Source organism: Paenibacillus sp. J22FR83, from assembly GCF_059691955.1.
Genome location: NZ_JCAUAM010000027.1, coordinates 1 through 57,671, shown reverse-complemented (window position 1 = coordinate 57,671; position 57,671 = coordinate 1). Strand labels below are relative to the sequence as shown.

Sequence of the window (57,671 nt, the reverse complement as noted above, 5' to 3'; positions counted from 1 at the left end):
ACTGGCGATCGTATCTACACGGGCGGACTAGTAGGCTTTGCAAGCAACCGAGTAATGTTCTTAAGCACGGTTAATAGCGCTTATTTGAATAGCGGAACCATCCGTGTAGCCGGCGTTTCTGATGTGTATACAGGTGGCATTGTATCCAACAAAGTGTACGTCAAAGCTGCCAATAATGTGCAAAGCTTAGGGGATATTTCTGTCAGCGGATCGCACAAGCTTTATACAGGTGGCTATGTAGGCGTTGTATCCGGCAGCGATAGCGATACAGCAATGAGTAACGAATCGTTTGCTAACAACATAACGGTAACCGCAGCTTCATCTAGTGAAGACAGCGCTGTGTATACGGGTGGTATTGTCGGCTACTATGGTGTGAACAGCACCATCACAAGCCCGACTTTCGGTGGTCAGTTGCGTGTAACTGGCGGCGGTAAAGGGGCGAGTACCGGTGGGATTGCAGGATACGTGGATGGCGGCACGATCACAGGTGCAACCGTTGGAGGCACGGCCGAAAGCTTCGCTAAGGTAGCTTCTGAGGGGCGTGTCGGCGGTGTCGCAGGATATGTGAATGGAGCGGTTTTGTCGACGACGATGCAATGGTTGGACATCCAATCCAATGGCGCAGACGGACATGCAGGAGGTTTAGTTGGCCGAGCGAAAGGTTCGATTACGGGGGCTGTAGTTGGGGAAATGGAGGGGGTGGATCATCTCACCGTTATGATTAGTACAACTGCTAGCAACACCGCAGTAGGCGGTATCATTGGCGCAGATGATGGGCCTCTCTTGATTGGCAGCGCGACGATAAACAAGATCGCGGTGAGTGCAGGTGCAGATCACGCACGCATCGGAGGTGTCGCGGGTGCGGCATCTGCCAGTGTCACTTTGGGCGGCTTATCATCTGCAATTACGGTGCAGGATGTGACGCTAACAAGCGATGGCGCTGCGAGTAAGGTCGGCGGCGTCGTTGGGGATAACAGCGCCAATCTGAATGGCAGCTATGTACAGGAAGTGACAGGTGTAACCATCGATGCCAAAGGTGACGACGCCAGTTTGGGCGGAATTACCGGGAGTACGCAAAGTGCTTTGACGGGATTAAAGGTGAGCAACGTTGCCATCACGGTAAAAGGCGCTAACAACACAATCGGTGGACTTGCCGGTGCTGCGAAAGACAGTGTCATTCAAGGCATTGGAACAAACGCCAATGTGAGTGGACTTACCGTTGTGACTACCGACGCAGCAAGCGGAGCCAAAGTTGGCGGGATTGTCGGCAGCAGCGATAAAACATCGCTACTAAGCGTAGTTGCTGAAAATCCTGCTTTAACCGTTCGCGGAACGGGTTCGATGGTTGGCGGATTAGCGGGTCAGATCAAGGATGCTTCGATTTCACAATCTTATGCGCGAGGCGTTATGCCTGATTATGTTGTACTGAACATCTATGGAAGCAACTCGCATGGCGGCGGTTTGGCCGGTCAAGCGGAGCGTGCCAGCGTGACGGGCAGTACATCTGAGCACTATAACGTGGAAAACTTGACGCTCGTTGTAGATAACAGTGCAAACGGTGTTTATGTAGGTGGATTAGTAGGTACGAATATCGAGACTACAATAGAAAAGATTTTCGGTCGATTTGTCAACTTGACGTCCAAAGGATCATCTGCCGTCGTTGGCGGCTTGACCGGTTATAACAAAGGCACAGAGACAGCGGTGCTGGATCAGAACTTCTTGGATTCACTTGCTATCAACGCGCCAGCATCGGCGTCTAACGCTACGATTGGCGGTATGATCGGGCTTAACGATGCTAGAAGCGGGCAAGCTGATGCGACTGCAATTGAAAGAGCTGTCAGTACGGTGCAGAACAGCCGTATCTTAGGCAAATTGATCGTACACGTACCGTCTGCGACCACAGGTGGTCTGATCGGAGAAAATCGCAGTGTTCTGGCGAACAACAGCATTGCGGAGAAACTCCCGATCTCTTCAACGGGTAATCTCAGCGTCGTTGGTGGTCTCATCGGTAAAAATACAGGGACTGTTTATTACACGTATTCCAATGCGCTTCTTAGTGTCAGCGGCACATCAACGGTCATAGGCGGACTTGTCGGTGAAAATAGCGGTAACGTGATCGCTTCCTACATCGAGTCCGACTTGAAGGGAGATGCGGTTGGCACGAGCGGTAATTACGCACTCTTAGGTGGCTTAGTTGGTAGGAACAGCGGCAACGTAGACAAGAGCTTTACTTCATCGAAAGTGACTGCGAACGGCAGTTACACTTACGTCGGTGGCCTAGTCGGTGGAAACACAGGAACGATCAAGAATTCCTATGCAGCCAAGGAAGTAACGGCGAATGCCGTGGATGTCTATGCAGGTGGTTTGGTGGGCCTTCTAAAAGCTGGCGAAGTGAAAGGCAGCTATTCAGCTGGTCAAGTGAGTGCGAACCAGGGCGCATTCGCAGGAGGTTTTGCCGGTTATTATGACAATGCGAGCAAGGAACTCATTGACAATACGTATTACGTGAAGGATGAGAACCAATCGCTGAACAGCGGGTTGTTAGATTTTGGTGGTGGCACGTATTATGAACTTAATAGGTATGCTCGTCTCAGCCCGATCCTTGCGGAATCGCTTGCGAATCGAGCGACATTCCCGGCGTTGTCAGGCTGGACGTTCAGTGATACCGCATGGCGATACGGTTCGCTCAACGCGGACTATCAATATCCAGAACTTAATCTGACTGCGAACACCGGTGGCTCGACGGGTGGAACTGGCGGAGGCAACGGCGGAAGCGGTAACCAAGTTAATATGAATATCAATTGGTACACGAAGAAACCGTCGGCATTGCGGTTTGTCATTCAAACCGAAGCGGATCTCGCAGGACTTGCTGGCATCGTGAATGGTACGGTCACGGGTGTAGAGCCATTTGATTTTAAAGGCAGAGAAATCGAGTTAACAGCTCCCATTCATCTGCAATCGAATCAATGGACACCTATTGGGCATACCGAGCAGCATGCTTTTGAAGGCACGTTTATAGGCAATCGTAAGTTGATTAGCGGTCTTCAAGTCACAGCCGATTCGGTTGCCGGCCTGTTCGGTGTTATCGGTGAATATGCGACTGTGCAGGATGTAGATCTTGAGCCGGTAGGCGTGACGGGCAGTCAGTATGTAGGTTCTTTGGCGGGTATTAACAAAGGCGGTGTCTCCCACATTCAGGTTACTCTGGATAAGGCGGCGAAAGTAACGAACGGCATCAGTGTGGGTGGTATTTTGGGCAAGAATACAGGCACGATTAGCCATCTTACGCTTGTTGTGCAAGGTGGTAGCAGCGTGTCGAGTGCAGTGAATACGGCGACGCTTGGCGGTCTAGTAGGGGACAATGTCTCGGATGTTACCGAAGGGCGTGTAACGATGACGAATGGCAAAATCGAGGCCACGGGTGAGAATGCCATTGTCGGAGGCGCATTCGGCCGATTGGCAGGGAATTCGTCGCAGCTAGCCATCACGATTACGGCAGATTCCTTGGTTCAAACTACAGGAACCGGCGGGATAACCGGCGGCTTAGTGGGTGACTACTTGTCAGGCACAAGCGATGAATTAACCGTTGCCTTGGCCGACGGGAAGATTAAAGGACAGTCCATTTTAGGCGGAGCAATCGGTCGTTCAGGCCGTGATCAGGTCATTAAGATGGCCTCTGTTCGTGCAGTGAATACGATAGCGGGAGTTAATATCCAAGGTAATGGACTTGTCGGCGGTCTTGTAGGTGATAAAATCGGTAAAGGCATTGCTGCGTGGGATATGGATGGGGTTTCTGTCAAGGGGGTTCGCTTCTCCATAGGCGACTCCAGTACCCTAGGGGGTATCGTTGGCGTGTTGACCAATACGGCGGTGAAAGATTTGGCCTTCGAAGGCGCGCTTCGCGCAGCGGGCAAGGATCTCATCGTTGGCGGTATTGCAGGTCATAGCGTCGATTCGATTATTTATCAGGCTCAAGTATCTCCGACCATTGGCGCAGCAGTAACTATGGGAGAGAATAGCATTGGCGGCGTTGTTGGGATTGCTGAATCTTCGCATGGGGATACCGCGCTGGATTTCGGTTACTTCATTCCGTTTTATCCAGGTGTGTATGGAGCAAACGTGCCAGATACCATGATCGAAGTCACAGGTTCCAATCAGCAAGCGCAAGTAATGGCAGGCACGATTGCAGGGCAGCTCCAAACGGCATCGATCTACAATTCGACTTCCCAAGCGGATCTTCGCGTAACGGGCGTGAAAACGGCAACGCTCGGAGGTGCCGTTGGTTTGAGCTCCGGTTACATTGTGAATACGAGCGTAACAAGCGGAATTGAAGCGAATCTGAGCAGTGAGTGCAGTATCGGCGGAATTGTTGGTAGAGCCCATGGTGGTAAAATCGCGTATGCACGAGCTGAATCTCCTAATCGTGAGCAATTGGCGATTGGTGATAGTATCACGCAGGAACGTGTACCTACTGCAACCCATGTTGGGGGTGTTGTGGGTATGGCGGATGGGATCGACATGCAAAACGTTTCTTCGAACTTGCCAATTCAGGTACAGAGCACGAATCCGTACAACACCATCTACGCAGGGGGCTTTGCGGGACTGTTGGGCGATAGCACTCCGGGGTCCATGAAGCGGGTTTATGCGGAAGGCGCTGTTAACGTGAGTGGAAAAGCCGGCGCATTCACTGGCGGTTTCGCTGGCTCGGTCAATGCGTATACGCTGCGGGAAGCTTACGCTTCGGGCAGCGTGGCGAATACGGCATTTGATGCAAGAGCCGGAGGTTTTGCTGGGGTTATTAACCGAGGCGGAGTGATCGCGGATGCGTACGCATCGCAAGTGTCGGTAACCGCGCTAGGCTCAAGCGGAGCTACACGATCCTATGCGGGAGGCTTCACGGGGTATAATGACGGAAGTTTAACACGAGTCTATGCAGACGTAACTACGATTACCGCGCAAGCAGGTGGAGCTAATTCTTACATGGGTGCGTTGATTGGTTACAATTTCAGAGATGGCGTAGTAGCGAACGCCTACTATACAGGTAACATAACTACAATCAAGTATGATACTAGCAGCGGCCAAGCAGCGAACGTAAAGCTTGCTGACTTTTCGAACCACAACAAGCTTCCCAACTGGAATTTCTCCACAAATGATGCAACCTGGGGTTATGCAGATGGCATCAATCGCAATGCGCCAGTGTTGATCGATGTAACGAATTGGAGCTTTGCACCTGATGTAACCTTCTTACAGGCGCAGATGAAAGGTGATCTACAGTTTACAGCAGCAAGTGCTGCGCAGTTGGCAGGGCTTAGGATGCTTAATAATGAGTTGGAATTCTATAAGTGGTTTGACCGGGCAGCGACAAACCCACTAGATATTCAACGAATAGCATTGCGTGCTGACATCGATCTAACGAAACGACTGTGGACACCGTTCTCCTCCTTTTCCGGGGAGTTTGACGGGGAGAATCACGTCATATCTGGCCTCACTTACTTGGCAGACGAGTATGACAATTATGGTTTCATTTCTAATCTTCATGGCAGACTTGCCAATGTGACATTTGACCATGCTGCAGTAATCGGTGGTTCCCGTACGGGGATTGCAGTCGGAACGAATCATGTTGGCGCGACGATATCGGATGTTTCCGTGAGCAACTCCAAAATACAAGTTTTTGCCGATCAAATTGGCAGCATAGCCGGTGTAAATAACGGGGCAATGAATCAAGTAAGCGCCTCAGGTGTAGATATAACAGGAACAAGCAGTGCAGGTGGGATAGCTGGCGTGAATGCAGGTGTGATCCAAGGTGCAGCTGTGAATGGCTCTATTACAGTGAATGGATCCTATGGAGGCGGCATCGTTGGTCATAATAGGGCAGGTGCTTTGCTAACACAAAGCTTCTCATATGCGAATGTAACGGTCATCGGGGATGCTCCAGGCGCTGGCGGACTGGCAGGCGAGAACGATGGCGTCATTGCAGATAGTTACAATTCGGGTGCGGTGACCGCAAGCGGAAAGACAATAGCTAGAGCGGGCGGAATTGCTGGCTACGCACCAGAAGGTATGATGACCAATACGGTGAATAGCGGTCAAATTGCTGCCAACATCGAGGGATTCCTGGTCAAAGGGAAATCCTTCATTGGCGGCATAGCTGGGCAAATAGGCGGGCGAACGACACTTCTCAATAATTATTTCGATGAGCAAATGCTTCAATCGAGAATCGCTTATGCGGATGATGCAGGACATGCGATCTCGACAGATGTACGCAAGGCTGCAGCCATGCAAACGAAAGAGTTGGTGAACGGTGTATTGCCTGCTGGGTTAGATCGATCGATTTGGGGAGCCAAAACGGGCTATTATCCTCAGCTCACACGAAATATCAATTCGATTGATAGTGATTTATCAACGGTGGCTGTAATTTTGAAATCAGGTGATACGGTGTATCGCGTAACGGGCAGCTATTCACATACTATCGATTCAGCTTTGCAATGGACGGTCGAAGAACGTGATGAACAAACGGTACTTACCGCCTCTAAGTTTGGCGAGAGACGAGATGTGACAATTAACAAGAAGCCAGTCTTATACGTAGAAACGGCTACTACGCCTACTGGGAGTAGCTCTTCCGTTGAGTTTAAAGAGAAAATGGATGTGGTGCTTGCCACGACTGAACGCAGCGGAACAATCTACTACACGATGGATGGCAGTACTCCTTCCGAGAATTCACTGGTGTATACCCAAGCTATTACGCTTAACGCGACAACGACGATCAAAGCTGTAGTAGGCGTTGACGGAAAAAACAACAGCGAAGTCTTCTCGGCAACTTATAAAAAAATGGCACCTGTTGTTGGAGGTGGAGGCGGTGGTGGCTTCGCACCACCACAGACAGGTTCGACTGTCGAGGTGCTCGTCAATGGTAAAGCAGAGTCAACAGGACTCGAAGTCACTTCGAAGAATGGCTCTGTCGTTACATCAACAATAACAGTCAATGAGCAAGCTATGTTCAAATTGCTAGAACAAGCAAGTGAACATACAGAAATTACACTTCTGTTTAATAACGCTGATACTGCGATTGGAGAACTGAGTGCCGAAATGCTCCAGAAGATGGCGAATAAGCAAGCTGATCTTAAATTAGATGCAGGAACAGCTAGCTTCACTATTCCCACACAGGAATTCAGTGTAAAACATATTTCTGAGAAACTTGGCAGCTCGATTCCTTTAAAAGATATTAAAGTACGTATTGAAATGCGATCAAGTGAAAAAGAGCACATTGAGTTACTAAATCGCGCGGCGGCAACAGGTGGGTTCTCGCTATTGGCTTCACCAGTCAGCTTTAAGGTGACGTACATGTATGACAATAAGAGTTATGAGCTAGACAAGTTCAACAGCTTTGTGGAAAGAACGGTACGTTTAACTAGCGAAGCTGAGGCAAGCAAACTCTCTACCGCCGTAGTGGTAGATCGGGATGGCACCATCCGTCATATCCCAACTCTGATCCGACGTGTTGATGGAAACTTCTATGCGGTTATTCGAACGCTATTCAGCGGTGGTGAATATGCATTGATCTCAAATCCAGTGTCATTTACGGATGTGACGGCGCACTGGGCACAAGATACAATGAATGATATGGGAGCGCGTATGATTCTAGGTGGTGTTGGCGAAGATCGATTTGAACCTGATCGCGAGATTACTCGTGCGGAGTTCGCAGCAATTGTTGTCAAAGCTCTAGGTCTTACAGCTGCTGCGAGTAGCCAATCCTACTTGGATGTTCATGTTTCGGATTGGTATGCACCTTACCTTCATGCAGCTACACAATATGGACTCATTGCTGGATATGAGAATGGCGAATTTGGCCCAATGGACGTTATTTCACGTGAGCAAGTGATGGCAATCATAGGTAGGGTTATTCCCTTAGTTGGTCTAGATACCTCGCTGACTATAAGCGATGTAGATCAGTTATTAGCGGTATTTGCCGATAGCTCGCACATTGATGATTATGCCAGATCGGGCGTAGCGGCAAGTTTGAAACTAGGGCTCGTTTCCGGTCGATCAGAAGGTATGATGGCACCCGATGACAACATGACGCGTGCGGAAGTAGCAACGATTATTCAGAAATTATTGAAAAAATCCGGTTTGAACTAAGCAATTGTTGAGACAACAAATCGACTATATGAAAGAATGGACGGTCGGAGTTTGAATCTTATGATTTCAAGCTTCGGCTGTCTTTTTTAATTTGCTTAACCACCTTTTCGTCAGGATTTGGAAATGTGTGAGAATTTTGAGAGATGCGATTGCTACTATAGAGGTATGCTGAGAAAAATATTGAAAGGGGAGTCCGTCCCATGAAAAAAATCATGATTGTCGATGATGCTGCGTTTATGAGAGCACTGTTAAAAGATTACATGATCTCACTAGGTCATGAGATAGTTGCAGAAGGCAGCAATGGGCATGAAGCCATACTGTTGTATAAACGTTACAAGCCTGATGTAGTGACTATGGACATTACAATGCCTGAGATGGATGGGATTTCCGCGTTGAAGGAAATAATAAAATTTGACCCAAGGGCTAGAGTCATCATGTGTTCGGCCATGGGGCAGCAGCAAATGGTACTCGATTCCATTCGTGCTGGTGCCAAAGATTTTCTGGTGAAGCCTTTTAACAATGAAAGAATTGTGGAGGCTGTGGAACGTGTGCTTCAATCAGGATAAATCTAGAGATCGGATTAACCCCGAAACGTTCACTTTCCGTGAGCGTTTTTTGTTGCGTACGTTAACAATTATACGAGTTAGTTTTAATCTCAAATTTACAGGTAGCTTGTATACTAAATAGAGGGACCCAAATATACAAAAGGGAGAGAACAACTATGGGCATTCATGCGTATTTTAGGTCTTTAAATGAGCTGGAACGAATTATTCGATGTCCAGGAAAGTTCAAATTCGAAGAACATAGTGTAGCGGCTCATTCGTGGAAAGTTGTTCAATATGCCAAAACACTAGCGGACATCGAAGAGAAAAATGGTGCAACGATTAACTGGAAAAAGCTCTACGAAATTACCAGCAGTCATGATTATGGTGAAATCTTTATTGGTGATATTAAAACGCCTGTGAAACATGCGTCACTTGAACTGCGACAACTGATTCAACAAGTAGAAGAAGGAATGGTCTACAACTTTATTGAGGAACATATTCCGTCCGAGTTTAAAGAGACTTTCCATAAACAACTCCAAGAGGGCAAAGACGGTTCGATGGAAGGACAGATTTTGGAAGTGGCGGATAAGATGGATCAAGTATATGAAGCATTTGCTGAAATTCAAAAAGGCAATACAGAGAAAGAATTCGTTACAATGTATCGAAATGCTTTAATTAAAATCAAAAATATTCCATTATCTTGTGTAGATTACTTTCTAACGAACATTCTCCCCGATATGGTCAATGATGAGACGGTTTCACGAGTTGATATTAAACGGATAACGGAAGAGGCGTTGGCTGACTGTCAAGGAAAAAGCATGTTCGATCAATGGACTAGCCATTGATTGAACATGCTTTTGTTGTTAACCGCGCATACTATGTCTTGAAAAAGCACATTTTAGCCATTGGAAAGTTAACGTTGACGTTAACGTTCATAAAGATTATGATTATGACATCGAGAATAATTAAGTGGATGGGAGTGTTCAGATGGATACATTCAAAATTGATGATGTGGCCAAAGAGAGTGGATTGACGAAGCGGACGATTCGTTACTACGAGGAAATCGGAGTCCTGTTTCCCCCGGAGCGTAGTGAGGGAGGCATGCGCTTATACACACGCAAACATATTGAAAGACTGAGTCAAATCGTAAATGCGCGGGATGTTCTTGGTTTTTCCCTGATGGAAATTCAAGATTTCGTAGCCATTCGCGAGAAGATGGACGAACAAAAGCAAGTTTATTGGAAGACGGAAGCTGCTGAAGAGAAGCTTTCGCAATTGCATGAGATGAAAGTCATGGTCGATAAACAGATGGAAATGGTAGACCAAAAGCTGTCCAAGATGGCTGAATTTCGCAAGGAAATCGAACATATTCAGAAACGAATCAATGATGGTATTACTAAAATGTCAACATAAAAGGAGTCTTCTAGCACATGCAACCTACAGCTACGAGTAAGGCGAGTTCGGCCTCACAGTCACAACCTCTTCAGAACGTCAGTATGTTTAGTCAACCGAAAGCGGTATGGGCAGTCGTTTTCGCCAGCATTATCGCTTTCATGGGATTGGGTCTTGTCGACCCAATCTTGCCCGCCATTGCGAAGAAGCTTCATGCATCTCATAGCGATGTCACATTGTTGTTTACAAGCTACAATGCTGTTATGGCAGTAGCGATGCTGATTACAGGTGTCGTCTCTTCCCGTTTGGGCATCAAAAAAACACTGCTTGCTGGCATTATCATTATTGCTCTATTCTCTGCACTTGGTGGTATGTCCAATAGTATTTGGAGCCTCGTATGGTTACGTGGCGGATGGGGGTTAGGCAACGCGTTATTCGTTGCTACGGCTTTATCAGCTATCGTCTCGTTATCCAAAACTGGCGTCGCACGATCCATTATTTTGTTCGAAGTAGCCGTTGGTCTTGGGATTTCTGTAGGCCCGCTATTAGGAGGAGAGCTAGGTGCTGTTTCTTGGAGAGGCCCATTCTTCGGTGTTGCGGGTCTCATGGTCATTGCCTTCTTTATGATCCTCTTTATTATGCCCAAGCAGCAACTGCAAATTCGCAAAACCAAAGCATCTCTAGCCGATCCGTTCCGTGCACTGAAATTCAAAGCACTGCGTACATTTGGAATCGCAGCTTTTCTGTACAACTTCGGATTCTTTACCTTGCTTGTATACGCAGCACTCGTTTTGGGGAAATTAGGATTGGATGAGCATCAGCTCGGATATGTTTTCTTAGGCTGGGGACTTATGCTTGCTTTTACATCTGTCTTCACGGCGCCGAAACTCCAAAAACGGTTCGGAACAGTGTCTTCCATGTGTGTTCAATTGCTTTTATTCGCTGCTACATTGTTTGTTATGTCCATTTGGACAACAGATAAAACCGTCATTATCATTGCCGTTATCATTGCTGGAGCATTCCTAGGCAATAACAATACGCTAATCACGACTGCGGTCATGAACGCAGCACCGGTGGAACGTCCAACGGCGTCAGCTGCCTACAGTTTCTTGCGTTTCATTGGTGGAGCCATTGCGCCATTCCTGGCAGGCAAGTTAGCGGAATGGTATAACCCGCATATGCCATTTATCGTCGGTGGTGCGTGTGTTGTTGTTGCTGTGGTCTATCTTTGGATGAACCGTCAGCATTTGAAGCACGTGGACGAAGTTGAAAGTGGTCATTAGTAGGATCGGAGAGAGCCCGCCTAATCAGCGAGGCTCTTTTGTTTGTTCTAGGTACTTTCAATTTATGGATATGCAAAATGTTCAGGAATGTGGTAAAAGTAGGGAATCCCATAGTATGAATTGTTCATACAACTTGTAATTATTCACTATGAACCAGTTCAGGAATCCCCTAACATTAGCCTCAGATGGAAATGGAATGGGGGTGAACTAAGGCTGCAAGGTAGCTGTTCCAGTAATCAAGCAAGTCTGAAGTACCGCTTGTCTCACACACTGTAGAACGAAAGGATGAGAACCGTGTACGTTCATTCGCATGAAAGATACTTAGGGAAGTTACTGCTAGTAGGATTAATTGTTGCACTATTCATGACATTGTTTATGACCACGCAAAAGGCTGAAGCGGCGAGTGTTACCATTCCAAGTAATGGCGTTCAAATAAAGGATAGTGCAGGAAACCTGTTGCAAGCGCATGGCGGTGGGATCATTAAAGTAGGTGCGTATTACTATTGGTTTGGTGAAAATCGAAGCGGAGACAATTTAGTGGCGTGCTACCGCTCGACAGATCTGAAAACATGGGAATTCCGAAACAATGTACTCAAACACTCGTCAGCTACGGAACTTGCAACTGCGAATATTGAGCGTCCTAAAGTCATTTACAATGCTTCTACGGGTCAATTCGTCATGTGGATGCACAAAGAGAATGGCGTTGATTACAGTGAGGCTCGAGCAGCAGTTGCTTACTCCTCCACTGTTGATGGCGACTACACGTGGCAAGGCAGCTTCCAACCGCAAGGCCAGTACATGTCTCGTGACGATACTTTGTTCGTGGATGACGACGGATCCGCCTATTTCATTTCATCTGCTAGAGAAAATTTAGATACGCATATCTATAAGCTTTCTTCCGATTACCGATCCATCGCCTCCCTCGTTCAGAAGGTTTGGGTAGGTTCTCAACGAGAAGCGGCTGCTATGTTCAAAAGGAACGGTGTCTACTTCCTGGTGACCTCAGGAGCGACCGGCTGGGCGCCGAATCAAATGAAATATGGGACTGCAACAAGCATTGCAGGTACATGGAGTGCGCTTAGCAACGTCGGCGATTCCACGTCCTACGATTCACAGCCAGCGTATATCGTTCCTGTTCAAGGAACATCTACAACCTCCTATCTCTACATAGGAGACCGATGGGCAGGGGCGTGGGGCGGCATTGTAAATGATTCGAGGTACGTATTCTTGCCGATCGCGTTCCCTTCGAATACATCCATGAGTCTAACCTATTATGATAAATTAACGATTGATACAGCGACAGGCACCATTTCGGGGTCTAATTACAGCTTTAACACGACGACGAATTATAAAATATTGAATCGGAATAGCAACAAGTCGCTGGCCGTTAGCGGCTCGGATAAAACGCTTAGTGCAGCGCCAATCCAGCAATTTACGGATACGACAGCGCTTTATCAGAGATGGCAGCTTGTGAAAAAAGCGAATGGTTACTACAGTATCATTAACAAACAAAGCGGCAAATATATGGATATTAATGGTCAATCCACAGCGGACGGAGCGACGAACATTCAATATGCAAGCAATGGCGGTAAGAATCAGGAATGGTTGCTAGTTGATCTAGGGAATGGTTATTATGCGATCGAGAATCGCAATAGCCGTAAATTTATGGACATTAGTGGCAGTTCTACGGCCGATGGCGGACAGAACATTCAATACACGTGGAATGGCGGCAACAATCAGCAGTGGACGATTAATTAATCGCGATGTGAAGCGAGGTAGGGAGCGATCCTTAGCCTCGCTTTTTTTACAATGAAATCATCCATGAATTGATCACGAGCTTCCCCGAAATTATCATAGACAGTACGAAAACCGATGGCTAACATGATATCATAGAGGAAAATTGGCAGCAGGTTGACCGACAAGGGGGAGCCGTCGATGTATAAAATTCTGGTTGTGGATGATGAACCGACAGTTAGCTCGGGCATTAAGGGTTATTTAATGAGATCTGAACTAGGAATTGGACATGTGGAAACTGCGCTGAACGGATTTGAAGCGTTGGATTGTTTACGCATGGACACGTATGATCTCGTTTTGACGGATATTCAAATGGGAATGATGAACGGCATCGAATTAATGGAAGCGATTCTTTTGGAGCAGCCACACCTTCCTGTTATTGTGATTTCTGCCCATGAGAAGTTTGACTTTGCCAAGCGAGCGCTTCGGTTAGGGGCTAAGGATTATTTAATTAAGCCTGTAGAACTAGATGAACTGATGCGTGTTGTCGGCAAAGCTCTCCAAGAGAAGAAGGAAATGGGTAGACTGACGTTGCAACGTCCAGATACGGATAGTAGTAAAGATAGTCTTTTGCTCAAAAAAAGGCATGAAGCACTTATTGAATTAGTGACAGAAACTGATCTGCAGGAGAAAGATTATGAAGATCTGCTTCGTGAAATCGGCAACTCACTTAAAGAGCAAGGTCATTGGTATGGCATCGCTGCCGTTCATTTGAACCTTAGCAAAGGCGGATTTAGTAATCAAGACATTACATTGATGGACCGCAAGCTATTGAAATATGCGTCGGTGAATATATTGGAAGAAAGTCTATCGGATTGGTGCGGTGTAGCCTTTTACGGATTCGGCAATCAGCTTGTGTGTGTAGTTCAATTGGAAGCTTCGGATAATGTGGACACGCGGCTGCCGATGAATGCGCAACTGAATCTGATTGGTCAAACAATAATCATTAATCTCAAGCAATATTTGAATGTGGATGTCACCGTCGGAATGAGTACATTAAGCCCAGACCTATCGATGTTGCCGAAGCTGATGGAAGAGGCGAATGCGGCGATCGAATGGCGTAAGCTGCATCCCGATAATAACGTTCTCTATTATGAAGATATGTCGGCGTTAGGCAATATGAGAATGATGGAATGGGCAGCCAAAGTCGAAGAGATGGTTCTTCACTTGAAAACGTTGGATGAGGCTAAACTATCTCAGGAGCTTCAATCAGCTGTGAAAATACTTACGAACTTGACGCATTCTGAGGGATTATTCCACAGTTGCTTCGGATTAGTCGTATATCGTTTGTACGGATTGCTCTTTGATAACGGACAAGAATCAAGCAGTTCCTTCCGCCAGTATGATCCGGATGTTTTTTTCAGAGGGATGGACATTACCCGAAAAGTTGCCAGTTTGGAGGCGTATGTTCAAGGTCTAACGGATGTGATTCGCGCCTGTATTACCGAAAGGGATCAGACTGTCGTATCTCGTATAACCGCATACATCTATAACCATTATGGCAATCATGAACTTAAGATTCAGGATATTGCCGCAGAGGTTCATTTCAGTGCAGCTTATGTTAGTTACTTGTTCAAAAGGGAAACGAACAAAAACGTCTGGGATTTCGTCTCCGAGGTTCGGATTGAGGAAGCGAAACGGTTGCTTGATGTAACTGATTTGAAGCGATATGAAATTTCATATCAAGTGGGGTATCAGTCGCCGGAGCATTTCAGCCGAATGTTCAAACGTTTCATCGGAATCTCTCCAGCCGATTATCGCAAAGAGATCAGGGGGAATTAAACTGAAGCTTCAATATAAAGTAATTGTGGCATTCTGTTTGTTCATCATCGGGCCGTTTCTCATTGTCGGGTGGATTTCCTTCTCACGAACCTCGGCAACGATTAAGGATGAAGTGGGAAAGACGATGCTTCAGCTCGTGATGCAGAATCACGCAACGATGGAGAATACGTTGACTTCGGTCAGAGATAAGACGGTAACTTTCCTAGATAACCACTTTTTCAGTAATCCTAAGCAATTTGCCTTCTGGACCCATATTGAGACGATTAATGCTTTAGCGGAAGCAGATACTATACTGGATCGCTGGTCATCGGATGGTACCGAATATTCGATCTATATGGGGAGTAGAGGTAATCAACCTTTCCCGGTAAATGCACTTTACAAAAAGCAGGGTCTCATTTATCTGGATAGCAGCAGTGCTTACCCGGAGTGGGCTTTACAGACGCAAGAAGAGAAAGGTGCTGGAAGTCTTCGACTCGCCAAGGCGAGTTCTGGGCAGCCGACAGTAACGTACACAAGAAGTATTCTAAATCCGGAAAAATATGACGAATTGATTGGCTTCCTTGCTGTGTCCAAAGTGGAAGTTTTATTGACCAAAAATCTCGTTTCGGTACAGTTGCCCGATCATGCAGGAGTCTTCTTGTTCGATGACAGAGATGAATTGCTTTTGAAGGCGGGTTCGGCCGACATGGAACTGTCGGAAATGCCAGAATCCCTTCGCAATAAATCGAGTGGCTTTTATTTTTCGGAATCAAATAATCATAAATATCTGTATGCCGTCTCCTATGAGTTTAACTTCAATACACGATTAATTTATAAAATTCCGCTCCTTTCCATTATGGGGAAACAGACGAGCTTTCAACAATTAATCATGGTGATGTTGGCCATTTATTTGGTTCTCGTGTTGCTGTTCGTCTTGTATTTGCTGCGAAATATTATTAAACCGTTAGCCCGATTAGTTACCTTTACGCGAGTATATGAGCTAGGCAGACCTTTCGACTTTGGAGATCCGTCATCACGTTCACGATCCGATGAGTTCGGCGTATTGTACACGGCGTTTATTCGAATGACGAGCAGGTTGAATGAATCGATTGAAGAGAATTATGGGATGAAAATTAAACAGAAGGAACAGGAGTTGAACACGCTCCATTCCCAAATTACACCGCATCTTTTGTACAATACGTTGGATTCCATCTATTGGTATGCACTGGAAAGCGGCAATCATGATGTTGGCGGTATGGTTAAAGATTTGTCGAAGCTGCTGCGCATCGGGTTAAGTAAAGGAAAGAGCATGATTCCGATCAGCGAAGAACTGGAGCATGTCCAAGCCTATATTCGCCTTCAAATGAAGCGCTATCCAGGCAACTTTGAAGTGTTCTGGGACATTGATGAAGACCTCGACGTGTATAAAATGCCCAAGGTCATCATCCAGCCGCTTGTGGAGAACGCGATATTCCACGGGATTCAAAGTATGGATGGGGAAGGCCATCTGTGGGTTCGATTGAAACACGTAGGAGATGAGATCCATATTCTTGTTGAGGACAATGGCTTTATTCCGGTGAATCTCGATAAATTGCGAATGATTGTCAGCGGGGAAATCGACGACAAAGGCTATGGCATTCGGAATGTTCACCAACGCATTCAGCTGCATTATGGTGATTCGTATGGGTTAAGCTACCGTCTGCGAGACGGCGGCGGACTTATTGCCACCATAATAATTCCGATTCATCCAAGTGGATAAGTTTGAACATGATCCGGCCCTGGGCCGGATTTTTTTGTTTTTGGCGCGCCGCTCAAGCCGTATTTTACATGCTGCAGTAGTGATTTTTCCGTGGAAGTACTTGCTGATTATTCATCACATTCTTATGCGGATACATCATCGAAAAGGGGAATGCCGTGTACTATACTTGATTTAACAGAGAAAGGAGTGGACGCAGTGAGAGAGACAGCCGCACCTCCACGTCAGGCAGTGGAATCACGTTATCGCGCGAAGAGATCAAAGTTATGGCAGAACTTCTGGCAATTCAGAACGCTTACATTGATGTTATTACCAGCAGCCCTCGTGCTATTGCTTAATAATTATTTACCAATGTTTGGGCTGTTCATTGCCTTCAAGAAAATCAACTATGTTGATGGTATTTGGGGGAGTCCTTGGATTGGTTTCGATAATTTCACATTTCTATTCACGAATGGATCCCTGTGGCGAATTGTACGAAATACAGTAGGTTACAGTATAACATTTATGATTGTGAATTTGATTTTATCCGTGGCTATCGCATTGGCACTTAATGAACTCCGCAGCCGCATAGCGGTTAAGAGTTATCAGACCTTCCTGATCATGCCGCACTTTTTATCTATGATCGTCATTAGTTATCTTGTCTACGCGTTCCTGCACCCAACACAGGGTTTCATGAATACCACGGTTCTGAAAATGTTTGGTAAAGAACCGGTATCTTGGTACATGGTGAAGGAATACTGGCCATTCATCCTCACCGTGGTCAGTGCTTGGAAAGGTGTCGGTATCGGTGCCGTCATCTATATCGCGGCCATCGCCGGTATTGATACGGAGTATTACGAGGCAGCGGTCATTGATGGCGCTTCAAAGTGGAAACAGGTCATTCATATTACTTTACCTTCTATTATGCCAATTATCATTATCATTACAATTCTGAATATGGGACATGTGTTCAATTCGGACTTTGGACTATTTTACCAAGTGCCGTTGGATTCTGGCGTCTTATATCCAGCCACCGATACCGTAGATACGTATGTGTACCGTGTGTTGACGCAACTCAATGATATCGGCATGTCTTCAGCAGCAGCAATGGCACAGTCGGTTCTAGGCTTTATTATGGTATTTCTGACGAATGGAGCGGTCCGTAAAATAAATAAGGATCAAGCTTTATTCTAATTGATTGGATGGGAAGTGAACGTAATGATTTCCAAAACGTATCGAAGGGAAAATCGGATTTCCCCACTGGCTGAAACGATGATTAATTTCATATTCATCTTATTATCCTTAGCCTGCATACTACCTGTCATTCTCGTCATCATTGTATCTGTCACACATAATGATTCTTTGATCAATGGGGGATACAGCTTTTTTCCAACGAAATGGTCGTTAATCGCTTATCAGACCGTATTCAATGATTTTACGACAATGGCAAATGCTTACAAAGTTTCAATTGGGATTACCGTCGTAGGAACCCTCTTGAGTGTCTTGCTGATGGCATTATATGCGTATCCCTTATCTCGCAAGGATTATCCTTATCGCAACATGTTTACGTTCTTTCTTTTCTTCACAATGTTATTTAACGGCGGAATCGTGAGTCGTTACATGATATACACGCAGACGCTTCATCTGAAAGACTCTTATATGGCTTTGATCCTACCGCTCTTAATCGTTCCGTTCAATGTGATTATTATGCGTACGTTCTTCCAGTCTACCATTCATCCAGCTTTGATCGACTCTGCCAGAATAGATGGAGCGGGTGAACTACGTATCTTCTTAAGCATTGTACTTCCTTTATCGCTGCCAGTGCTGGCGACGATGGCCTTATTCTCAACGATAAATTATTGGAATGATTGGTTTAATGCCTTGCTCTTCATTAATAAGGAGCATATGTATCCGATTCAGTTCCTCATGTTGCGCGTGCTGAAAGATGTTCAATATATCCGCGAGAATTTGACGATAGCTGCTCAGAATCCAGAGTTGCTTAAGAATTTGCCCAATGAGTCACTGCAAATGGCCTTAGCTTTTATTGCTATGGGGCCTATACTGATTGTCTACCCGTTCTTTCAAAAGTATTTCGTCAAAGGCTTAACCGTTGGAGCCGTTAAAGGCTGATCAGAGTAACACCGGCTGCGAACTGCTGCTCGCTTTCGTCAGCTGATTCATATAACATACTTTACAGGAGGGTCCACAAATGAAACGTAAAAAGTCAGTTATGCTAGCCCCAATGGCGCTAGCGCTTGGGTTAACCGCAGTACTGCCGGCGTGTTCCAGTGACACCAAAGTAAGTACATCCGCAAGTCCAGTATCGACGGCCGCCAGCGCGTCAGCTCCAGCTAGTCCGAAAGCCACATCGGAGCCATATGAGGTGTCGCTCATCTATCAAGCCAAACCGATGAAGGATGATGCGCTCGTACAGGAGGAATTGAATAAATATTTGAAAGAAAAAATTAACACAACAGTTTCCCTGCAACCGATTGCCTCAGCTGATTATAAGAAGAAAACCGAGCTGATGATGAATACTGGGGAAAAAATGGACCTCGTATTCACAGCGTCATGGTTGGATTTCTCAGCAAATGTGACGAAAGGTGCTTTCTTGGAGCTCGATACGCTGCTCGATAAATTTGCACCAGAAACGAAGAAAATGCTTCACCCGCTTTATCTAGAAGCTCCGCGCTATAAAGGAAAGTTGTATGCGGTTCCAACGGATAAAGAAATCACGCAGGGGAAAGCCTGGACATTCCGTAAGGATATCATTGACAAGTATCAAATTCCGATCGATAAGATCAACAAGGTAGAAGACTTGGAGCCATATTTTGAAAAGATTAAAAAAGATAATCCCGATATCATAAATAACTATGTCTCTGGCGGCACTGCTAACGGTTCAAGCTTCATGATGTATGAATCCAAATCGAATTATCGTCCGATCGGGCCAACGCCTGCCAAAATGCCGACGTTCTTCTTGGATTACAAGTCAACGGATATGAAAGTTAAAACTGTGCTGGATCAAGATATTGTTGATTTGAATAAAGCCGATGCAGAAACGTACCGTAAATATTTTGAAAAAGGGTACACCAATGCGGATGCAGCTACGGTAACGACCAATGTTGGTGAGATCCGTAAGCAAGGTAAAATTTGGGTGCAATCTACCGTGTGGAAGCCAGGTTCTGATATAGAGCTGAAGCTTGCCGACAATGACAAATATGAATGGGTTTCCCACGTCATTGAAGAACCGATCGTAACGACGGATTTGGCTACTGGATCGATGTTGTCGATTTCTAGAACATCGAAGAATCCAGAAAGAGCGATGATGGTCCTTAACTACCTTCATACAGATCCTTATGTAATTAACCTTCTTGTTAATGGTATTGAAGGCAAACACTATAAAAAAGTAGGCCCTAATCGCATTGAGCCGATCAAAGATTCTGGTTATGACAGCCAAGTATTCTGGGTACTCGGTAACCAATTCTTGAACTACATGAAGCCAGGTCAACCGGATGACTTGTATCCAAGCTGGAAAAAATTCAACAATGATGCGAAACGATTCCCATTAATCGGATTTGTGTTTGATGACACGAATGTGAAAAACGAGATTGCGCAATTAACGACGATTGTTAATGAGTACAAAGTGATCGCTACAGGAGCAGTTCCAAATCCTTCCAAACTAATCGACGAGCGTAACGCCAAGCTGAAAGCAGCAGGACTTGAAAAAGTGAGTAGCGAGCTTCAGAAGCAAATCGATGCATGGTGGAAAGAAAATAAAAAATAGAAAGAGTTAGAGGTGATTACCGTTGAAACCCCAGAACCTCATATACACTTTCGTGAGCTATGCTTCCCACTATGACACGCCTTGGGGACATGGAACTGCTGTTGAAGGTGTGGAGCGAACAGCAAGATTAGCCCATGCGCATGGCATACCCGTGACATGGATCGTCAACCGAGGCTCAATCCCTGTATTAGGTGAGCAGATTCGGCAGTGGCATGAGGTCTATGGCGACGATATCATTCTGCAATGCCCTTTCTTTATGGAAGATATGGGAATGTCCAAGGATGCATTGAAAGCGCGTCTGGAAGCTGATTGGAACCTCGTGAAGGAAGCTTTTCCTTGGGCAACTACGAAAATTGCAGCAAGGGGCAAGATTTACAATGAAGTGATTGAAGTGCTGGAAGAATTGGACTTCCAAGGTATGTGGGGCTATTGCTGGGAACAAGTGTGGTGGGACGGTATTACACATAAAGGGATCCCTTGGGGATCCTGGTATGTGGATAGCCATCGCTACAAGATTCCACATGGGGGCAAAGGCAAAGTCGTCGCCTGCGAATGGACAGCACGGGATTTGCATTTGTCCTACCATACGGGAAGTCCCGTCATTTACTCGACGGATCCTAATGATGTGCTGCGTGCAGGATTGTGTACCGGGGAAGAGATCACATATTGGCAAATGCTCTTTGATGAATATTTGGCCAATACGGATCACAATGATCAAGTGTTCTTCCTGCAACAGCAAGAGGCGCATGAAATGGAGTATACGGATCGGTTTCAAGTTTTTCCAGCCTCGCATGTGGATGCATGCGAAGGGATGCTGGACCGATTCTTTGCCTACGTTGCACACTGTGGCGTCACACTAACAACGTTGCCGAAAGCGCTAGCGACGTATCATGAGCGCTATCAGATTACTGCTCCGTCGTACATGTTGACGAGGGATAAACCGATTCGCCCTGAAGTGAACGATTACACGATGACGCTTGGTGGCGTAGCTGCTGGGCCTTGGCCGGATACGTTCTTCTTCTACGACAATCAGTGTCAGATGGTATTCGTCAAAGGCGAATGTAAACCGCGGCTTGTCCGCAACTATGTCGGTCAGTGGAATATGCAGGAGGAATTCGAGGAGAAGATTCCACCGTTATTCATCACGACGTACGAGAAGACGAGCGAACGTATCGAGCTTGTTTATGAAATCGGGAACTGGAAGCCGATGCCGTTCGGTCTCACGTATTGGGACGATGAGCTGAGTGACTATGAAGTTGAAAGTTGCCCAAGCGATGTTGAATTGAAAGTGATTCAAGATGAATTGGTGTTCTTGCGCTTTAATCTGACTGGGGAGAAAAGGACGATTCGACTCGTGCTTCGCAAAAAGGTGTAATTGGTATATGAGAGAAGGAGCCTCGCGGTTGCGAGGTTCTTTTTTGTGTCCTTGGCACAAATAGATGGATTTTCTGTAGTTAAATCTGAGCTTTCTCGTCCAATTTCAGAAATGCCCGATAATAGCTGTACTTTTTCCATTTAATCGGTTTGGCCGCAGAGAGGGGGGCGTCGGACGAAAGGGGAGTAGCCAACACCCAAAATTGATCACAAGATGTGGAGATTACATCATCGTTCCTTCCTCATTGATTTCGTATAATAGAAATGTAAGCGATTACCAAAGAATTCAAGCATAGGAGGAATGGTTAATGTCAAGCACCACCCGTATGAAAGGAAGGTCAAGGAGATTTTGGTGCGTGTGTTTGGGTTTGATCCTCGCGTTAAATACCTTGCTGCTTGCACCTGCTACATCCTCGGCAGCCGTCACGCCACTGCCTGGGCCTGGAAATCCGCTGATCTACGATGACTTCAATGGCGGAGGTGTTTTTAAGCAGAATTGGATGAATTGGTTCAACCAAGCAGGTGGAACGGGCACTTATTCCAAGACAACTGTTGACTCGCGCCAAGTCGGGCTATTTACCCAGACACCTACGTCGAGCAACTCCTGGGCCAAATTCCAGCCAATGAATGAAACAGTCGATTTGACAGGCTATCGCTATTTGAATGTTACGATGAAAAATCCGGGGTATGCCAATTCGCTGATACGAGTTGTGGTTGGTGATGGAACAACCAACTATAACTTGACGAATGGCTGGGTCTCCATTCCGACAACATGGACGACGAGTCAATTTGATCTGAATGCTTTGACACCAGCGCTGAATAAGAAAACAGCTAGGTTTGAAATTTGGCTTCGTCAATCTGGCGGAACGTATGGTGAGACGCTGATTGACGATATTTTCGCATCTACAGACAACACGGGAACGGCACCTACATTAACAGGCAGCATGACAGCTAACTCGGCGAGTGGCTATAATCAGAACACATCGTTTACTTTCAAAACGACATATACGGATGTAGACAATGAGAAACCGTTCGCAATGCAGCTTGTCGTCGACGATACCCTCTATGATATGAGGGAAGAAGATAACGCAGATACCACTTACTCCAATGGGAAAAATTATTATTACATCACGAAACTGCCTGTCGGTTCTCATACGTATTATTTCCGCACGACGGATTTAACGTCGAATCAAGTATCAACTACGCTGCAGAGTGGACCCGTCGTAACGAGTACAGCTCAAGTAATCGACGTCACTGTCAGCCAAGCGGGCTATAACGCAGGTGCTTTCAAGAATGCGAAGGTGACTGCCGATCTTGCACTAACAGACACATCCTATGTCGTAAAGAATGGCGCAACCGTTGTTACTACTGGCAATATGACGTACGATGGTCTCTTTTGGAATAAGCACGTATACTCCATCGACTTCTCGTCCATCACAACGAGTGGCACGAATTATACAGTTGTCAGTAATAACATCTCATCCTTCCCTTTTGCGATTCAACCGAACATTTGGACGAATTACAAGGATGAAATGACCGCATTCTATCGAATCCTACGCGCGAGTGTGGCGACTTCCGATGCCTACCCTGCTGGTTATAGCACAGTAGCGCCATCAGCTAATATTTTCCATGGGGCTGGACACTTGGACGATGCACAGTCAGCTGACGGATTGACACACTATGATTTGACAGGCAGTTGGTATGATGCGGGAGATTACGGCAAATATGGCGGCAATCAGTGGGTAGGCAGTGAAATAGCTCTAGCCTATATCCGCCATGCGGACGCAGCTAGCTCGAAGTTCGATAATGACACTAACGGTGTTCCTGACCTGGTGGATGAAGCGATCTGGGGCAGCGAGTATCTAGTCAAATTTGCCAATCAACTCGGCGGTGAAATGTATGATCTCAAGAATAACGCAAGCTTCGTTCATCCGAGCAAAACGACAGATAACATCAATGGCACAGCGGACGATCGCAAGCTCTCCGGTTTAGGTGTTGGAGGTTCCGCGAAGGCGGCGGGAACACTTGCAGCTACTGCAAGGGCTATCCGCACAGCGATTACCAAAGGGGATATCGCGCCAGCGAAGGTCACAGCGCTCACAACATTTGCAAACAATTGCGAAGCGGCTGCCGTTACATTTTACAATTATGTGGTAGCGAATCCGAACGGGCCCGTTGGTTCCTATGGAACGCGTGGCGGCATTCCGAATTCCAAGCTGTTAGCGGATGTAGAGCTATATCTGTTGACGAACAACGTAGCCTACAAAAATGCAGCAACTGCAAATATCAACACACTTGTGTTTACCGATTTGGCATCAACGAATTATTGGGATATGAGACCGATGTCTTTGGCTGAATTCTATCCAGTTGCGGATGCTGCAACGAAAACTCATATTCAGTCGTTATTGAAACAACAGGTTGATTATTTCTTGTCTTCAACGGATGATACGCCGTATAGCGTATTGAACCAATTCAAGAACTTCGGTGTGAATGAACCGCACGTTTCTTATCTTGGCGATATGATGCGTTACTACGAGTTATTCCAAGATCCTGCTGCGCTGCGCGCGGTCGAGAAGGGGATGTATTGGGTTTTCGGGGAAAATCCGTGGAATATGAGTTGGGTATCTGGAATCGGTTCTGATTATGTGACGTACCCACATACCCGATTCGATGAAGGCTCCAATTCCAAACAAGGTTCAGGTGTTGTGTTCCCAGGCGCAATGGTTAGTGGACCCAATATGAAGGATACGAAGGATAAATTAAGCGTTAGTCCATGGTATGAAGATCGTTCCTTATTTCAAGATGATACGAACCAATGGCGATACAACGAGTTCAGTATTAGTATTCAAGCCGGTCTCTTGTACACAGTCATGGGATTAAGCGCGAATGCTTCTGCAAGCTCAGCAGGCGGTACAACTCCAGCGACGCTTCCGATTACATCACCGACAATTGGCGATTATGTGCGTGGGAATGTGACGGTATTTAGCGGTCCTACAACAGGTTTGAGTAATCTCGAATACTCATCAACGGGTACTTCTGGCACATTCGTACCCATGTCTGTTTCCGGTAGCGTGTATGCAGCTACGATTGACGAAAGCGCGTCGGTTGCCTACGCGAATAAGCGAATTGACATCCGTGGGACAGATGCTACGGGGAAACAAAGCTACAGTTCAACGCATTACACGGTGGCTGCACCGCTGCCTGATCCATCCACACCATTAATTTATGACGATTTCGGCGGTGGCGGCATTTGGGGTTCTGTAGGCGGTAATGGCGAGTGGGTAAACTGGTATACACAAAATGGCGGCACAGCGGCCTTCGTCAAGACAACGTTGGATGGTTTAACAGTTGGTAAGTTCTCGCAAACACCAACGGCCGTTAACTCCAATGCGAAATTCCAACCTTGGCATGATATCGTTGATTTGTCGGGTTATCGTTATTTGAATTTCAAGGTGAAGAACCCAAGTTACGCTAACTTGAAGATGAAAATCGAACTAAATGATGGTACGCGTACCTATAACCTGACGGGCGGTTATATCACAGTTCCGACTACATGGACGGACTTAGCTTACAACCTAGATACATTAACGCCTGCTGTGAATAAAAAGAAAGTGACATTATCCATCTGGTTAAACCAAACAACAGTAGGTTATGGTGAGATGTTTATGGATGAGATTAAAGCTACGAACGTAGCAAGTGGAACGGCTCCGACTCTGAGTGCGATCAGCGTTGACCATGCGACTGGTGATGCAGCAACAGATTTTACGTTCAATACAACGTATACGGATGCGCAGAATGAGAAACCATTTTCCATGGAGCTTATCTTGGATGGGATTGTTCGTCAGATGGTAGCTGTAGATCCGGCTGATGTAACCTACAGTGATGGCAAAGCTTACAAATATACGACGAAACTGCCAGTCGGTAATCATTCTTACTATTTCCATACGACAGACACGACCTCCAATGCCGTTAACAGCGCTGTGCAGTCGGGTCCAAGTGTAACGCAACAGTTGCTTCTAAGTGATTTCAATAACGGTCTTGCGACAGGATGGACACCTACGAGCGGTACTTGGTCGGTACAATCCTCGCAATACAGCGGGCAAGCCGGAGGTTCAAACAGCTTCTCTATCGCCGGTGAGTCGACTTGGACCGATTACACTCTAGATGCGAAAGTCAACGTAACGAGCAACACGAATGGGAACAAAGATGCAGGATTAATCGTTCGCTATACAGATGCGAATAACTACTACATGCTCTACTTAAAAAATAATGATCATGCAAGCAGCAGGAAAATGGAACTAATTAAATCGGTCGCTGGTGTCAAAACGACATTAGGCTACTCGAACCCAAGTATTGTTGCTGATACCCTCTACGCGTATAAAATTGTCTTAAATGGGGGCAATATTTCGGTGTACAAAGATGGTGCACTTCAATTTAGCGCTGTGGACACTGCCTTTACAAGTGGGAAGATTGGGTTACGCACGTATGCGAACACAAAGGCCATCTTTGATGATATTGTGGTAACGAGATAACACAACAGCAAAAACTTCCAGTGCAGTTGACTGGAAGTTTTTGTGTTGTAATGACTCGTACTCTTAGAACGTACTATTGAACTTATTCAACAGTTCACCGAACCTTAGTTGATCTTCCCCCGTCCAATCTTGCAGATGCTTCGTTAAATACGCCAAGCGAGCTTCCTTACTTAGCGCTAACTCCGCTGTACCCGCATCGGTGAGTTGCATGGAATAAGCGCGGCCATCTTGTGGATCTGGAATGCGATACAGGTAGCCTTTCTGTTCCAGCGCAGCCGTCTGTCTGCTGATTGTCGACATGTCGAGTTGAAATTCCTCAGCTAAAGCTTTCACGCCGGCCGATCCATGTGTCGAAATCTGATGAAGCAATAAATAGGCAGCTCGATCCAAATTACCTACTTTTTTATTCGTGGTTGCGGCGATAAATCGGCGAATGAAGGTGCCTAACTCAGCTTCTATTGTGTGAATGGCGTTTTTTGTCATTCAATAAGACCCTCTTTGTTAAGTGTTTGAAATCAATCATGGTTGTAATCGTAACATATACCGGATTATTTGAATATCTTCCAAAGTAGGGCGATTAACAGGCACTTAAGGATTGACTTCATCCGACATAGTTGTATAATGCAAGTATATAGTGTCATCATACATCTTGTTAGATTAGAAGGCAATAGTAGACGGGAGCGGGCACAATTTGAAGGCTAAAGAAATTATGGTCAGTCAAGTGTATAAAGTAAAAGAAAATGATACAGTTCGCGCAGTTATTGAGAAGTTCCTCATGCACCGGATCAGTGGACTTCCAGTCGTGAATGATCGCAATGAAGTGGTGGCTTACATTAGTGATGGGGATATTATGCGAAATATCGGCAAGCACGATGATTATATATTTGGTTCGTATCTCTACACGGCTGTAATCAAAGGCGATAATGAGGAATTTCAAGATCGCGTGAGAAATCTGCTTCCTTTGAATGTGATGAAAATAGCACAGAAGAAGGTTATTGCGGTAGATGCAGAAGAGGATATTGAACAAATCGCGGCTATTTTGGGGAAAAAACGAATTAAAAAGCTACCTGTTCTCAGAAGAGGCGTGCTAGTAGGCATTATTAGCAGGGGAGATGTGATTCGGCATTCCTTCCAGTCGCTTCTATAACAAATGTGTGTAAATGAAAGGAGCTATCCTTATGTTGGAACGGCTCAGGCATAGATTATTTTTATTTCCATTGTTTATTGTGATCAAAATTTATGTAGCATGGATGATTTTATTTGAAACAGGCCCATCGGCCAGAATTCTTTTGACAGAGATACCCGCGATTCTTATAACGTATTGTGTGGTTGAATATGTGGTCAAAAAGCACAAACTCGCTTGGTATCTCGCGATTGATCTGATTATGACGGTTTTGTTTTTTGCCCTTGTTATTTATTACAAACATTTCGGAGTTATTGCTACGTATCACGTGTTAACCCAAGCCAAGCAAGTCGGTGCTGTTAAGAAGAGCATTTTCTCTGTGATTGAACCCCAGTATCTGCTGTTCTTCTTGGATATCGTGATTGTTGCTTTCTTTGCGTTTATGAAGCCAAAAACAAGAGAGTGGAAGCCTCTTAGCATGAAGATTGTAGCTAGTGTTGCTTGCTTCTCCCTCTTACTTTGTGCACTTAGTGTGATTCCTAACCGTAGTTCCTTTAATGAAAATGTGAAGGCGTCCAAAATGGGCATACTCAATTATGAAATGTATAACCTGCTTTCTCCTAAAAAAGAAGAGATCATTAGCACGGATCAAATTACACAGTCTGCTATAGACGATTTGAAGAAGAAAGTTACTGTTGTGGAACCAACGTTACAAGGTGCAGCGCGGGGCAAGAATTTGATTATTATTCAAATGGAATCCTTTCAGAACTTCCTCATCGGTTTGAACATTGATGGGACTGAAATTACCCCCAACCTGAATCGGTTAGCGGAATCGAACTACTATTTCCCGAAATTTTATCAGCAAATTGGTCAAGGGAACACGTCGGATGCCGAGTTTATCGTCAATACATCCTATTACGTACCGCCAGATGGCGCGGCTACGCAAGTGTATGGGAAGAAAGAATTGCCGAGCCTTCCAAAGCTCTTGCAGAAGCAAGGCTATACCACGATGAATTTCCATACGAATGAAGTTGGCTTCTGGAATCGGGACGATTTGTATCAAGCGATTGGCTATGATCGATATTATGATAAGCAGTATTTCAAAGATGAGGATGCCTTCTTCTATGGCTCGTCCGATGAAGTGCTGTACAAGAAAACAGCGGCAGAATTGGCAACGTATCAAGCGCAAGGAACACCTTTTTACGCGCATGTCATTTCCATGAGCTCTCATAACCCGTTCACCATTCCGGAAGAAAAATATAAAATGACCCTGCCTGAGCGGTACGAAGGCACTTTCGTAGGTGACTACATTCGCGCAGAGAATTATGCGGACTATGCACTTGGTTTGTTTATCGAGGATTTGAAGAAACGAGGGATTTGGGAGAATAGTGTTGTTGTGCTCTATGGGGATCACCGTGGACTGCCCTTATTCTCTTTAAAAGCGGATGATAAACATTTAATGTCAGAAATATTAGGTCATGAATATAGCGAAAAAGAACTCATAAATATTCCTCTTATTATTGCAGCGGAAGGCGTGACCACACCGAAAGTGCAAAGTCAGCTCGGCGGTCAAATAGATATTCTACCTACGGTAGCTAATCTGCTTGGCGTACCTTTGACAGACTATCTACACTTCGGTCAAGATTTACTTAACCAAACGGCATATAATTTATTGCCACAACGTTATTACTTGCCGACGGGCTCATTTGTAAATAATGAAGAACTTTTCATGTCGGGCAAAGGTTTCGAGGATGGCAACTTCTATACGCTTGCCGGTAATGCCAACGAACATCAATCTGCTACAGAAGATGAATTTAATCATGCGTTGAAGCTTCTGCAATTATCCGATAGTTATGTATCCCAACTTCCAGATCGTGTGGAACCTGAGTGAAGGAAAAATGATGGCGGCCCAAGATAAGGTGATGGTATCACCTTATCTTGGGCTTTTTGCTATTTTAGCGGGGAATAGAGTGATGGTGTAACGCTAAACTGGTGAATGAAGCTGGAATCCGGGACTTAGGGTGTAAATAGCGTTATCCCGTAACGTTATTGTGCAGCAGGGTGCCGATAGGAGCTGAATAGCGCTATCCCATAGCGTTATTGTATAACTGGAAGCCGATTGGAGCTGATTTTAGCCCCAGCTTATATGTTCGGATGCGATCGGAACCTGATGCAGGAAGCAGCAACTCGGCCTGAACTAATTCGTGAAGCAATTTCCGAGCATGCTGCCCTTTGATTGCAAGCAGCTCGCATACCTCGTCCGGTGCGAATGGACGCTGTATACGAGTGGCGAAACGAAGAATCTCCCGCTGCTTCAACGATAGATTCCGATCCGTAGTCACGTCGCCCGCGTATAACTTGCCTAGCACTTGCTGGATGAGTTGTTGACAACGCCTGGGTTTCTCTTTAATAGCATCCAGAGGGATACGGTAAATGTGCCAGCCGTCTAGCATCAATTGGTTTTGTCTTTCACGCTCGTACTCAAAGCTTCGACGTGTCACATGTTTGCCATGCGAGCTGAAATCGTCCACTTCCCAATTGATCAAATAGGGAGGTCTAATATAGGCGAAGTCCAAATAGAAGACACCATCTCGATAATTGGTGACTTCGTATTCGGCATGTAGAAAGTCTAGGCTTCCGACGGCAGGCAGCCAAAGTTCATGAACAAATAACTTCTCATTGTGAGCATGTCCCTCATTTAAACGACGGAGAGCTTCACCTGTGAGGTTCCTTCTCTGTTTGTCCAACCATGATTCGTATATATCCAAGCATATTCCTCCTCAGCTAATGAACAAAAAACACCGCGCCATCCCGGGAGGGGAGGGAGCGGTGTGCTTCACACGCAATAATATGTAATAAATACTATAGGATAAGAAGCTTTTTGTCACGATATTTGAATCGGATAGAGTTTCCTCATTCGCTTGTTTTACACGCAACGAAGTTCACATACCATCTTATAACTTCCAGGCTCCGCTCGAAAGCCGATCAAATCACGGTTAATGTGCAACATTGGAGCGTTCATGGAATCATTGTGTGTTTTCAAATAGGGGACTCCATGGGCACGAGCAGTTTGCACACCGAGCATCTTTAAGGCTAGAGCAATTCGCCGCCCCCGATATGCTGGGAGTACTCCAGTGTATTCATGATACATGGCACGTGTTTGCTCGTTCTGCTGCAGCGTTACGACACCAATAAAGCGTTGGCCATCCTTGGCGATATGGATCCATTCGGGGCGCACGCCATTCTGCGCGATACTCCACTTTTTCCATTCTTCAAACCATGGAAAGTCTCCGGAGTAGCCTGGAATATCCGGATGTGTGACCTTATATAGCTCATGCAGCTTCCTCTCACTGACTTCTCCAGGTTCATCCGCCAAAGTGACGAACTGAATGCCAGCACGTTCAGCCTCTTTGATGGATTCCTCGAGTGTACCGCCATCAAAGGTTGCCAAGTCTAGAACAGATTCGAAGGAATGGCGCTCCTTTACATGATTGCGTCGTTCAGCAAAATCTAAGGACTGTTCGTCGCTCTCCTTCATATAGCCGATGAGCCGTGTGGCTTTAACTTCAAGTGCCCATTGTTTAAGCACCTCATACAGTTCATTTCCTACACCATGACATCGTATTTCCGGATCTACTACCAGGTTATAGATCAGTGCACCAGGCTCCGTCCATGGAGCTCGCCATGCAATTGCGTAGGCGACAATATGTCCATGCTCGTCTTCTACAACCCATTTGGGACGATCCCATCCCATCAACTGTCCTTCTTCATTGTAATGCAGTTTTCCAGGAGGGATTTTGTCCTCGTCTTCATTCAGTTGTTCTGCTGTTGTTGGTTCTGACCAGATTAGATTTAGGAGCGGTGCTACCGCTTTAAAGTCGTCTGGTTGATGTAATTTTCGAATAATCCAATTGGGCATGTTACAACCTCCGTCAAGGCTTAGATTTTCATACTGTCATTATCTCATGCCAAGAGTCGGGTATCATGGTAAAGTCTGGATATAAGTAAAGTATCTTATCTGTATGGATTCCGTGAGTGTCACTCTATAAAAGTCGTATAAGCACTCATGCCTTTGAACTTATAAGGTGTGTAACCTACATGCTTCTTGAATAGTTGGCAGAAGTAGGAAAAGTTCCCCAATCCAACTCCTTCACCAATATCTTGCACGGACATATCTGTGGTTCGCAGGAGCCAGCAAGCTTGTCGAATTCGGCGCGCGGTCAAATATTCGGTAATGGTACTGCCAATGGATTGATGAAAAGTAGCAGAAACATGGTTTGGCGTCAGGTGAACAGCCGCAGCGAGCTCATCGAGCCGGAAGGGCTCCATATAATGCGCTTCAATCCAAGCCAGCATTCGCTCAGCTGTTGAAGAGCTTCGACCTGCAAGATGAGGCAGAGCATCCGAATTCTTCTCGGAATCGGTACGAAGCTGGTGCAAGAAAGCGGTGAGGAAGAGGGTCTGCTCTTCCAACAGTCGTTCAGGCCCTCGTTCCTTGGCCGCATCCAGCCGCGGCATATGGCTCCGCAATAACACTTCAAGCTCAGCAAGACTTTCACTCCGAAATGCCTGCGGCATAAGCGGATCCTTCCATAGCTTCAAGAGGAACTCGCGCAACGATGGAAAAGTAGAAATCGCGGCCTCTAGGACAGCCGGCTCCAAAACGAATAACGAGCGGATATAGTTATCTTGAGGTAGATTGTGAATCCGAATGCGATGTAATTGAAAGGGCCTAAAACAGAAAATAGATCCTGGCACAAGCTCGACAATTTGTTGTTCTATTACGACGAATCCAGTTCCTTCATGAACGATAAGTATCTCCATACCTTGATGAGCATGAAAAACTTCTTCGAATGCGTGTGTTCGATCTTTGAAAAACGATAATTGCACCGGGTGCACGTTTAAGTTCATGTAATTCATCAATTTCATAGGGGATCACCTCATCGTATTCTAACAACATTTTATCATAAGAGGCATACACTTTTATGTTCTTTTTTTTGATACGATGGAATCACATGAAAGCGCAACTAGGAGGAGACATGTAACATGTTGAAACAACGTTTAATGGAGCAATGGGAGCACTATCGCGGGTCTTTGGGTGGTGTTTGGGAAGTGTGGCGGTCAGATAAGCTGCAAAATCATTATAACGTTCCATGGGAGTCGGTGACGCTTCCACATACATACAATGGGACGGATGTGATGGACCCCGATCATAAGTATTATCAAGGACAAGGCTGGTATCGAAACAAATTAGAGGTACATAACCCTTACCCGAAGGGGAGAACGTTGCTGCATTTTGAAGGGGCGGGACAACGCACGGATGTATATGTGTATACCGAAAAAGTGGATTCCCACCTAGGTGGATATGACGAGTTCACGGTCGATATTACGGAAGCGATTGCACGTTCGAAGGAAATTGAGCGATATGCCGGACGTGTACCGGTGGCCATTGCTTGTGATAACAGCCGCGAATTGGAGACAATTCCTTCGGATGCGAGTGATTTCAATCTCTATGGTGGTGTATATCGCTATTTAAATCTTGTCTATGTGCCACAGATTTCTTTGGCTCAGGTACATGTGGAAGCGCAAGTGGCAGTGATTTCAGACGTTTCAGCTCAACAACAAGAAGCCGGAAGCGGCAAAGTCATCGTGCGAGCTAAGTTGTACAACCCGGAACAGCTCCAAGAAGAAATTAAACTGACGATTGTGTTGAAAGGGCAGGACGGAACGATTGTCGGTCAAAAGGAGATTTCCTTACCAGCTTGGCAGGGTGAGAAGGAAATTGCCGCGTTCGAGGTGGAGAATCCACATCTATGGTCTGTTGCAGACCCTTATTTATTCGACTGCTCTGTTGAACTTGTCTGTGAGGATGGCAAAACCCTCAGTACAGAACGGTTCGGCTTCCGAACGTTTGAATTTGTGAAACAAGGTCCATTTAAGCTAAATGGTGAGCGGCTTTTGCTGCGCGGTACGCATCGGCATGAGGACCATGCAGCAGTAGGGGCAGCGATGACAGAGGACATGCTGCGCGAAGAAATGGGGCTCATTAAGAAAATGGGCGCTAATTTCATACGACTAGGGCACTATCAGCAATCTCGAATCGTGCTGGATCTATGTGATGAGTTAGGTATTCTCGTTTGGGAGGAAATCCCTTGGTGCCGCGGCGGGTTAGGTGGTCCAGCTTATCGTGGGCAATGCATCGATATGCTTACGGCCATGATTAAACAACATTATAATCATCCATCGGTGATTTTATGGGGATTAGGCAATGAGAACGATTGGGAATGCGATTTCGATCACTTTGATCAGCAGGAAATTCGTACTTTTATGAAAGAGTTGCATGATCTGTCACATGAGCTGGACCCGAGTCGATTAACGGCCATTCGCCGATGTGAATTTTGCAAGGATATTATCGATGTGTATTCGCCTTCCATTTGGGCTGGATGGTACCGTGGCGTATATACCGACTATGAATCTAGTTGTCAGACGGCATTTGAAAATGTGGACTCGTTCTTCCATATGGAGTGGGGAGCTGACAATTTGCCAACTCGGCATGTGGAGAAACCGTATACGGGCATTGCATTTATGAACAAGAGTGATGACGGCGTCACGGATGAGCGTGATGGGGACTATTTATTGACGGGTGGCGATCCTCGCGTATCACGTGATGGCGATTGGTCGGAGACGTATTTCTGCGAAATGATTGATTGGTACTTGAAATCACAGGAGAAGATGGACTGGCTGACGGGTGCAGCGCAGTGGTCTTTCAAGGATTTTGCAACACCGGTTCGGCCGGATTCTCCGATTCCCTATTTGAATATGAAGGGTATTGTGGAGCGGGATCTGACACCGAAAGAAGCCTTCTATGTGTTTCAATCCTACTGGTCAGAGGAGCCGATGGTTCGTATTTATGGTCATACGATGCCTATTCGCTGGGGTACGGAAGGCGAACGAAAGTTGATCAAAGTGTACTCGAATGCTGAACAAGTTGAGCTATTTCTTAATGGAGAGAGCTTGGGAGTGAAGCAGCGCGATTCGCAAGATTTCCCATGTGCGGGCCTTCGCTGGGAAACGGAGTTGACCGCGGGTGCGTACCATCTGCGTGCAGAAGCTATCTGCAATGGTGAGGTTGTAAGTGACGAGTTGCAGTTTACGTATCAATCGGACGCGTGGGGGGATCCAGCGGAAATTCAAGTAACCACGGAATCGTTAGAGGATGGGCGTGTTTACTTGGAAGTTCGAGCGTTTGATGCGGAAGGCATCTTTTGCCCGGATGCTGCTAATTTCGTACGATTTGGATTAGCTGGAGATGGAAAGCTGCTCGATAATCTTGGCACTATCCGTGGATCGAGGCAAGTTCAGCTTGCTGGCGGTCGTGCGGGGATTTATATAGATCCTACAGGTGGATTGCCTGCTGGGATAACGGTTACGGATTTTGTGAGTGCAGGTGGCCCGGCTTCATCTTTGGCTTTTTTATCACAGGGGGATAGAGATGTACAGCGGACATATACATCTGTTGTTAGTGCAGCATGCGATGGGATGTCTACGGTAACAGCCATCATTGAAGTTATAAAATAAACCTACTTCGAGGAGGATTATAAGATGAGTGAACGTAAGGATACAGGAAACTGGCAGAACGCACAGAAACTTGGGGATATTTTGCCCGATGTATGGAAAGAGCTGCAAGTGAAGGTTGACCGTATGATCGAGCAAATCGGGGAGAAATCTCCGCATGTTGCTAATGAAGACGGCGTCTATGATGATATGCGAATCGATTGGTGGACGTCAGGTTTCTGGCCGGGTATTCTATGGATTATGCATGAGATGACGGGCAAAGAGCATTACAAAGATGCAGCTTGGGAATGGGACGGCAAATTTGAGCAAAAAAGTATTCAAGATAATAATTTCCACCATGATGTTGGCTTTCAATATTTGCCGACAGCGGTCATTAAGCATAAGCTGACAGGTGATAAAGATGGATTGCGTCGGGGGCTCCAAGCGGCCAATTTCCTTGCAGGCCGGTTCAACATTGCCGGTAACTTCATTCGTGCGTGGAACCAAGATAAGTTAGGCTGGTCAATTGTCGATTCCACGATGAACCTGTCCATTCTATTCTGGGCAGCTGAGGTGACTGGTGATCCGCGTTTCGAACATATCGGAAGAGCTCAAGCGGATACGGTTGTTCAGAAGTTCATCCGGGAAGACGGCTCCGTGAACCATATCTTGAGCTTCGACCCGAAGACAGGCGAGTTGATTGAATCGCTTGGCGGTCAAGGAGCCGGCCCGCAATCGGCTTGGAGCCGTGGTGCAGCGTGGGCTTTGCATGGATTGGCCAATGTGTATCGATTTACAGGAGACTCTCAGTATTTAAAAGCGGCACAGCGCGTGGCGAATTACTTCTTAGCGTGCCTGCCGGAAGATCACGTGGCACACTGGGATTTCCGTGCTGATGCTACGCTGGATAACGAGCCAAGAGATACATCGGCTGCTTCCTGCGCGGCATCCGGGCTAATTGAGTTGGCGACTTTCCTGCCGCCAAACGAAGGTGCGATGTATCTCCGCGCTGCAGAAGAGATGCTGCTTTCACTAACGGTGAACTACGGTACGTGGAATCAACCGGAGCACCAAGCAATTCTGTTGGAGGGAACTGGAAATAAGCCGGCGGGACAAAACGTGAATGTATCGCTCATCTATGGCGATTACTATTACGTCGAAGCGCTGGCTAAGCTGCTAGGATGGAAGCAGCGGATATTCTAGGATAGGAAAATGAGCTAAGCGGTGTTTTGCGCTTAGCTCATTTTTTTGGCGGAATTTCTAGGCCCGCCCATGCGCAGGCGTATGCGATCGGGCGTCTGTAAGGCCCAATTGGGCCTTACAGGAAAACGTGAGCGCAAATTGTGTGCTGTAACGCCTAATTTGGGCGTTACAGTTGACGGATATGCGAAGTTGAGCGCATTCATGCGTCTGTAAGGCCCAATCGGGGCCTTACAGGAAAGCGAGTGCGCAAATGGTGTGCTGTAACGCCTAATTTGGGAGTTACAGTTGACGGATATGCGAAGTTGAGCGCATTGGGGCCTTACAGAGTAGCGAGTGCGCGGATTGTGAGCTGTAACGCCTAATTTGGGAGTTACAGTTGACGGATATGCGAAGTTGAGCGCATTCGGGCGTCTGTAAGGCCCATTCGGGGCCTTACAGAAAAGCGTGAGCCCAAATGTTGTGCTGTAACGCCTAATTTGGGCGTTACAGTTGACGGATATGCAAAGTTGAGCGCATTCATGCGTCTGTAACGCCCAATAGGGGCCTTACAGAGTATCGTGAGCGCAAATGGTGAGCTGTAACGCCTAATTTGGGCGTTACGCCTGTCAGATATGCGAAGTTGAGTCCAATCAGGCGTCTGTAACGCCCAATAGGGGCCTTACAGAGTATCGTGAGCGCAAATGGTGTGATGTAACGCCTAATATGGGCGTTACACCTGACAGATATGCGAAGTTGAGCGCGATCGAGCGACTATACACCCCCGCCCCCGCCTTCGCCTTCCAACTGATTCTCACTCCACATGACTCAACTTGCGATACTCAGCAGGCGTAAGGTTAGTCGCTTTCTTGAATGTGCGATGAAAGTGGGACATATGATTAAATCCTGTCAGGTAGGAGATGTCTTCGATGCGTTCATCGGTTTGTTTGAGGAGTTTCATGGCTTCTTCCAGCCGAATGTCATTCACATATTCGACGAAGGAGCGGCCCTTTAAGATCTTGAACATCGTGCTGAAATACGTAGGCGACATTGCCGCTTTGGAGGCGACTTCTTGCAAATGCAGATCAGAGTTGTAGTTCATTTTAATAAAATCTAAGGCTTTTTCGAAATATTTACGATTAGCTTGCACGTGCTTGTTCTCAGTCGTTTTCTCGACATAAGCCGCATATTCTCGGCCTGCTACAACGAGGAGCTTCTGCAAATTTAATTTAATGATGAGCGTAAATCCATCCTTGCGTTGTTGCAGTTCCTGGATCATTTCGGCTATCAGCCGTTCCGTATCTAGTTGCACTTCGTGGCTCAGGTTCAGCTTGGGCAGCAGGCGATCGTTCAAGGCCACAAATGGCTGGATGAAAGCGAAATCGACAAAACTACTCATATCCGTGAGTCCTTGCAAACTTTGATCAAGTAAGAAAGGCATGAAATCAATATGAGCAATCTCCGTATGTTTATTGGGAATGAGCTCGATGTGATGATCGAAATGGGGCGGAATAGAAAACAAATCGCCTTTAATGAGTGTAGCTGTTTTGCCATTGACTTTATGCAGACAGGTCCCTTTCATCACATAGCAGATTTGAAAATACTCATGGGAATGAGGGACGCTGCCACTAAGAACCTCGTTGTTTTTAATATCTATTTTAAAAGGAAATGCATCGTCCATAAAAGCCTTGTACGGATATAAGGGCATGACAAGAGCCACCTTTCGAGAGCGATAACAGAACAGAACTTGAAACGAGTGGGATCCTCGCATGTTCACATTATCTTTAATCTTCCGAATATTTGTCAATATCCTTACTCGGCTGCTTCTTCCTTTTTAGGCCAAAACTCCCTTTACAAACGCCATATAGGCAGGCAATGAAACTTCGGGTTCCTCCAGCAGATCGGGATACCATTTTTTCTCATATTCAAGCGACAACCAGCCGTCGTAACCATTTCTTTTCAAAATATGAATCATTTCCGCTACTGGCACATCACCTTCTCCGATCAGGCAAAGCTCATGGCCGAGTGGTAATAATTTGGCATCTTTTACATGCGTGTGTTTGATATATGGAGCTAATTCACGATAAGTAACTTCAGGAGCCTCTTTATTAAAATAGGGATGTCCGAAATCCCATAGGAGACCAAGAGCGCTGCTTGATGCCCCCGTCAAAATTTCCTGAACAATTGGGTAGTTGTTAATATCTCCATGTGTCTCGAGTAAGACGGTAACTTGTTTGCCTTCGGCATATTGCCCTAACTCTGTGAGTGCGGAGATTATACGCGCAATGACCTCTGCTCTGGCGTCCGTTTGAGGTACGAAGTCTCCGAATACACGAATATACGGAACCTTCAACTGCACCGCGAGGTCGATATAATCCTTGCCTTCCTGGATGGCTTGTGTCAATTTATCAGGATCATGGAAGGAGGAAGAAGCATCCAAACAACAAATTTCTAACCCTGAGCGTTCAATGTCAATAAGCGTTTGGTCAATATTTTCCGGAAGAAAAGGATGCGCCCTTGGTAAATACATCTCGCCATCAATGCCTCGAAGTTCAATCCCGTCGTAGCCCATGCGTTTGGCTTCACTCAAGGTATGCGCCCAACTCCAATTGGGAGTGGCTAAGGTTTGGAATGCAATTTTCATATCAATACCTCCGTAGTTTCATTACCTGCCATCTCAGAGTAACAAGAAGCGTACGGACTGAACATGCAGTATTTTAAGAATGATTTGCACTATTTTTGAATCATGTGATGAATCGAAAAAAAGGGCATAAAAAGACGAAGATAATGCATAGGTGAGGGCAAGGCTAAGCGATACAATGAGGCTGAGATCACAAAACTATACTCGTAGAGGGAGATTCATGCCATGAGCGCAGCAGCGAAATTAAAAGTAGGCATTGTTGGACTTGGAGCCATTGGTGGAGGCGTACATGTTCCAATTCTCAAAGAATCGGATAGGGTTGAAGTCGTTGGTGTTTGCGATACCGTCAAGGAGAAAGCGGACAAATATGGAGCTGAGTTACGAACACAAGCCTATTACCATGTCGTGGATTTATTCGATGAATCTGGGCTAGAGGCGATCATCATCGCCGTGCCACATTACGATCATACCGCGATTGCCATAGAAGCCTTCGAGAGAGGAATCCATGTGCTTTGTGAAAAGCCTATCGCTGTTCATGTCAATGATGCGAAGGCGATCATCGCTGCTTATGAGAAAGCCAAAGCGAAGAAGCCTGAACTTATTTTTGGCATCATGTTCCAAGAAAGAACGCTGCCGTTTCATCGTAAGTTGAAGGAGATCGTTGCCAGCGAAGAATTAGGCAGATTGATGCGTGTTACGTGGGTGAACACCAAATGGTTTCGCTCGCAGCTCTATTTCGATAGTGGCGATTGGCGCGCAACGTGGGCTGGTGAGGGCGGAGGCATCCTGACGAACCAGTGTCCGCATAATTTGGACTTGTACCAATGGCTGTTCGGTATGCCATCTCATGTTCATGGCTTCGCGCATATTGGGAAGTATCATAACATCGAGGTTGAGGATGAAGTGACGGCGTATTTCGAGCATGAGAATGGGATGATTGGTCATTTCATTGTAACAACGGCGGAATCACCTGGAACGAACCGGATGGAAATCGTAGGAGAGTTCGGCAACTTAATTTTTGAGAATGATAAGATCATTATTAACAAAGGCAGAGCTTCGATGATCCATCATATTCACGACACGCCGACTAAATTTGAAAATATTGAGACCTGGTATACCGAGGTTCCGGTTAAACTGAATGTGCCGCACAATCATCCTTATGTGATGGAACGTTTCATTAGCGCTATTGAGAGCGGGGATGAAAGTCTGTTAATCGCACATGGTACCGAAGGTATTAACGGATTAACGCTGGCGAACAGTATCATGTTATCTTCTTTCAATAAAACGACAATCGAGCTGCCAATCGATGCCGATGCTTATGAGTCCAAGCTCCAGCAGCTTATCAAGAGCTCTAAGTATAAGAAGAATACGATAGCTAGCGTAGTAGAGGAAGATATGTCCAGCTCCTTCTCCAAAGCGTAAAAAGTGAGGGAACTTTCTCCCTCACTTTTTCGTCTTCACCTATAAACTTTTCCTGTATTTCCCAGGAATGACGCCGGTTATCTTTTTGAACACTGTTGTAAAATACGTAGCATTCTCGAAGCCGACCATCTCAGCGATAACGAATATTTTCAGATCAGGTGACTTAAGGAGATCCTTGGATTTCTCAATCCGTACCTTCGTTAGATACTCAATAATGGTTTCATCGGTCTCCTGCTTGAAAATTTGACACATGTAAGTTGGATCGCATCCTCTGCAAGACCCGCTACTTCGATTCCAAATCTGGCCCAAGACGAACGAAATCCGCCCTACAACTTGCTAGAGCGGATTATGCATTATTTTCTACTTGTAAAGTTGACGCCATGCTTTCTCGCTAGTGCATAGAATCCATAAACAGCAGCCACAGCAATGAAATAAGAAACGAACGTCCAACCAATTGTCCAACCATGGTTATATTCAAGTTTGCCAACGAAATAAGCTATATATTCAAGGCAAGTTAGGATGAAGGCAAGTATAATCAGGACGCCAAGAGGATGCTTCCTCTTAAAATCGATCCAGTAAATGCCGACACATGCAGCCAAGGGATAGAGGCCAATGTCAAAAGGGAGCGCGGAAATCGTTTCATCATCTTCAATTTTCGGTGTGAAATCCCAAAAATCCACATGATAACCAATATCGTTAATAATCATAGAGACAATGGCGGAGATGGGGAAAATGAGTATGGCAATGGTTGGAGCTTTTTTAAACCAAGCAGCGCCAAATAACCAAGGAATAACAAAACCAATCAGGATATTTAATAAAATACGGCCCACTCCTTACCTCGTAACTATTACAAGTATGGCCCACACCTCTTGACTTAAAACCTCTTACTAAGCGAGCTCTGTTTAGTTTCCCATATTCTTACGGAAGTCACTCGTTATCACCTAACAAAAATCCAGTTTTCCGCAACATATCTTCATGTACGCGAGTGGGTTTGAGGCTTATAGTTGTATATATAAGGGATTACAAGCTCACACTTGAGGAGATGTTGAAGATGAACAAACCGAATATCATTGATACAGATGTCCATAATGCGATAGCTCATTCGAAAGATCTGCTGCCTTATCTGCCCAAAGCTTGGCATAGTTATTGGCTTTCTGCCGGACCAGGTTATGGCGGTGGTTGGCATTCTCCGGTAGGTGTGATGCGCAAAGACGCCGTGCCCGATGGTGGAGGAACTCCTGGGAGTGATCCGCATCACATGTTGAAGCATCATTTTAATAAATATGGCATTGATTACGGGATATTGACCGGCTCTGGAATATTGGGGATTTCCTTGAATCCGAATCCAGACTATGGCAATGTTGTCGCGAGTGCTTACAACGACTGGCTGGTCGAAACTTGGTTGAAGGCGAGTCCAGTATATAAAGGTTCTATTCTTATTAATCACGCGGATCCGATTGCAGCTGCGAAGGAAATTGATCGTATGGCCAAGCATCCCGACATGATACAGGTTATTATGTGCAGCGGCTCTCGCACATTGTTCGGTCAGCGCTGCTTTCATCCTATCTATGAAGCGGCAGAGCGTAATGGATTGCCAGTTGCCGTACATCCCGGTACGGAGGGTAGAGGAATTGCAGGAGCTCCGACACCATCGGGTTATCCGACATCCTATTTGGAATGGCACAATATTTTACCAATCAATTACATGTCTCATGTCAATAGCTTAGTTTGTGAAGGGGTTTTCGAGAAATTTCCTAAGCTCAAATTTGTTGCCATTGAGGGTGGATTAGCATGGCTTCCGCATCTTATGTGGCGAATGGATAAGAATTTCAAAGGACTTCGGGATTTAGTTCCTTGGCTCAAAATATTACCATCCGAATACATCAAAGATCATATTCGACTCACGACGCAACCCATCGAAGAACCAAGCAAGCCAGAGCATATTAATCAGATTTTAGATATGCTAGGGGCGGATAACATGGTTATGTTCTCATCCGATTATCCGCATTGGGATTTCGATAATCCCCAAATGGCGCTGCAACCAATTCGCAAAGACTTAAGACAACGAATTCTGGTTGATAATGCCTTGGAGTTATATGGACATGAGACCTTTCCAGCTCCGATAGCTGCATCTGTTCCTATTAGTGAGGGGGATTCCTCGCAATGAGCAAAGTAAAATCTAGATATGCAGCAGCCAGTGTCCAAGAACTTACCGAAAAAGGACGCAAGATTGTCGAAGAAAAAGGGGTCGAAATCGGTATATTCCTTGTAAATGGGAGTTACTATGCATGGCGAAATATGTGTCCTCATGGGGCTGCTCCTGTCTGTGAGGGTGTCGTGTGCGGGACTCGACTGCCCTCCTTGGTTTATGAGTACGAGTATGGCCGCGATCAGGAAATATTGCGCTGCCCGTGGCATGGCTGGGAGTTTGGTTTGATGGATGGCAAGCATTTGGTTGAATCCGGCGTGCAATTGCGAGGTTATGAGGTAGAGGTTGAAGGAAATGAGATCTATGTGCTTATCTAAATGTGGGTAAGGGGAACGAGATCTATGTACTTATTTCAATGAGTGCAAAGGTAATACGCGTAGGAGGTTCGAGCTTGGTCTCTTATATTGGCGTTACCCAGGTTGAAGCAGAAGGCAAAAAAGTACCAGAGGGAAAGCGGATTCCTATGGGCTGGAAGGCAGTTGCGATAGGTGAAACATTAGAGCAAAGTGTACGGCTTCTATGGAAGAGTGAGATTACGGGGCAGCCAGCGTGGTTGAGAATAACTGTGGCGCTTGATGTTCGTGAGGAAGTGCGCGTCGAGGCACGTTCAGCGTTGAGCGGCATAGTTATCGGGGAGTGGGACATTAGATATGCTTCTGTGTTTCAGCCGTATCAATTGTTGCTAAGTAGCGAGCAAGTTGAGCTGCTGGCAATCGAGGGCGTCGAGCTACGATTAACGCAAGGAAGCTCGCCACTTTGGATATTTAAGGAGGGGTCAGCTGAAGCGCCCTTGCTATTTCCACATCTCCTTGTCACAAAGGTAGAACCGAGTGATCCATGGCAGAGGATGTCAGCATCGCTGGCAACGCTGTCTTCCCTGCAGCCTTTTGGCTGGTTAGAAGGTTGTGTGTTAGATGGTTTACTGGATTTGGAGTCTGCATATGGTGGAGGAAAATATCTAGGGACAGCTCAGGAGCATTTACAGCTGTTCTTCGATGCGGCAGGCTCGCTTCATTATGAGAACCCACGAAGTGCACCCGTTGATGGGCGCATCTATGGTATTGAGGGAACGCTGCCCTTTGCCGCATTAGCACAACTGGATCCGAATCATCCAGCGATTGACTCAGCCATATCGTTTTGGTTATCCGAAACCTCACAGGATGGTACGATTATGGATGGTGCGATCCTCTCAGCGGAGGGCAGCTATACCATTGCCTATCCATTGGCGGTGCTGGCCAAGCTGTATAAGCGAGAAGATTTAGCCCTTTTGGCTATCCAGCAATTGGAATCTCGCCAGCAACGACTTACTTGTGGGGCAGATCTGTATCTGAGACATCACGAGGATGGTAGTCACAGCTTCGCTAATTGGTCTCGCGCTTATGCGTGGTACATGCTGGGATTAGCAAGGACGCTTCGTGTACTGTATGAATATGACGAACTTGACAGGATGTCTCTGGCAATTCAAGCGCGTATCAAAGTGCTTAAAGACGAGCTTGTTCGTATAGCAGAAGTGATTATAGGTCACCAGTCTGAAAATGGGTTATGGTATGTTTATGTGGATGACCCGCAAACAGGCGTGGAAACTTCAGGCTCTGCCGCCATTGCAGCCTCATTGGCAATTGGTGTGCAGCTAGGTATTCTTGGCGATTCCTCATTAGCAGTGAGTAAAAGAGTCAAAGACGCACTCACGCCGTATCTAACGGAAGATGGATTTCTACATGGCGTCGCCCAGAATAATAAAGGTGGAGAAGAGCTCCAGCGAAGCGGCTACCGGGTTATGTCTCAAATGGCAACAGGCCTAGCAGCACAATTGGATGCTGCTTTGTATCAGATTGAACAACACCTCGTTCAGGGGATTTCCTGAACGAGGTGTTGTTTTTGTGATGGGTTAAGAGATAGTCGGAAGAATCGACTATCTGTAGAGTGATAGGCACCTGCGGGGATGGGATAGTCGAGAAATTCGACTATCAGTGAAAAAACAAGCACAGGGCGGCCCCGTAACTCGAAAAAATCGAGTTACGGACCCGCCAGGGCCAAGAATCTCTCCCGTAACTCGAAATAATCGAGTTACGGACCCCGCCAAGACTGAGCATCAATCCTGAATGACAGATATCGTCTTTTCTCCGCCCACGTAGATGCGATTCGTGTGCGGGTTAAGCAGCAAAGACCCCGACCCAGCGCTAACTTTGAGCTTCTTGAGTGGCTTGAGACTGCTGCCGTTATAGACGATGAGTGGAACGGCACCTTTTTCGGTGGATTCAGAGACGAATAAGTGGTTTGTTCGTGGATTAATCAGCGCATCGGTAAAGGCAGGCACGGTTAACGAACCGATGACTTGGTTTGTGCGGCTGCTTACAACAAAAATCCGCCCCTTCACGGAAATTTGTGCACTTGAGATATAAAGCCGACACGTTAGCGGGTTTAGTGTAATTTCTCGTTGTCGTCTTCCGAGCAGAACCTTTCGCACACGAAGGGTACGCAAGTTCACGACGGAGCTGTATCTGCTTAAATTATTTGCGACATATAGCTGGTTCGTTTTTCGATCAAGCACAGGAGTAATTACAGGGTTTCTTCCGACTTTACGTGTCGCGATAATCCTATTGGTGTCTCCTCGGATCACAGCTAATGTATCCGTCGTTGTGTTGGTTACGTAGATCCGATTCGTTACAGCATTGACTAGTATTTGCGAAGGGCGTCCTTGGAATGGAATGGTGCGGTGTACGTTATTCGTAGCGCCATTCAGCACGACGAGATTGGCATTTCGGGAGCGTAAAGAGATCGTTGAAACATAGATTAGATTCGTACGCGTGTTAACCGCTAGATAATCGCTGCGTTCACCAACTTTAATGGTAGAAATAACACGGTTTGTACGTCCGTTGACAACGGAAACGGTACCATCATAAAAATTGGATACATAGATGCGATTTGTACGTGTATTGATAGCCATATTGTATGGCAATTTACCAATGGTAATTGTCGTTATGACCTTGTTAGTTACTGTATCCAGAACACCGAGGCGGTTGTCACCTTGAATAAAATATAGCCGATTCGTTAAAGGATTAATGGCGAAGTATAGGGCAGGACTTTTGACAGGAATAGTTGCAATCAAGCGTGGCATGGTCGATGAGATTTTCGGCTTTGAAACGCGTACGGCTTTACGGATTATCATAAAAGTACCCCTTCCCCAAGACATATGGTACTGCTATCATATTCAGTATCAGGCTAATGGGAACTGCTAGACGCGAGTTAGGACAGCGGGGCACAACTTTCGAACCTTTATAGCGTCAAACATGCATGACAACGATTACATACCCATCTCTGAGGAGGCATGGAAATGATACATCACTATGATGGAATTGAACGTATCGGGGACATACAAGCTAATCTAGGCGAAGGTCCCGTCTGGGACCACACGACAGGGCAGCTCGTATGGGTTGATATTAATGGACAAGCCGTACATTTGTATAATCCCGCTGATGGAAACAATCGCACAATTCGATTAGATCAAAAGATAGGCGCCGCTGTTCCAAGACAGCATGGTGGCATGGTTCTTGCTTTGCAGCGAGGTTTTCATCTTCTAGATATGGATACCGAGACAGCAACCCCCCTTGTAGATCCAGAGAGTCAATTACTTAACAATCGGTTTAATGATGGCAAATGTGATCGCGCCGGCAGGTTCTGGGCAGGTACGATGGCGCAGAATGAATCAGCGCCAACAGGCTCACTCTATTGCCTGGATACCGATGGTACCGTTCGAACCGTTGAGGATGGCTGTATTACCGTATCCAATGGGTTAGGCTGGAGTCCCGATAACACGATTATGTATTACATTGATTCGCCGACGAAAAAAGTAGTAGCTTATGACTACAATGGAGAAACAGGCGACATCTCCAATCCGCGTACCGTTGTTACTATAGCCGAAGACGAAGGTTTTCCAGATGGGATGGCTGTGGATAACGAAGGCATGTTATGGGTTGCGCAATGGGGAGGCTGGCAGGTAGGGCGTTATAACCCGGTGACAGGTGAGAAAATAGGCTCAATCGCTGTCCCTGTGGAGAGGACAAGTTCTTGTGCATTTGGCGGAGAGCACATGGATGAATTGTATATTACCACGGCTAGTGTAGGTGTTAGCGAAGAGGATCGAGAGAATCAACCCCATGCGGGAAGTTTGTTTCGGATAAAGTTAGATGTGAAAGGCCCTCAGGCAAATTTTTACGGTGGTTAACGACCTAGGTATACGTATAAGAAGCTAAGTTGCAGGTTGCGCTTGGCTTCTTCTTCATTTGTTCCCTGGTATGCTCCTCATGCAGAATACTGCTTTCGGAACCGTAGCGGCGAGAGGCCGATAGCCCCTTTGAAACAATTAGAGAAGTAAGGCGCATTAAGAAAACCGACATGCTCCGCGATTCGCGCAATGGACCACTCTGTTTTGATAAGCAGTAGCTTCGCCTGCTCGATTCGGTAGTCGTGCAGATAGGCCATTGGCGTGCAATCATAGATTTCTTTCATACATCTGACAATATAGTTGGGATGAAAATGAAATTCTTCAGCGAGTGAGCTATTCGTCACATCAGATTGATAATGCTGGCGTAAATACGTCTCGACTTTGTCTGCCAGCAGCTGAGCAGGAGACGCATCGCTGCGAGAATGTCCAGCATCAAGCAGACGCAGCAATTCCATGAAGAGTTGCTGTTCACTCCAATACGTCTCTGAACGGTGATGAGCCGAGTCAGTCAATAATTTGCGAAGATGTCGCTCGGCAAGCGTGAATTCGGTTGGATTACCATATTGCGGGAGGCGAATCCGATACGGATTTTCCCAAGCATTGCGAACTTGTTGTCCGTAAATAGCCCCGAGATCCCCATCTGTAGTTTGGTGCCAAGCACCTTGAAAGTCGAAATGAATCCAATAGAAAATGGTTTCAACGTCACAACCTTTAACAGGAAAATGGTAGCGATCCGGCAGTAATAGTAGCGTTTGCCCCTCGGATACCTCCCACTCTTTATCGTCTTCACCGATATATAAGGTTCCTTTGGTCACCCAGAGCAGATCGAAAATGCCTAAATTGCGTCGGCTCGGATGCATTTCACCTGGACGGTAGGTAGAGAAACCTATCGTTATGTAGTAGGGAAGGGGTGGTAATTCCATCCAAATATAACCCAATTCACTCATCGTTTTCCCCCCATAAACCTGTGTTAAATTTTATATAAATCTGGTTGGATTCATTTATATTTTCTCTTTATTTATAAGGATAAACTGTATGTAGTTGATAATCAAATGTTATATAAAATAAAACGACAAGAGGAGATTCTACATATGATGAATTTCACGAGCAAACAGGCAACGAACAACAAGGTACGCATACAGGATTCATTTTGGGATCCATTTATGGAACTAGTACGAGGAACTGTAATTCCGTATCAATGGGATGCTTTGAATGACGCAATCGAAGGTGTAGAGCCCAGCTATGCTATACGCAATTTCAGGATTGCCGCAGGGCTCGAAGATGGAGAGTTTGGCGGATTCATTTTTCAGGATAGCGACCTTGCCAAGTGGCTCGAAGCAGTGGGGTATTCTCTGGCGAATACGCCAGACCCTACCTTGGAACAAACAGCGGATGAGGTCATTGAACTCATTGCCAAAGCACAGCATGAGAACGGTTATTTAAATACGTATTTTACGATAAAAAAACCAGGTGAGGCATGGACGAATTTGTATGAAGCTCATGAATTGTATTGTGCTGGTCACATGATGGAGGCGGCTGTTGCTTACTATGATGCGACGGGCAAAAGAAAACTGCTAGATGTCATGTGTAAATTCGCTGACTATATCGAGACCATCTTCGGTCGTGATCCTGGACAAATCCGAGGCTACGACGGACATCAAGAAGTCGAACTTGCACTCATTAAACTTGCTCGAGCTACAGGGGAAGACCGCTATGTGAAACTAGCCCAATTCTTCATTGATGAGCGAGGTACGGAACCGAACTTTCTCGTTGAAGAATGTAAAGAAAGAGATGGCTTCAGCTATTGGACGCAAAAGAAACAACCGATTCCGACCGTAGCACAGATGGCGTACAACCAAGCGCATAAGCCAGTACGCGAACAGGACGTGGCCATCGGTCACTCGGTGCGAGCTGTTTACATGTACACAGCAATGGCTGATCTTGCCAGATTAACCGCGGATGATTCCTTGGCTGCGGCTTGTCGCCGTCTGTGGGATAACACAACCAAGAAGCAGATGTACATCACTGGTGGAATAGGCTCAACACATCATGGGGAAGCCTTCACGTTCGATTATGATATGCCCAACGATACGGTTTACGCGGAAACATGTGCTTCAATCGGCCTCATCTTCTTTGCTCAGCGTATGCTGCAGCTAGAAGCGAAAAGTGAGTATGCGGATGTCATGGAGCGTGCGCTGTATAACAATGTCATTGGCAGCATGTCACAAGACGGCAAGCATTACTTCTATGTGAATCCGCTGGAAGTTTGGCCGAAGGCTTCAGAACTCAATCCTGGTCGTCATCATGTTAAAGCAGAACGGCAGAAGTGGTTCGGATGCTCATGCTGTCCTCCGAATGTGGCACGTCTGCTAAGTTCATTAAACAGCTATATTTACACATCGACGCCATCGGACAATACGGTCTACGCACATCTGTTTATTGGTAGTGAGGCTCGCTTTCAACTTGCCGTTGGCGAAGTTGTTATGACACAACAGTCCAAGCTTCCCTGGGAAGGTTATGTCCGAATAGAGCTAACTATAGTACCGCAAGAAACGTTTACACTAGCGCTGCGCATCCCGTCTTGGAGCCAAAGGAGAGCTGTCATGAAAATCAACGGTGCGTTGACGACGTACGATATCGTAAATGGCTATGCCACAGTTGACAGACAATGGACGCAAGGTGACATCGTGGAGTGGGAACTTGCGCTAGAAGCTCAGCTGACCATCGCTCACCCCGAGATTCGAGCGAATGCTGGTAAAGTTGCGATTGAACGAGGGCCACTCGTTTATTGTCTGGAAGAAGTGGATAATGGCACTCCTCTCGCCTCCATTTCAATTGATGTGGGGCAGAAGTTACAAGCGAATTGTGAGCCGAATTTGCTAGGTGGTGCCGTCGTGATTGGAACAGAGGGCTATGCCAATGCGTCCACTTCGTGGGCGGATGATTCGCCGTACCGTCCATTCACTTCACAGCAGATGTTAGAGCGAGTGAAGCTGAAGGCTGTGCCCTATTATCTCTGGGGCAACCGAGGTGTTGGCGAGATGTCAGTCTGGATTCGCAAAGGCGGCGTGTAACCCTTGTGAAAGTTAGGAGTCCTTCGGATCTGATCCGAGGGGCTTTTTGCTGCGAGAAGTGAAGAGTCAACGGCTAACAGGGGAGTGTGAAAAACACCATATTTACATTGGTTATAACACGTGTTATATTTTGGGTAGAGGTGCTATTAATTTGTCTATGAAAAGAGTAACAAGCTTCGATGTAGCCAAGCGAGCAGGGGTTTCACGCAGTGTGGTTTCAGCCGTTCTTAACGATACACCAGGCATTGGTGTTAGTAAGGAGAAGCGGGAAGCGGTCCTTGAAGCCATCCGCGAGCTCAACTATCATGTCGATGCAAGGGCGAGCGGTATGAAGACAGGGAAGAGCTTCTGTATCGCTGCATTTGGGAATACGCGCAATCCATTGTTTCTGCAGGTACTCGAAGGAATTCAACGAGCATGTACAGAGTATGGGTATCATATTTTGCTTAGTGGAGATCCCAGTATGGATCTGAGCAAGCTGGCTGATTTCTATTTGCAGCGGAGAATTGATGGTATTATTTCACTGGATGCATTAAACACAGTTGACGAAGGTTGGGTTACTCAAAGCAATCAGTTCGGTATTCCATTCGTTTCGATCGAAGGTTATGCTGAGCAATCAGAGGTCGTTTCGATTCTCGTAGATTACAAGCAAAGTGTATATCAGGCTTTGACGTATATGCATAACCGAGAGGGTATTCAACCGATCTATGTTATTTTTAGAAACGAGCATGATATCGAAAATTGGGCAGAACGTGACCGTAGAGAAGCCTATTTAACTTGGTGCGAGCAAAATGCGAGGAATCCCATTGTCCGTGTTATTACGTTGGACGATGAACCTGCGATCACGGAGTTGCTGCAGGAAGTATCGACAGATATAAGCGAGGGTGTCCCTTCCTTATTAGTCAACTGGTCTGTGGCTGTCCCTCTGATGTATCGGAAAGCACATGAACTTCGTCTGCGAATCGGAGAAGATATTCTGCTTACGAGCGCGGATAATACCATGCGTAATAATCAAGCCATGCTCCCGATCTTGACTGTCATGGATATCCCTTATGTCCGTATGGGAGAGATGGCAGTTCATGCTTTGAATGAACAAATGAATGGAGTTAAAGCACCAACCATGGCTACAAAACTATGGGTCGAAGCAGAGCTTCAGCCTGGTGAAAGCAGTTAAAGAAGAACTGCTGTCGTCAGGTCTTTTTTTAGAGTGGTATAACACGTGTTATATAAAAAGGAGAGCGCACATGATGTTCTGGACAATTGACAAATTAACCAAGAGATTGAGCGAATTAGCCTCGTATCGGTATCGCGAAAGCCAAACCATTGCAACATTTAGCTTCCAAGTGGATGAGCAGAAGGAAAATGGTGTCCGCGAGCCCAATTCCAATGAATGGAGCGAAATCAGCGTAGGGGATCGTTGGCAAGGACGTGACCGGTATGTGTGGCTCAAGCAAAAGATAACGATTCCTGCTGAATGGAGGGGGCAGACCCCGCTAGGTTTATTTGATTTTGGAAAGACGGGACCCGGCAATAATTCGGGATTTGAATCGTTGTTGTTTGTGAACGGTCAGCCGTATCAAGGCGTTGACTCCAATCATACGGAAGTATTTTTCCCAGAAGAGCTAATTGGATCAGAGGTTGAATTGTTATTTCGGTTATGGTCGGGACTGGAAGGCGGCGGTGTACCGAAGGACCAAGTCCATGAGCTCCTTAGAGCGGAGATTGCTGTATTAGATGAAGCGACAGATGATTTGTACTACACGGGCCGAGCTATTCTGGAAACTGTAAAGCTGCTTAACGAGAACCAAGCAGAACGTCAGGAGTTGCTGAAGGCGATCGATCGCGCGTTTTTGAAACTCGATTGGTCCCGTCCAGGTTCGGAGACGTTCTATGCCTCTATACGTGAGGCTCAGACTTTCTTGGCAGGTGAAGCAGCTGGCTGGGAGCAACGACATACCGTCACAGTGCGCTGTATTGGGCATACCCATATCGATGTTGCATGGTTATGGCGATTAACACATACACGAGAGAAGTCGGCCAGATCTTTTTCCACAGTCCTGCGGTTAATGGAGAAATATCCTGAGTATGTGTTTCTTCAAACACAACCGCAGCTATATGAATACATCAAGAACGACTATCCAGACATCTATGAGCAAATGAAGAAAAGAATCGAAGAAGGGCGCTGGGAAGCTGGCGGCGCGATGTGGTTGGAAGCAGATTGCAATCTGACGAGCGGGGAATCTTTGGTTCGACAGCTGCTCTATGGTACACAATTCCTACGGAGCGAATTTGGTGTCGAGTGTAAATATTTGTGGCTGCCTGATGTGTTTGGCTATAGCTGGGCATTGCCGCAAATTCTACAAAAGTCAGGGATTAACACCTTTATGACGACCAAAATCAGCTGGAACCAATACAATCGCATGCCGCACGATACGTTTCAGTGGCGAGGGATGGATGGGACAGAGGTTCTTACCCATTTCGTCACAACACCGGAAGTACCAGGTTCGACAGTCTGGTGGTACACGTATAATGGCGCGGTTGAGCCTTTTTCAGTCAAAGGCATCTGGGATACGTATCGTGATAAAGAAGTGAATCAAGAGTTGCTATTATCCTATGGCTATGGTGATGGCGGCGGTGGTGTGAATCGGGATATGTTAGAAATGAGACGCCGCTTGGAGAACATGCCAGGTTTGCCGAAGGTCGTTACGGGCCGAGTCGATGAGTATTTTGAAAAGTTGAATGAGACGGTGAAAACGACAGATAGTTACGTGCATACATGGGATGGGGAGTTGTATCTCGAGTACCACCGTGGCACCTACACCAGTCAGGCTTATAATAAACGGATGAACCGCAAATTAGAGCTGCTGTACAGGGAAGCGGAATGGCTGCAAGTTGTGCAAGCTGTCGTGGGCGCGGATTGGCGTCAATATCCAAGTAATGACCTGTACGAAGGCTGGAAAATCGTGCTGCGCAATCAGTTCCACGATATCATTCCGGGTTCTTCCATCCCTGAGGTATATGAAGATTCACGGTTGGAGTATGCCGAAGCCGAACAGATTGGTCGAAAAGCCATTCATGGGGCAGCTGCCGAGCTCATCTCTACCTCCAATACGGAACAGAAGACGTTTACGATATGGAATAGTGCTTCTTTTGCCAGAGAAGAAATCGTGGTTATTCCTGTGAGTGAGGTTGGGACGCAAGGGCAGTGGGTTGATTGTGCTGGGCAGGTGTTGTCTTCACAACTAGAAGGGGATCAATGGTTAGTGCTTGTTTCGCAAGTACCGTCACTCGGATGGAGCACCATTGCTTTCCAAGAGGCAGCAGCGGCTATAGTGAGCTCAACTAGCTTTGAAACGGGCTCAATCGCTCAAGGTATTTCGACTCCTTTCTATGAGATACGTTGGAACGAAACAGGCCAATTACTAAGCATTTGGGATAAAGCGAGTGAGCGGGAGGTTCTGGCTGAAGGCGAACGCGGCAATGTGCTGCAAGTGTTTGAGGATAAGCCGAAGGACTTTGAGGCGTGGGATATTGATATTTTTTATCAGGAAAAAATGCGTGAAGTCACGGCTCTGAAATCCGTTAGCTTGGCCGAAAATGGACCGCTGCGTGCGGTTGTGGTGTTTGAGTGGTCCTATATGGACTCAACGATTCAACAGGAAATGATCGTTTATGCGGATAGCAGACGGATAGATTTTGCTACAAAAGTAGACTGGCGAGAACGCCAACAACTGCTCAAAGTTGCTTTTCCTGTGTCCGTTCGGTCCACGGAAGCTACGTATGATATTCAATTCGGGAATGTGAAACGGCCTACGCATTGGAATACAAGTTGGGATTATGCACGTTTTGAAAGTGTCGGTCATCAATGGGTCGATTTGTCTGAGCGTGGCTATGGGGTTAGTTTGCTAAATGATTGCAAATACGGTCATGACATCAAGGATCATACGATTCGTCTATCGCTGATTAAATCTGCGACCTATCCCGATCCGCATGCCGATCAAGGTGCTCACGAGTTTACGTATGCATTGCTGCCGCACCAAGGGGACTGGGTAGAAGGGGAGACGGTGAAAGAAGCGTGGGCGCTGAACAATCCGCTGCATTACTCAGTTGGACGCACATCGGTGGATGCGCAATCGTTGTTCCATCTTTCCTCGGAGCATGTTCTTGTGGATGCGGTTAAAAAAGCGGAAGACAGCGACGCACTAATCGTACGTCTCCACGAATATACGGGATCACGACATAGCGTTACCCTTACTAGTGATTATTCCGTGAAGACATGGCAGGAGTGCGATCTTATGGAGAGACCCGTCGGTGAAGTAATCGAAGGGGACAGGATAGAGATGTTTATTAAACCTTATGAAATTCGTACGTTTAAAGTGACTCTGTAAATATGATGGAGAGGCAGTCCGAGTAGATGGTTCTACTTTTGGGACTGCCTTTTTTTGATTCAGTATTGTAGACTACCTAGCTATAGGGGACGGCTACTACTTACTCCCTCCTATGGAAAATTGATGGATTCTATACAGTTAAATCATTCGATTTATGGAGCAAATGCAAACTAGATGGAAAAACGCCAGTTAATTTCTATGATTTGAAGAAATCTTAACGAAATGGGCAGAATTAGCTGTATAATTTCCATTTAAATGTAAATCTGGCCGGCTACAATCTTACTCCACATGCTCAGGCCTTCCAGCCAGCCAATCCGCCAACGTAGCTACACGTGTAGGATGTTGGTGGCTTCTTGCTAAGAAGCCGATGCCATGTTGGATCATGGGATCTTGATCAGTCGGTTGATAGCGAAGGTCCACACTCCAACGAACCGTATCGGACATATTCGGTGTGGACATGTGAAGGCAACGATCGTTGAACAAAATTGCGCTTCCGGCAGGTACGGGCAGGGCAACGGTTTCTGTTTTGCCAAGTTGACTGTCTTTGAGTGCGGTATAGCCTGTACCTGTGTGGGTTTCGCGATGCCACTTGAGTACACGTTTGCGATGTGTCTGAGGTTTGATATGCAGGCAGCCATTCACCTCATTCGCGTCGACAAGCGGAATCCAGACGGTAATAACAGGATTCGCATTCGCATCCGGCCAATAGGATTTATCTTGATGCCAAGGTACTGCGCCAGCAGCTACTTTGGGGACCTTCGGGCGCACGTTGTAGACGGGATTTGCGAAAAGCTCTCCGCCAATTAATGATTCTACGGCATCCAGTATTTTGGGATTGCTCATCAAGGTGAAGTAACCAGGGATGCGGTCACGCCAGCTTCGGCCATATTTTAGGAAGATTTCGGCAGACAGATCCTGGAATAGCTCGGCTAAGCGATTGGGAAAGGGACGGTCTTCAAGCTTATCTGTAATGAGTCCATCCGCGAACAGTTCGTCCGCAATCATCGATACCTTCTCAGTCATCGCTTCACGAGCTGAGGCCAAGTCTTCTTCAGACAATAACTGGGGAATGATCAGATACCCCTGTTCCTCATAAAACTTCGACTGTTCGGTAGTTAAACTTCCGCTTCTAGTTTGCTTAATCAATCTACTCACCCTCCAATATGTGTTGTAATATAGAAAATATAACACTTGGATCGGTCGTTGTATTTGCTTCTGCGTTCGTCTGTTGATCAATTCTTCCGGTCATTCATTTCGCCAAATTATTTCCGATTGTGAGGGTTACTATGACTTCCTTGACGGCTGTTAATCCCTATGTAAGAGTGGGACATTATTATCAATTTCCAGTCGAACGCAATCAGGCTGAGGTTGGCAGAATTGGATATTGCTATGCGTTTCATTTCGTTGCTGGAGGCAAAGGGTCGGTTTCCACCGAGGGGAAAACATATCCTGTGAAAAAGGGTGATCTAATCTATTTGCCACCTGAAGTGGGACACTCTTTTTATGCCAATCCCGATCATCCGCTAGCTACCTATAACCTGTATTGTGATCTCTGGAATTATCAATTGAGAAGCAGTCAACATCTCGTGTGGAATGAGTCTGACTTTAAGCGAGAGTTGTTAACACAGATTGTCCCTTGCGCTGAATTGGCGATGCTGCCTGTCGTTACACCTATCCAGCATGATGCTTCACTTGGTCAATTATTTATTCATGCCGTATCCCAGTCGAGAAGAAGCGACCACTACTCCGAGTTAATCGTAAGCAATCTCCTCAAAGCATTTCTTCTCGCTCTTGTACAAATGGCTTCAAAGCCACAATTCATCGATTACCGCATGATTCCAATTATCGAGCGCATGGATAGGGAGGCGAACGCAAGTCGAGGTTATGACGAATGGATGAGCCAATGTGGGCTTCGCAAAACGCAATTTCATGAGCTGTTTAAACAAGCAACAGGGATCTCACCGAAAGCATACTGGACCCAAGCCATTATGAGGCAAGTCGAGGCTGCCCTGTGGGAAAGTAACCGTTCGATTACATCTATTGCGGAGGATTTCGGGTACTCATCGGTCCATCATTTTACCAAACAATTCACACAATTTCACGGTGTATCTCCAACGGAGTTTCGTAGGAGGAAGGGGTAATTGGAAAACTGCAAATGCAGTCCATACTACTGCTTCATTGGACTACCGCGACGTTTACCCATGGAAAAAATAGAGCCTGCTTGCCAATTATATGATGTCATTTAACACATTTGGCATTCGCGTTGGTCTGTCGAGCGTTCAATCAGTGTTTAAATTCACATGAAAATAGGTTATGATAGGGAATGAAATCATAATAGAAAGTGGGATCCATAGTGGGACGTAAGTGGAATAACATAAAAGAGAAGAAAGCTTCAAACGATGCAAGTACCAGTCGCGTGTACGCGAAGTTCGGCTTAGAAATTTATGTAGCGGCACGTAAAGGTGAGCCTGACCCGGAATCGAACCGTGCGTTGAAAGTCGTTCTTGAGCGCGCCAAAACGTATAACGTTCCGAAAGCGATCATTGATCGCGCGATTAATAAAGCTAAAGGCAGCTCCGATGAAATCTATGAAGAGCTTCGTTATGAAGGTTTTGGACCCAATGGTTCCATGGTTATTGTGGACACGCTGACGAATAACGTTAACCGCACCGCTTCAAGTGTTCGTGCCGCATTCAGTAAAAATGGCGGTAACATGGGAGTAACGGGTTCAGTAGCTTACATGTTCGATGCGACAGCGGCGATCGGTATTGAAGATAAAAGCATGGATGAGATCATGGAGATTCTCATGGAAGCAGATGTGAACGTTCGTGATCTTCTTGAAGAAGAAGACATGATCATGGTGTATGCGGAGCCAGAAGAGTTCCACGCCGTTCAAGAGGCGCTCAAGCAAGCTGGCATCACGGAATTCGCAGTTGCTGAGTTGACGATGATTGCACAGAACAACGTGACGTTATCCGATGACGCACAAGTCCAATTCGACAAAATGATTGACGCATTGGAAGATTTAGAAGATGTTCAGCAAGTGTATCATAACGTGGAATAGAAATACGGAATTAAAGATAGAGGAAGTAGCTTGGATCTGAGATCTAAGCTGCTTCTTTTTCGTTTCAGTTAGATGGAGAATCAGTAAAAATAGATACATAAAATCCATTTAATTTGTTTGTGGCGGTTGAGAAAGGTTTGATTTGTCGCTGTTGTGGTTGAGGTAGAAGTAGAAGTAGAAGTAGAAGTAGAAGTAGAAAAGTAGTAGAAGGTAGAAGGTAGAAGGTAAGAGGTGAAAGTAGAAGTAGAGCAAGTATGCTCTTGAGTAGCTGAAATTTCAATTAAATGAAAAATCTACAGTTAATCCTGCCGTTTTCCATTGGTTTTAGTGAATAGATGGAAAATGTACAGCTGCGTGCCTAGCTAAGCTAGGTACATCTAACCGATGAAAGTTCGGTCGGGGTAAGGACCAAGCCGCCCCGTAGCTAGCAGACAGACATTGGCGAAATCCAATGGC

General features: G+C 46.1%; 38 protein-coding genes (1 of these 38 running past the window's edge). 27 read left to right on the top strand and 11 right to left on the bottom strand.

The window, feature by feature from the left end; translation table 11 throughout:
- The 13 genes from AC58PV_RS32225 to AC58PV_RS32165 all read left to right on the top strand — a co-directional run.
- Positions 1-8,136, top strand: the 3' portion of a protein-coding gene (locus AC58PV_RS32225; RefSeq protein ID WP_497437079.1) for an S-layer homology domain-containing protein. 1,257 nt of this gene lie to the left of the window's left edge; only the last 8,136 of its 9,393 coding nucleotides appear in the window; the start codon falls outside the window, past its left edge; the stop codon is at positions 8,134-8,136.
- Between the two features lie 200 nt (positions 8,137-8,336).
- Positions 8,337-8,702, top strand: a complete 366-nt coding sequence (locus tag AC58PV_RS32220; protein ID WP_497437078.1) for a response regulator — start codon at positions 8,337-8,339, stop codon at positions 8,700-8,702.
- 155 nt (positions 8,703-8,857) lie between these two features.
- Positions 8,858-9,526 carry a YfbR-like 5'-deoxynucleotidase gene (locus AC58PV_RS32215; protein ID WP_497437077.1) on the top strand — a complete coding sequence of 223 codons (669 nt, stop codon included), beginning with the start codon at positions 8,858-8,860 and terminating at the stop codon, positions 9,524-9,526.
- A gap of 142 nt (positions 9,527-9,668) precedes the next feature.
- The gene (locus AC58PV_RS32210) at positions 9,669-10,094 is read left to right on the top strand and encodes a helix-turn-helix domain-containing protein (protein WP_497437076.1); all 426 of its coding nucleotides are present in this window, start codon (positions 9,669-9,671) and stop codon (positions 10,092-10,094) included.
- Between the two features lie 17 nt (positions 10,095-10,111).
- Positions 10,112-11,356, top strand: a complete 1,245-nt coding sequence (locus tag AC58PV_RS32205; RefSeq protein ID WP_497437074.1) for an MFS transporter — start codon at positions 10,112-10,114, stop codon at positions 11,354-11,356.
- 294 nt (positions 11,357-11,650) lie between these two features.
- Positions 11,651-13,114, top strand: coding sequence for an RICIN domain-containing protein (locus tag AC58PV_RS32200; protein ID WP_497437073.1), 1,464 nt, complete (start codon positions 11,651-11,653; stop codon positions 13,112-13,114).
- Positions 13,115-13,291: 177 nt separating this feature from the next.
- Entirely contained in the window at positions 13,292-14,932 is a 1,641-nt protein-coding gene (locus AC58PV_RS32195) for a response regulator transcription factor (protein ID WP_497437071.1), read from the top strand.
- A 37-nt stretch (positions 14,933-14,969) separates the two neighbouring features.
- Positions 14,970-16,670: a sensor histidine kinase gene (locus AC58PV_RS32190; RefSeq protein WP_497437070.1), complete on the top strand. Its 1,701-nt coding sequence runs from the start codon at positions 14,970-14,972 to the stop codon at positions 16,668-16,670.
- 195 nt (positions 16,671-16,865) lie between these two features.
- Positions 16,866-17,840, top strand: coding sequence for an ABC transporter permease (locus tag AC58PV_RS32185; RefSeq protein WP_497437069.1), 975 nt, complete (start codon positions 16,866-16,868; stop codon positions 17,838-17,840).
- A 24-nt stretch (positions 17,841-17,864) separates the two neighbouring features.
- A complete protein-coding gene (locus AC58PV_RS32180; RefSeq protein WP_497437068.1) occupies positions 17,865-18,776 on the top strand; it encodes a carbohydrate ABC transporter permease in 912 nt (303 codons plus the stop codon).
- Between the two features lie 79 nt (positions 18,777-18,855).
- Positions 18,856-20,430, top strand: a complete 1,575-nt coding sequence (locus AC58PV_RS32175; protein ID WP_497437067.1) for an ABC transporter substrate-binding protein — start codon at positions 18,856-18,858, stop codon at positions 20,428-20,430.
- 22 nt (positions 20,431-20,452) lie between these two features.
- Positions 20,453-21,805: a hypothetical protein gene (locus AC58PV_RS32170; RefSeq protein WP_497437065.1), complete on the top strand. Its 1,353-nt coding sequence runs from the start codon at positions 20,453-20,455 to the stop codon at positions 21,803-21,805.
- Positions 21,806-22,160: 355 nt separating this feature from the next.
- Positions 22,161-26,336, top strand: coding sequence for a glycoside hydrolase family 9 protein (locus tag AC58PV_RS32165; protein ID WP_497437064.1), 4,176 nt, complete (start codon positions 22,161-22,163; stop codon positions 26,334-26,336).
- 63 nt (positions 26,337-26,399) lie between these two features.
- On the opposite strand, the gene AC58PV_RS32160 is transcribed toward AC58PV_RS32165, so the two are convergent.
- Positions 26,400-26,819 carry a MarR family winged helix-turn-helix transcriptional regulator gene (locus tag AC58PV_RS32160; protein WP_497437063.1) on the bottom strand — a complete coding sequence of 140 codons (420 nt, stop codon included), beginning with the start codon at positions 26,817-26,819 and terminating at the stop codon, positions 26,400-26,402.
- A gap of 208 nt (positions 26,820-27,027) precedes the next feature.
- Here AC58PV_RS32160 and AC58PV_RS32155 point away from each other — a divergent pair, with 208 nt between their 5' ends.
- Together AC58PV_RS32155 and AC58PV_RS32150 are read left to right on the top strand one after the other, a co-directional pair.
- Positions 27,028-27,483, top strand: a complete 456-nt coding sequence (locus tag AC58PV_RS32155) for a CBS domain-containing protein (RefSeq protein ID WP_497437062.1) — start codon at positions 27,028-27,030, stop codon at positions 27,481-27,483.
- Positions 27,484-27,514: 31 nt separating this feature from the next.
- A complete protein-coding gene (locus tag AC58PV_RS32150; RefSeq protein WP_497437060.1) occupies positions 27,515-29,350 on the top strand; it encodes an LTA synthase family protein in 1,836 nt (611 codons plus the stop codon).
- 193 nt (positions 29,351-29,543) lie between these two features.
- Here AC58PV_RS32150 and AC58PV_RS32145 read toward each other — a convergent pair whose 3' ends face one another.
- From AC58PV_RS32145 to AC58PV_RS32135, 3 genes are all read right to left on the bottom strand, one after another.
- A complete protein-coding gene (locus AC58PV_RS32145) occupies positions 29,544-30,227 on the bottom strand; it encodes a putative endonuclease domain-containing protein (protein ID WP_497437059.1) in 684 nt (227 codons plus the stop codon).
- Between the two features lie 158 nt (positions 30,228-30,385).
- The gene (locus AC58PV_RS32140; RefSeq protein ID WP_497437058.1) at positions 30,386-31,378 is read right to left on the bottom strand and encodes a GNAT family N-acetyltransferase; all 993 of its coding nucleotides are present in this window, start codon (positions 31,376-31,378) and stop codon (positions 30,386-30,388) included.
- A gap of 119 nt (positions 31,379-31,497) precedes the next feature.
- Positions 31,498-32,388, bottom strand: a complete 891-nt coding sequence (locus tag AC58PV_RS32135) for a helix-turn-helix domain-containing protein (RefSeq protein WP_497437056.1) — start codon at positions 32,386-32,388, stop codon at positions 31,498-31,500.
- Between the two features lie 117 nt (positions 32,389-32,505).
- Between AC58PV_RS32135 and AC58PV_RS32130 the strand changes: the two genes are divergently transcribed.
- The gene (locus AC58PV_RS32130; RefSeq protein ID WP_497437055.1) at positions 32,506-35,037 is read left to right on the top strand and encodes a glycoside hydrolase family 2 TIM barrel-domain containing protein; all 2,532 of its coding nucleotides are present in this window, start codon (positions 32,506-32,508) and stop codon (positions 35,035-35,037) included.
- A 24-nt stretch (positions 35,038-35,061) separates the two neighbouring features.
- Entirely contained in the window at positions 35,062-36,216 is a 1,155-nt protein-coding gene (locus tag AC58PV_RS32125) for a glycoside hydrolase family 88 protein (protein ID WP_497437054.1), read from the top strand.
- A gap of 790 nt (positions 36,217-37,006) precedes the next feature.
- Here the strand turns inward: AC58PV_RS32125 and AC58PV_RS32120 are convergent.
- Positions 37,007-37,900 (bottom strand): AraC family transcriptional regulator, encoded by an 894-nt coding sequence (locus AC58PV_RS32120; RefSeq protein WP_497437053.1) that lies wholly within the window; start codon positions 37,898-37,900, stop codon positions 37,007-37,009.
- Positions 37,901-38,026: 126 nt separating this feature from the next.
- Complete coding sequence (locus AC58PV_RS32115; protein ID WP_497437051.1) at positions 38,027-38,836, bottom strand: sugar phosphate isomerase/epimerase family protein; 810 nt, start codon at positions 38,834-38,836, stop codon at positions 38,027-38,029.
- A gap of 222 nt (positions 38,837-39,058) precedes the next feature.
- Between AC58PV_RS32115 and AC58PV_RS32110 the strand changes: the two genes are divergently transcribed.
- Positions 39,059-40,255: a Gfo/Idh/MocA family protein gene (locus AC58PV_RS32110; protein WP_497437050.1), complete on the top strand. Its 1,197-nt coding sequence runs from the start codon at positions 39,059-39,061 to the stop codon at positions 40,253-40,255.
- Between the two features lie 39 nt (positions 40,256-40,294).
- On the opposite strand, the gene AC58PV_RS32105 is transcribed toward AC58PV_RS32110, so the two are convergent.
- Together AC58PV_RS32105 and AC58PV_RS32100 are read right to left on the bottom strand one after the other, a co-directional pair.
- Positions 40,295-40,564 (bottom strand): helix-turn-helix domain-containing protein, encoded by a 270-nt coding sequence (locus AC58PV_RS32105; RefSeq protein ID WP_497437048.1) that lies wholly within the window; start codon positions 40,562-40,564, stop codon positions 40,295-40,297.
- Between the two features lie 44 nt (positions 40,565-40,608).
- Positions 40,609-41,085 (bottom strand): CBO0543 family protein, encoded by a 477-nt coding sequence (locus tag AC58PV_RS32100; protein ID WP_497437047.1) that lies wholly within the window; start codon positions 41,083-41,085, stop codon positions 40,609-40,611.
- A gap of 221 nt (positions 41,086-41,306) precedes the next feature.
- On the opposite strand from AC58PV_RS32100, the gene AC58PV_RS32095 reads away from it, so the two are divergent.
- From AC58PV_RS32095 to AC58PV_RS32085, 3 genes are all read left to right on the top strand, one after another.
- Positions 41,307-42,422 (top strand): amidohydrolase family protein, encoded by a 1,116-nt coding sequence (locus tag AC58PV_RS32095; protein ID WP_497437046.1) that lies wholly within the window; start codon positions 41,307-41,309, stop codon positions 42,420-42,422.
- Complete coding sequence (locus tag AC58PV_RS32090; protein WP_497437045.1) at positions 42,419-42,781, top strand: Rieske (2Fe-2S) protein; 363 nt, start codon at positions 42,419-42,421, stop codon at positions 42,779-42,781. The genes AC58PV_RS32095 and AC58PV_RS32090 overlap by 4 nt, the downstream gene beginning before the upstream one ends.
- A gap of 74 nt (positions 42,782-42,855) precedes the next feature.
- Positions 42,856-44,328, top strand: a complete 1,473-nt coding sequence (locus AC58PV_RS32085; RefSeq protein WP_497437043.1) for a glycoside hydrolase family 88 protein — start codon at positions 42,856-42,858, stop codon at positions 44,326-44,328.
- 228 nt (positions 44,329-44,556) lie between these two features.
- Here AC58PV_RS32085 and AC58PV_RS32080 read toward each other — a convergent pair whose 3' ends face one another.
- A complete protein-coding gene (locus AC58PV_RS32080; protein ID WP_497437042.1) occupies positions 44,557-45,633 on the bottom strand; it encodes a YncE family protein in 1,077 nt (358 codons plus the stop codon).
- 165 nt (positions 45,634-45,798) lie between these two features.
- Here AC58PV_RS32080 and AC58PV_RS32075 point away from each other — a divergent pair, with 165 nt between their 5' ends.
- Positions 45,799-46,689: an SMP-30/gluconolactonase/LRE family protein gene (locus tag AC58PV_RS32075; RefSeq protein ID WP_497437041.1), complete on the top strand. Its 891-nt coding sequence runs from the start codon at positions 45,799-45,801 to the stop codon at positions 46,687-46,689.
- A gap of 77 nt (positions 46,690-46,766) precedes the next feature.
- Here the strand turns inward: AC58PV_RS32075 and AC58PV_RS32070 are convergent, their stop codons facing one another.
- Entirely contained in the window at positions 46,767-47,636 is an 870-nt protein-coding gene (locus AC58PV_RS32070; protein WP_497437040.1) for a helix-turn-helix transcriptional regulator, read from the bottom strand.
- A gap of 144 nt (positions 47,637-47,780) precedes the next feature.
- Here AC58PV_RS32070 and AC58PV_RS32065 point away from each other — a divergent pair, with 144 nt between their 5' ends.
- The 3 genes from AC58PV_RS32065 to AC58PV_RS32055 all read left to right on the top strand — a co-directional run bounded on the left by AC58PV_RS32065 (position 47,781) and on the right by AC58PV_RS32055 (position 54,151).
- Positions 47,781-49,763 (top strand): glycoside hydrolase family 127 protein, encoded by a 1,983-nt coding sequence (locus tag AC58PV_RS32065; protein ID WP_497437038.1) that lies wholly within the window; start codon positions 47,781-47,783, stop codon positions 49,761-49,763.
- 157 nt (positions 49,764-49,920) lie between these two features.
- A complete protein-coding gene (locus AC58PV_RS32060) occupies positions 49,921-50,937 on the top strand; it encodes a LacI family DNA-binding transcriptional regulator (protein WP_497437091.1) in 1,017 nt (338 codons plus the stop codon).
- Positions 50,938-51,010: 73 nt separating this feature from the next.
- Complete coding sequence (locus AC58PV_RS32055) at positions 51,011-54,151, top strand: alpha-mannosidase (RefSeq protein ID WP_497437089.1); 3,141 nt, start codon at positions 51,011-51,013, stop codon at positions 54,149-54,151.
- Positions 54,152-54,430: 279 nt separating this feature from the next.
- Here the strand turns inward: AC58PV_RS32055 and AC58PV_RS32050 are convergent, their stop codons facing one another.
- Entirely contained in the window at positions 54,431-55,297 is an 867-nt protein-coding gene (locus AC58PV_RS32050) for a phytanoyl-CoA dioxygenase family protein (RefSeq protein ID WP_497437037.1), read from the bottom strand.
- Between the two features lie 140 nt (positions 55,298-55,437).
- On the opposite strand from AC58PV_RS32050, the gene AC58PV_RS32045 reads away from it, so the two are divergent.
- Positions 55,438-56,292, top strand: coding sequence for an AraC family transcriptional regulator (locus tag AC58PV_RS32045; RefSeq protein ID WP_497437035.1), 855 nt, complete (start codon positions 55,438-55,440; stop codon positions 56,290-56,292).
- A gap of 212 nt (positions 56,293-56,504) precedes the next feature.
- The gene (locus AC58PV_RS32040) at positions 56,505-57,215 is read left to right on the top strand and encodes a YebC/PmpR family DNA-binding transcriptional regulator (RefSeq protein WP_068665348.1); all 711 of its coding nucleotides are present in this window, start codon (positions 56,505-56,507) and stop codon (positions 57,213-57,215) included.
- The last annotated feature ends 456 nt before the right edge of the window (positions 57,216-57,671 follow it).

What these genes read in the sequence shown, in the direction of transcription:
- AC58PV_RS32070 (WP_497437040.1), bottom strand. Translation starts at nt 47,636, where the DNA reads ATGAGTGAATTGGGTTATATTTGGATGGAATTACCACCCCTTCCCTAC.
- AC58PV_RS32215 (WP_497437077.1), top strand. Translation starts at nt 8,858, where the DNA reads ATGGGCATTCATGCGTATTTTAGGTCTTTAAATGAGCTGGAACGAATT.
- AC58PV_RS32120 (WP_497437053.1), bottom strand. Translation starts at nt 37,900, where the DNA reads ATGCCCTTATATCCGTACAAGGCTTTTATGGACGATGCATTTCCTTTT.
- AC58PV_RS32150 (WP_497437060.1), top strand. Translation starts at nt 27,515, where the DNA reads ATGTTGGAACGGCTCAGGCATAGATTATTTTTATTTCCATTGTTTATT.
- AC58PV_RS32095 (WP_497437046.1), top strand. Translation starts at nt 41,307, where the DNA reads ATGAACAAACCGAATATCATTGATACAGATGTCCATAATGCGATAGCT.
- AC58PV_RS32130 (WP_497437055.1), top strand. Translation starts at nt 32,506, where the DNA reads ATGTTGAAACAACGTTTAATGGAGCAATGGGAGCACTATCGCGGGTCT.
- AC58PV_RS32075 (WP_497437041.1), top strand. Translation starts at nt 45,799, where the DNA reads ATGATACATCACTATGATGGAATTGAACGTATCGGGGACATACAAGCT.
- AC58PV_RS32065 (WP_497437038.1), top strand. Translation starts at nt 47,781, where the DNA reads ATGATGAATTTCACGAGCAAACAGGCAACGAACAACAAGGTACGCATA.
- AC58PV_RS32175 (WP_497437067.1), top strand. Translation starts at nt 18,856, where the DNA reads ATGAAACGTAAAAAGTCAGTTATGCTAGCCCCAATGGCGCTAGCGCTT.
- AC58PV_RS32205 (WP_497437074.1), top strand. Translation starts at nt 10,112, where the DNA reads ATGCAACCTACAGCTACGAGTAAGGCGAGTTCGGCCTCACAGTCACAA.
- AC58PV_RS32140 (WP_497437058.1), bottom strand. Translation starts at nt 31,378, where the DNA reads ATGCCCAATTGGATTATTCGAAAATTACATCAACCAGACGACTTTAAA.
- AC58PV_RS32195 (WP_497437071.1), top strand. Translation starts at nt 13,292, where the DNA reads ATGTATAAAATTCTGGTTGTGGATGATGAACCGACAGTTAGCTCGGGC.
- AC58PV_RS32110 (WP_497437050.1), top strand. Translation starts at nt 39,059, where the DNA reads ATGAGCGCAGCAGCGAAATTAAAAGTAGGCATTGTTGGACTTGGAGCC.
- AC58PV_RS32180 (WP_497437068.1), top strand. Translation starts at nt 17,865, where the DNA reads ATGATTTCCAAAACGTATCGAAGGGAAAATCGGATTTCCCCACTGGCT.
- AC58PV_RS32055 (WP_497437089.1), top strand. Translation starts at nt 51,011, where the DNA reads ATGTTCTGGACAATTGACAAATTAACCAAGAGATTGAGCGAATTAGCC.
- AC58PV_RS32160 (WP_497437063.1), bottom strand. Translation starts at nt 26,819, where the DNA reads ATGACAAAAAACGCCATTCACACAATAGAAGCTGAGTTAGGCACCTTC.
- AC58PV_RS32115 (WP_497437051.1), bottom strand. Translation starts at nt 38,836, where the DNA reads ATGAAAATTGCATTCCAAACCTTAGCCACTCCCAATTGGAGTTGGGCG.
- AC58PV_RS32045 (WP_497437035.1), top strand. Translation starts at nt 55,438, where the DNA reads ATGACTTCCTTGACGGCTGTTAATCCCTATGTAAGAGTGGGACATTAT.
- AC58PV_RS32060 (WP_497437091.1), top strand. Translation starts at nt 49,921, where the DNA reads ATGAAAAGAGTAACAAGCTTCGATGTAGCCAAGCGAGCAGGGGTTTCA.
- AC58PV_RS32125 (WP_497437054.1), top strand. Translation starts at nt 35,062, where the DNA reads ATGAGTGAACGTAAGGATACAGGAAACTGGCAGAACGCACAGAAACTT.
- AC58PV_RS32220 (WP_497437078.1), top strand. Translation starts at nt 8,337, where the DNA reads ATGAAAAAAATCATGATTGTCGATGATGCTGCGTTTATGAGAGCACTG.
- AC58PV_RS32210 (WP_497437076.1), top strand. Translation starts at nt 9,669, where the DNA reads ATGGATACATTCAAAATTGATGATGTGGCCAAAGAGAGTGGATTGACG.
- AC58PV_RS32080 (WP_497437042.1), bottom strand. Translation starts at nt 45,633, where the DNA reads ATGATAATCCGTAAAGCCGTACGCGTTTCAAAGCCGAAAATCTCATCG.
- AC58PV_RS32135 (WP_497437056.1), bottom strand. Translation starts at nt 32,388, where the DNA reads ATGAAATTGATGAATTACATGAACTTAAACGTGCACCCGGTGCAATTA.
- AC58PV_RS32090 (WP_497437045.1), top strand. Translation starts at nt 42,419, where the DNA reads ATGAGCAAAGTAAAATCTAGATATGCAGCAGCCAGTGTCCAAGAACTT.